74 protein-coding genes and 1 pseudogene (2 of these 75 running past the window's edge) are annotated in these 54,978 nt (G+C 36.3%); 11 read left to right on the forward strand and 64 right to left on the reverse strand.

All coding sequences use genetic code 11. From position 1 onward, the window contains the following. The 4 genes from JHT90_RS13975 to JHT90_RS13990 form a co-directional block, all read right to left on the reverse strand. Positions 1–2,335, reverse strand: the 5' portion of a protein-coding gene (locus JHT90_RS13975) for a toxin VasX (protein WP_201092093.1). Its footprint begins 1,430 nt before the window's first position; the window shows 2,335 of its 3,765 coding nt (coding positions 1–2,335); the start codon lies at positions 2,333–2,335; its stop codon lies beyond the left edge, outside the window. Further along, positions 2,328–3,200: a DUF4123 domain-containing protein gene (locus JHT90_RS13980; RefSeq protein ID WP_201092094.1), complete on the reverse strand. Its 873-nt coding sequence runs from the start codon at positions 3,198–3,200 to the stop codon at positions 2,328–2,330. Before JHT90_RS13980 ends, JHT90_RS13975 begins: the two co-directional genes overlap by 8 nt. After that, on the reverse strand, positions 3,200–5,353 hold the full coding sequence (locus JHT90_RS13985; RefSeq protein ID WP_201092096.1) for a type VI secretion system Vgr family protein: 2,154 nt from the start codon (positions 5,351–5,353) through the stop codon (positions 3,200–3,202). Before JHT90_RS13985 ends, JHT90_RS13980 begins: the two co-directional genes overlap by 1 nt. A 754-nt stretch (positions 5,354–6,107) precedes the next feature. Continuing rightward, on the reverse strand, positions 6,108–6,569 hold the full coding sequence (locus JHT90_RS13990; protein WP_201092097.1) for a terminase small subunit-like protein: 462 nt from the start codon (positions 6,567–6,569) through the stop codon (positions 6,108–6,110). Positions 6,570–6,934: 365 nt separating this feature from the next. Between JHT90_RS13990 and JHT90_RS13995 the strand changes: the two genes are divergently transcribed. Continuing rightward, a complete protein-coding gene (locus JHT90_RS13995) occupies positions 6,935–7,216 on the forward strand; it encodes a hypothetical protein (RefSeq protein WP_201092098.1) in 282 nt (93 codons plus the stop codon). 428 nt (positions 7,217–7,644) lie between these two features. Here JHT90_RS13995 and JHT90_RS14000 read toward each other — a convergent pair whose 3' ends face one another. The 21 genes from JHT90_RS14000 to JHT90_RS14100 all read right to left on the reverse strand — a co-directional run bounded on the left by JHT90_RS14000 (position 7,645) and on the right by JHT90_RS14100 (position 24,953). After that, positions 7,645–8,022 (reverse strand): hypothetical protein, encoded by a 378-nt coding sequence (locus JHT90_RS14000; protein ID WP_201092100.1) that lies wholly within the window; start codon positions 8,020–8,022, stop codon positions 7,645–7,647. Beyond that, a complete protein-coding gene (locus tag JHT90_RS14005; RefSeq protein ID WP_201092102.1) occupies positions 8,009–9,631 on the reverse strand; it encodes a DUF3631 domain-containing protein in 1,623 nt (540 codons plus the stop codon). Before JHT90_RS14005 ends, JHT90_RS14000 begins: the two co-directional genes overlap by 14 nt. Next, positions 9,621–10,058 carry a virulence-associated protein E gene (locus JHT90_RS14010; RefSeq protein WP_236253971.1) on the reverse strand — a complete coding sequence of 146 codons (438 nt, stop codon included), beginning with the start codon at positions 10,056–10,058 and terminating at the stop codon, positions 9,621–9,623. Before JHT90_RS14010 ends, JHT90_RS14005 begins: the two co-directional genes overlap by 11 nt. After that, positions 10,051–10,965, reverse strand: a complete 915-nt coding sequence (locus JHT90_RS14015) for a hypothetical protein (RefSeq protein ID WP_201092107.1) — start codon at positions 10,963–10,965, stop codon at positions 10,051–10,053. Before JHT90_RS14015 ends, JHT90_RS14010 begins: the two co-directional genes overlap by 8 nt. Before the next feature lie 48 nt (positions 10,966–11,013). Beyond that, positions 11,014–11,358, reverse strand: a complete 345-nt coding sequence (locus JHT90_RS14020) for a S24 family peptidase (protein ID WP_201092109.1) — start codon at positions 11,356–11,358, stop codon at positions 11,014–11,016. A 12-nt stretch (positions 11,359–11,370) separates the two neighbouring features. Beyond that, a complete protein-coding gene (locus tag JHT90_RS14025) occupies positions 11,371–11,586 on the reverse strand; it encodes a helix-turn-helix transcriptional regulator (RefSeq protein WP_201092111.1) in 216 nt (71 codons plus the stop codon). 121 nt (positions 11,587–11,707) lie between these two features. Next, positions 11,708–12,424, reverse strand: a complete 717-nt coding sequence (locus tag JHT90_RS14030) for a hypothetical protein (RefSeq protein WP_201092113.1) — start codon at positions 12,422–12,424, stop codon at positions 11,708–11,710. A gap of 906 nt (positions 12,425–13,330) precedes the next feature. Next, positions 13,331–13,807 carry a HEPN family nuclease gene (locus tag JHT90_RS14035; protein ID WP_201092115.1) on the reverse strand — a complete coding sequence of 159 codons (477 nt, stop codon included), beginning with the start codon at positions 13,805–13,807 and terminating at the stop codon, positions 13,331–13,333. Positions 13,808–13,826: 19 nt separating this feature from the next. Next, entirely contained in the window at positions 13,827–15,104 is a 1,278-nt protein-coding gene (locus tag JHT90_RS14040; RefSeq protein WP_201092117.1) for a tyrosine-type recombinase/integrase, read from the reverse strand. Positions 15,105–15,368: 264 nt separating this feature from the next. Then, on the reverse strand, positions 15,369–16,046 hold the full coding sequence (locus JHT90_RS14045; RefSeq protein ID WP_201092119.1) for a glycosyltransferase: 678 nt from the start codon (positions 16,044–16,046) through the stop codon (positions 15,369–15,371). Between the two features lie 9 nt (positions 16,047–16,055). Further along, the gene (locus JHT90_RS14050) at positions 16,056–16,634 is read right to left on the reverse strand and encodes a class I SAM-dependent methyltransferase (RefSeq protein ID WP_201092121.1); all 579 of its coding nucleotides are present in this window, start codon (positions 16,632–16,634) and stop codon (positions 16,056–16,058) included. Next, complete coding sequence (locus JHT90_RS14055) at positions 16,631–17,392, reverse strand: PIG-L deacetylase family protein (RefSeq protein WP_201092123.1); 762 nt, start codon at positions 17,390–17,392, stop codon at positions 16,631–16,633. The genes JHT90_RS14050 and JHT90_RS14055 overlap by 4 nt, the downstream gene beginning before the upstream one ends. Then, the gene (locus JHT90_RS14060) at positions 17,380–18,405 is read right to left on the reverse strand and encodes an acyl-CoA/acyl-ACP dehydrogenase (RefSeq protein ID WP_201092124.1); all 1,026 of its coding nucleotides are present in this window, start codon (positions 18,403–18,405) and stop codon (positions 17,380–17,382) included. The genes JHT90_RS14055 and JHT90_RS14060 overlap by 13 nt, the downstream gene beginning before the upstream one ends. Positions 18,406–18,430: 25 nt before the next feature. Next, a complete protein-coding gene (locus JHT90_RS14065) occupies positions 18,431–19,822 on the reverse strand; it encodes an alpha,alpha-trehalose-phosphate synthase (UDP-forming) (RefSeq protein ID WP_201092125.1) in 1,392 nt (463 codons plus the stop codon). A gap of 27 nt (positions 19,823–19,849) precedes the next feature. Then, positions 19,850–20,638: a trehalose-phosphatase gene (gene otsB / locus JHT90_RS14070; RefSeq protein WP_201092130.1), complete on the reverse strand. Its 789-nt coding sequence runs from the start codon at positions 20,636–20,638 to the stop codon at positions 19,850–19,852. A 184-nt stretch (positions 20,639–20,822) separates the two neighbouring features. Then, positions 20,823–21,221, reverse strand: coding sequence for a hypothetical protein (locus JHT90_RS14075; RefSeq protein WP_201092132.1), 399 nt, complete (start codon positions 21,219–21,221; stop codon positions 20,823–20,825). Positions 21,222–21,369: 148 nt separating this feature from the next. After that, entirely contained in the window at positions 21,370–21,804 is a 435-nt protein-coding gene (locus JHT90_RS14080; RefSeq protein WP_201092134.1) for an acyl-CoA thioesterase, read from the reverse strand. A gap of 2 nt (positions 21,805–21,806) precedes the next feature. Then, positions 21,807–22,931 (reverse strand): glycosyltransferase, encoded by a 1,125-nt coding sequence (locus JHT90_RS14085; protein WP_201092136.1) that lies wholly within the window; start codon positions 22,929–22,931, stop codon positions 21,807–21,809. Between the two features lie 85 nt (positions 22,932–23,016). Continuing rightward, positions 23,017–23,742: a DNA polymerase III subunit epsilon gene (gene dnaQ, locus JHT90_RS14090; RefSeq protein ID WP_201092138.1), complete on the reverse strand. Its 726-nt coding sequence runs from the start codon at positions 23,740–23,742 to the stop codon at positions 23,017–23,019. Positions 23,743–23,749: 7 nt separating this feature from the next. Then, the gene (rnhA, locus tag JHT90_RS14095; RefSeq protein ID WP_201092140.1) at positions 23,750–24,208 is read right to left on the reverse strand and encodes a ribonuclease HI; all 459 of its coding nucleotides are present in this window, start codon (positions 24,206–24,208) and stop codon (positions 23,750–23,752) included. After that, positions 24,201–24,953 carry a methyltransferase domain-containing protein gene (locus JHT90_RS14100; RefSeq protein ID WP_201092141.1) on the reverse strand — a complete coding sequence of 251 codons (753 nt, stop codon included), beginning with the start codon at positions 24,951–24,953 and terminating at the stop codon, positions 24,201–24,203. The genes rnhA and JHT90_RS14100 overlap by 8 nt, the downstream gene beginning before the upstream one ends. 170 nt (positions 24,954–25,123) lie before the next feature. Here JHT90_RS14100 and gloB point away from each other — a divergent pair, with 170 nt between their 5' ends. Then, complete coding sequence (gene gloB, locus JHT90_RS14105) at positions 25,124–25,912, forward strand: hydroxyacylglutathione hydrolase (RefSeq protein WP_201092143.1); 789 nt, start codon at positions 25,124–25,126, stop codon at positions 25,910–25,912. Positions 25,913–26,012: 100 nt separating this feature from the next. Beyond that, a complete protein-coding gene (locus JHT90_RS14110; protein WP_201092149.1) occupies positions 26,013–27,416 on the forward strand; it encodes a LysM peptidoglycan-binding domain-containing protein in 1,404 nt (467 codons plus the stop codon). A 230-nt stretch (positions 27,417–27,646) separates the two neighbouring features. Here JHT90_RS14110 and rplQ read toward each other — a convergent pair whose 3' ends face one another. The 31 genes from rplQ to JHT90_RS14265 all read right to left on the reverse strand — a co-directional run bounded on the left by rplQ (position 27,647) and on the right by JHT90_RS14265 (position 43,542). After that, entirely contained in the window at positions 27,647–28,045 is a 399-nt protein-coding gene (gene rplQ, locus JHT90_RS14115) for a 50S ribosomal protein L17 (protein WP_201092150.1), read from the reverse strand. A 43-nt stretch (positions 28,046–28,088) separates the two neighbouring features. After that, positions 28,089–29,087: a DNA-directed RNA polymerase subunit alpha gene (locus JHT90_RS14120; RefSeq protein ID WP_201092151.1), complete on the reverse strand. Its 999-nt coding sequence runs from the start codon at positions 29,085–29,087 to the stop codon at positions 28,089–28,091. A gap of 22 nt (positions 29,088–29,109) precedes the next feature. Further along, positions 29,110–29,730: a 30S ribosomal protein S4 gene (rpsD, locus tag JHT90_RS14125; RefSeq protein ID WP_201092165.1), complete on the reverse strand. Its 621-nt coding sequence runs from the start codon at positions 29,728–29,730 to the stop codon at positions 29,110–29,112. Positions 29,731–29,744: 14 nt separating this feature from the next. Beyond that, complete coding sequence (gene rpsK / locus JHT90_RS14130) at positions 29,745–30,134, reverse strand: 30S ribosomal protein S11 (RefSeq protein ID WP_109704024.1); 390 nt, start codon at positions 30,132–30,134, stop codon at positions 29,745–29,747. Positions 30,135–30,159: 25 nt separating this feature from the next. After that, complete coding sequence (rpsM, locus tag JHT90_RS14135) at positions 30,160–30,516, reverse strand: 30S ribosomal protein S13 (protein WP_201092175.1); 357 nt, start codon at positions 30,514–30,516, stop codon at positions 30,160–30,162. Between the two features lie 126 nt (positions 30,517–30,642). After that, positions 30,643–30,759 carry a 50S ribosomal protein L36 gene (gene rpmJ, locus JHT90_RS14140; protein ID WP_201092182.1) on the reverse strand — a complete coding sequence of 39 codons (117 nt, stop codon included), beginning with the start codon at positions 30,757–30,759 and terminating at the stop codon, positions 30,643–30,645. Positions 30,760–30,783: 24 nt separating this feature from the next. Continuing rightward, positions 30,784–32,115: a preprotein translocase subunit SecY gene (secY, locus tag JHT90_RS14145; RefSeq protein WP_201092183.1), complete on the reverse strand. Its 1,332-nt coding sequence runs from the start codon at positions 32,113–32,115 to the stop codon at positions 30,784–30,786. Then, entirely contained in the window at positions 32,116–32,556 is a 441-nt protein-coding gene (gene rplO / locus JHT90_RS14150; RefSeq protein WP_201092184.1) for a 50S ribosomal protein L15, read from the reverse strand. A gap of 2 nt (positions 32,557–32,558) precedes the next feature. Next, on the reverse strand, positions 32,559–32,744 hold the full coding sequence (rpmD, locus tag JHT90_RS14155; protein ID WP_201092185.1) for a 50S ribosomal protein L30: 186 nt from the start codon (positions 32,742–32,744) through the stop codon (positions 32,559–32,561). 2 nt (positions 32,745–32,746) lie between these two features. Beyond that, entirely contained in the window at positions 32,747–33,274 is a 528-nt protein-coding gene (gene rpsE, locus JHT90_RS14160; RefSeq protein WP_201092191.1) for a 30S ribosomal protein S5, read from the reverse strand. 3 nt (positions 33,275–33,277) lie between these two features. Then, the gene (gene rplR, locus JHT90_RS14165; protein ID WP_201092196.1) at positions 33,278–33,628 is read right to left on the reverse strand and encodes a 50S ribosomal protein L18; all 351 of its coding nucleotides are present in this window, start codon (positions 33,626–33,628) and stop codon (positions 33,278–33,280) included. A 10-nt stretch (positions 33,629–33,638) separates the two neighbouring features. After that, a complete protein-coding gene (rplF, locus tag JHT90_RS14170; protein WP_201092198.1) occupies positions 33,639–34,175 on the reverse strand; it encodes a 50S ribosomal protein L6 in 537 nt (178 codons plus the stop codon). A 12-nt stretch (positions 34,176–34,187) separates the two neighbouring features. Further along, positions 34,188–34,580, reverse strand: coding sequence for a 30S ribosomal protein S8 (gene rpsH, locus JHT90_RS14175; RefSeq protein ID WP_201092200.1), 393 nt, complete (start codon positions 34,578–34,580; stop codon positions 34,188–34,190). 186 nt (positions 34,581–34,766) lie between these two features. Beyond that, the gene (gene rpsN, locus JHT90_RS14180) at positions 34,767–35,072 is read right to left on the reverse strand and encodes a 30S ribosomal protein S14 (protein ID WP_201092207.1); all 306 of its coding nucleotides are present in this window, start codon (positions 35,070–35,072) and stop codon (positions 34,767–34,769) included. A gap of 10 nt (positions 35,073–35,082) precedes the next feature. Next, positions 35,083–35,622 (reverse strand): 50S ribosomal protein L5, encoded by a 540-nt coding sequence (rplE, locus tag JHT90_RS14185; protein WP_201092208.1) that lies wholly within the window; start codon positions 35,620–35,622, stop codon positions 35,083–35,085. 18 nt (positions 35,623–35,640) lie between these two features. Further along, complete coding sequence (rplX, locus tag JHT90_RS14190; RefSeq protein ID WP_201092211.1) at positions 35,641–35,955, reverse strand: 50S ribosomal protein L24; 315 nt, start codon at positions 35,953–35,955, stop codon at positions 35,641–35,643. A gap of 11 nt (positions 35,956–35,966) precedes the next feature. Next, positions 35,967–36,335: a 50S ribosomal protein L14 gene (gene rplN, locus JHT90_RS14195; protein WP_201092214.1), complete on the reverse strand. Its 369-nt coding sequence runs from the start codon at positions 36,333–36,335 to the stop codon at positions 35,967–35,969. Positions 36,336–36,353: 18 nt separating this feature from the next. Beyond that, positions 36,354–36,620 (reverse strand): 30S ribosomal protein S17, encoded by a 267-nt coding sequence (gene rpsQ, locus JHT90_RS14200; protein ID WP_201092220.1) that lies wholly within the window; start codon positions 36,618–36,620, stop codon positions 36,354–36,356. Between the two features lie 2 nt (positions 36,621–36,622). Then, the gene (gene rpmC / locus JHT90_RS14205; protein ID WP_201092222.1) at positions 36,623–36,835 is read right to left on the reverse strand and encodes a 50S ribosomal protein L29; all 213 of its coding nucleotides are present in this window, start codon (positions 36,833–36,835) and stop codon (positions 36,623–36,625) included. Continuing rightward, entirely contained in the window at positions 36,835–37,248 is a 414-nt protein-coding gene (gene rplP / locus JHT90_RS14210) for a 50S ribosomal protein L16 (protein WP_201092225.1), read from the reverse strand. Before rplP ends, rpmC begins: the two co-directional genes overlap by 1 nt. A gap of 12 nt (positions 37,249–37,260) precedes the next feature. Next, positions 37,261–37,944, reverse strand: coding sequence for a 30S ribosomal protein S3 (gene rpsC / locus JHT90_RS14215; RefSeq protein WP_201092226.1), 684 nt, complete (start codon positions 37,942–37,944; stop codon positions 37,261–37,263). Positions 37,945–37,957: 13 nt separating this feature from the next. Continuing rightward, complete coding sequence (gene rplV / locus JHT90_RS14220; RefSeq protein ID WP_201095922.1) at positions 37,958–38,308, reverse strand: 50S ribosomal protein L22; 351 nt, start codon at positions 38,306–38,308, stop codon at positions 37,958–37,960. 12 nt (positions 38,309–38,320) lie between these two features. Beyond that, complete coding sequence (rpsS, locus tag JHT90_RS14225; protein ID WP_201092227.1) at positions 38,321–38,596, reverse strand: 30S ribosomal protein S19; 276 nt, start codon at positions 38,594–38,596, stop codon at positions 38,321–38,323. 14 nt (positions 38,597–38,610) lie between these two features. Continuing rightward, on the reverse strand, positions 38,611–39,435 hold the full coding sequence (rplB, locus tag JHT90_RS14230) for a 50S ribosomal protein L2 (protein WP_201092228.1): 825 nt from the start codon (positions 39,433–39,435) through the stop codon (positions 38,611–38,613). Positions 39,436–39,449: 14 nt separating this feature from the next. Beyond that, positions 39,450–39,791 carry a 50S ribosomal protein L23 gene (gene rplW, locus JHT90_RS14235; protein ID WP_201092230.1) on the reverse strand — a complete coding sequence of 114 codons (342 nt, stop codon included), beginning with the start codon at positions 39,789–39,791 and terminating at the stop codon, positions 39,450–39,452. Beyond that, the gene (rplD, locus tag JHT90_RS14240) at positions 39,788–40,390 is read right to left on the reverse strand and encodes a 50S ribosomal protein L4 (RefSeq protein WP_201092231.1); all 603 of its coding nucleotides are present in this window, start codon (positions 40,388–40,390) and stop codon (positions 39,788–39,790) included. The genes rplW and rplD overlap by 4 nt, the downstream gene beginning before the upstream one ends. A gap of 13 nt (positions 40,391–40,403) precedes the next feature. Then, on the reverse strand, positions 40,404–41,039 hold the full coding sequence (rplC, locus tag JHT90_RS14245; protein WP_201092232.1) for a 50S ribosomal protein L3: 636 nt from the start codon (positions 41,037–41,039) through the stop codon (positions 40,404–40,406). An 81-nt stretch (positions 41,040–41,120) separates the two neighbouring features. Continuing rightward, complete coding sequence (gene rpsJ / locus JHT90_RS14250; RefSeq protein WP_044501102.1) at positions 41,121–41,432, reverse strand: 30S ribosomal protein S10; 312 nt, start codon at positions 41,430–41,432, stop codon at positions 41,121–41,123. A 237-nt stretch (positions 41,433–41,669) separates the two neighbouring features. Further along, the gene (locus tag JHT90_RS14255; protein WP_201092233.1) at positions 41,670–41,873 is read right to left on the reverse strand and encodes a hypothetical protein; all 204 of its coding nucleotides are present in this window, start codon (positions 41,871–41,873) and stop codon (positions 41,670–41,672) included. Between the two features lie 246 nt (positions 41,874–42,119). After that, positions 42,120–43,100, reverse strand: a complete 981-nt coding sequence (locus JHT90_RS14260; RefSeq protein WP_201092234.1) for a polyprenyl synthetase family protein — start codon at positions 43,098–43,100, stop codon at positions 42,120–42,122. Positions 43,101–43,206: 106 nt separating this feature from the next. Further along, entirely contained in the window at positions 43,207–43,542 is a 336-nt protein-coding gene (locus JHT90_RS14265) for a hypothetical protein (RefSeq protein ID WP_201092235.1), read from the reverse strand. 304 nt (positions 43,543–43,846) lie between these two features. Here JHT90_RS14265 and rplU point away from each other — a divergent pair, with 304 nt between their 5' ends. The 3 genes from rplU to cgtA all read left to right on the forward strand — a co-directional run bounded on the left by rplU (position 43,847) and on the right by cgtA (position 45,802). Then, positions 43,847–44,158: a 50S ribosomal protein L21 gene (gene rplU / locus JHT90_RS14270; RefSeq protein WP_201092236.1), complete on the forward strand. Its 312-nt coding sequence runs from the start codon at positions 43,847–43,849 to the stop codon at positions 44,156–44,158. Positions 44,159–44,183: 25 nt separating this feature from the next. Then, on the forward strand, positions 44,184–44,441 hold the full coding sequence (gene rpmA / locus JHT90_RS14275; RefSeq protein ID WP_201092238.1) for a 50S ribosomal protein L27: 258 nt from the start codon (positions 44,184–44,186) through the stop codon (positions 44,439–44,441). 146 nt (positions 44,442–44,587) lie between these two features. Next, entirely contained in the window at positions 44,588–45,802 is a 1,215-nt protein-coding gene (gene cgtA, locus JHT90_RS14280; RefSeq protein WP_201092240.1) for an Obg family GTPase CgtA, read from the forward strand. A gap of 60 nt (positions 45,803–45,862) precedes the next feature. Here the strand turns inward: cgtA and JHT90_RS14285 are convergent, their stop codons facing one another. After that, positions 45,863–46,357 (reverse strand): hypothetical protein, encoded by a 495-nt coding sequence (locus tag JHT90_RS14285; RefSeq protein ID WP_201092242.1) that lies wholly within the window; start codon positions 46,355–46,357, stop codon positions 45,863–45,865. A 216-nt stretch (positions 46,358–46,573) separates the two neighbouring features. Continuing rightward, positions 46,574–47,965 carry an FAD-binding oxidoreductase gene (locus tag JHT90_RS14290; RefSeq protein WP_201092244.1) on the reverse strand — a complete coding sequence of 464 codons (1,392 nt, stop codon included), beginning with the start codon at positions 47,963–47,965 and terminating at the stop codon, positions 46,574–46,576. 177 nt (positions 47,966–48,142) lie between these two features. On the opposite strand from JHT90_RS14290, the gene serA reads away from it, so the two are divergent. Together serA and JHT90_RS14300 are read left to right on the forward strand one after the other, a co-directional pair. Beyond that, complete coding sequence (serA, locus tag JHT90_RS14295) at positions 48,143–49,372, forward strand: phosphoglycerate dehydrogenase (protein ID WP_201092247.1); 1,230 nt, start codon at positions 48,143–48,145, stop codon at positions 49,370–49,372. Between the two features lie 93 nt (positions 49,373–49,465). Next, positions 49,466–49,741 (forward strand): DUF2218 domain-containing protein, encoded by a 276-nt coding sequence (locus tag JHT90_RS14300; protein WP_236253973.1) that lies wholly within the window; start codon positions 49,466–49,468, stop codon positions 49,739–49,741. A gap of 48 nt (positions 49,742–49,789) precedes the next feature. Here JHT90_RS14300 and JHT90_RS14305 read toward each other — a convergent pair whose 3' ends face one another. Continuing rightward, positions 49,790–50,275 (reverse strand): pilin, encoded by a 486-nt coding sequence (locus JHT90_RS14305; protein ID WP_330893013.1) that lies wholly within the window; start codon positions 50,273–50,275, stop codon positions 49,790–49,792. 75 nt (positions 50,276–50,350) lie between these two features. Next, entirely contained in the window at positions 50,351–50,836 is a 486-nt protein-coding gene (locus JHT90_RS14310) for a pilin (RefSeq protein WP_201092249.1), read from the reverse strand. Positions 50,837–51,218: 382 nt separating this feature from the next. Between JHT90_RS14310 and JHT90_RS15285 the strand changes: the two are divergent. From JHT90_RS15285 to JHT90_RS15295, 3 genes and pseudogenes are all read left to right on the forward strand, one after another. Beyond that, positions 51,219–51,371, forward strand: a pseudogene (locus JHT90_RS15285) (site-specific integrase); the annotation flags it as partial. Positions 51,372–51,545: 174 nt separating this feature from the next. Continuing rightward, positions 51,546–51,710, forward strand: a complete 165-nt coding sequence (locus JHT90_RS15290; protein ID WP_236253975.1) for a hypothetical protein — start codon at positions 51,546–51,548, stop codon at positions 51,708–51,710. Positions 51,711–51,748: 38 nt separating this feature from the next. Continuing rightward, positions 51,749–52,501 (forward strand): tyrosine-type recombinase/integrase, encoded by a 753-nt coding sequence (locus JHT90_RS15295; protein ID WP_236253977.1) that lies wholly within the window; start codon positions 51,749–51,751, stop codon positions 52,499–52,501. 337 nt (positions 52,502–52,838) lie between these two features. Here JHT90_RS15295 and JHT90_RS14320 read toward each other — a convergent pair whose 3' ends face one another. The 4 genes in view from JHT90_RS14320 to JHT90_RS14335 are tightly spaced (at most 35 nt apart) and all read right to left on the reverse strand, a layout consistent with a single transcriptional unit that may run on beyond the window. Continuing rightward, positions 52,839–53,267 carry a hypothetical protein gene (locus tag JHT90_RS14320; RefSeq protein WP_201092251.1) on the reverse strand — a complete coding sequence of 143 codons (429 nt, stop codon included), beginning with the start codon at positions 53,265–53,267 and terminating at the stop codon, positions 52,839–52,841. A gap of 20 nt (positions 53,268–53,287) precedes the next feature. After that, positions 53,288–53,611 (reverse strand): hypothetical protein, encoded by a 324-nt coding sequence (locus tag JHT90_RS14325; RefSeq protein WP_201092253.1) that lies wholly within the window; start codon positions 53,609–53,611, stop codon positions 53,288–53,290. Positions 53,612–53,646: 35 nt separating this feature from the next. Next, positions 53,647–53,943 (reverse strand): DUF3349 domain-containing protein, encoded by a 297-nt coding sequence (locus JHT90_RS14330; protein WP_201092255.1) that lies wholly within the window; start codon positions 53,941–53,943, stop codon positions 53,647–53,649. A gap of 1 nt (position 53,944) precedes the next feature. Continuing rightward, a protein-coding gene (locus tag JHT90_RS14335) for a DUF1308 domain-containing protein (protein ID WP_201092257.1) crosses the window boundary here: on the reverse strand, positions 53,945–54,978 show its end. Its footprint extends 3,823 nt past the window's final position; the window shows 1,034 of its 4,857 coding nt (coding positions 3,824–4,857); the start codon falls outside the window, past its right edge; its stop codon occupies positions 53,945–53,947.

Genomic DNA, 54,978 nt, shown 5'->3' on the forward strand with positions numbered 1-54,978 from the left:
GTTGGCTTCTTTCAATACCTTTAATTCGTGACTCTATTTTTAATAATCCTTGTTGCATGGCTTCTTGTTGTCCGCTTTGTAAAAATAGATAATCTTCACGCCCCATAGTAATAGGGAGACTATTTTCATCGGCTATAATGGCTATAGGTTGTCTGTGGTTGGTCATATAAATTTTGCGTTTTAGTTCTTTTCTGCGTTGGCTATTGGCTTTTATTATGGCTCTGTCGTGTTTATAGTCTACTTTTGGATAAGCAAGCCTTTGTTTTTTACGTTCCCCTGCTTTTTGGCTTAGGTCTCTATTTTGTTTAGCTAGTTTTTTATCTTCAGTAATCAGGCTGTTTAATTGGTCTTTCCAGTTAATAAAATCCTTATTAAATCTAAAGTTAGAGACTATTCTATAGTTATCTGAGCTAGTTAAGGTGGTGAAACTGGCATAAGCGGTGATTGCTTCAGGCGGTAAAGCCGCTAAACTAGCAAGGCTTTTTAATTGCATGGTTTTGTATAGGTCGCCTAATGGGGTTTTAATAAGTTCACAATAGGCTTGATAAGCGCGTTTTGCGGGCTTGGATAAGCTGTTATAGTATTTAGACGCTTTAAGCTGTGGATTAGTTAAAGCCCCTAGATAATCAGTTAAACGACTTGCCCCAAGATTAGCATAATCAAGGGCGGTTTTGTCTTGGTTGTCGCCCTGTGCTTTAATATTGCTTTGCTGTATTAAAATGGTAGCTATTTTACTAAAGAATTGTTGTAACTCTTGGTTGAAATGGAAAAAGCTATAACCAAATAGCGTGCTAGGTTTTGCAAGTTGTGCTTTTAGCCAGTCTTGCCCCGTTTTATCATAGTGGATAAAGGTTAGTATTTTATCGGCATAGTGATATAAAGCTAATGATTGGCTTTCGTTTACCATATCGTGTTGTAAGGCTGTACCTAATAAGCTAATAGGCAGTTTATTAAGCCATACTAATAAATCAGTTATTGTTATAGCGATATATTGTTGATAGAGGGCTATGGTTTGTTCTCGTGCTGTTAGGTGGTCAAAGACGCTATTAAAATCTAGTTTGCGCCTTAGCTGGCGGGTGTTGTTCCATTCTTCAATATGTTGTTGCCATGTGGTTATAACGGTCTCGCCCTCTATGTTGGTGGTGGTTACTTGTTGCTTGGGTAGTTGTTGCCATTTTGCTAAAAATTCTTTTTTACAGGTTTCAACTAAGGTTTGTTGTGCGTTTGCTAGGTTTTCCTGTGCTGTGGAATATGTACCACTTTGATAGATAGCTAATAGGCTAGCGGGTTCGAGTAGGTCGTTGCACACGTCTTTTAGGTATTGGTATTTTTTACCCGCCCCTTGTTGCAAAATGCTATCAGGTATAAATTCTTCAATCCCTGCGCCACAAGTGGGTATAAGTATTTGTGCAATATTATTTTTGCGTTGTTGGCTATGTTCGTAGGCTTCCATTGCGCTAATGGGATAAGCCGCATTTAACAGTAGGTCATCAATAATCGCTAGCGGGTCATCTAGGGCGATAAATAAAGCGTTCATAGGGTCGTTAAGATGGGCGATTAGTTCAGCTTTGGGAATGCTAATTGCTTGCTCACGTTTAAAGCCCTGTTGATGTTCAGTAGTTGTATTTGTAATGGTCGATGATAGGAAAGTAGTATTTGCTTGTTCGCTAAATATATCCGCTACACGTTTATCAATCTGGTTAATATATTCGGCATGGGGGGCGGTCATGGTGGCTATAAATTCAGGTAATTTAATTAACCGCATTGTTTGCTTGTGGTCTGTTTCTTTGATTGCTTTAAATTGACGGTGTGTCCATTGTACGGGGGAATAGGTTATATATACATGTTGGTTAGCGTTAAAGTAGAGGGCATATTCTGCCGCGCCTGTGGCTTGTCTTTGGTCTTGGGGTTGGTTTATATCGGTTTTTTTAAAGGTGGTTAATTGCCCTATTTTGTTAGGTGGGGTTATTTCGTACTCTGTCCAATCGTTTTCAAGTGTCCATATATAAAGCCATCCTTTACGCAATGGTCGCAAGGTATATTCACGGGTTTGTAAGGTGGGTAGATCGTTGTTAAATAGGGTATCTTGTTTAGTGAGTGAGTGATTGGTTTTTTTATGGGTTAGTTTATGCCAATCATCAGGGGTTAATTCTGCTTGTTGTGCTAATGACTCTAAAAATGGATTTTCATTAATCGCATAGCGTACAGGATAGATAGCGATTGTAGGGGATTGTAAAGGACAATTAGCTTGATAGCTGGCGGCTGTGGCTTTAAAGTTGTTTTTAATTAATGTTTCAACGGTTGGGATATAGTTTTGTTCGTTGTGATTAGTCATGGTTGTAACTCCATGTAGTAGTATTAGCAATGTTTAATGGGCGTTGTGCAAAAAAGGCGGCTAAGTTTTTTTCTAGCGGTAAGGGCTTATAGTGCGGGTTATCCGCTAGCCATTTTTGATAGTCGCCTTGTTGCTCGGTGGCGAATTGGTCGCCATATTCACAGCGCAAAATTGCAAACATTGCAATGCTTTGTTCACTAATAATTTGTTGTTGTTTGGCTTGCTGTAAGCAGTTATTAAGCCATTGGTTTATTTGTATATCATTAGCTTGTTGAAAATAGGTAGGGTAGGCTTGAATAATTAGTTTGTGTAGTTTTTCCTTTAGTCTAAATTGATAAGCTTTGTCTAGTGCTTCTAATTGTGGGTTAGCCAGTTTATTTATGGGTAAGTCTTTTTTTTCGGTTTGAGGGTTTATAAATTTATCCCATATTAAGGGTTGTGGTGTGTAATAGTTTGCTATGGGTTTTATGACTTGCCATTGTTGAATAGGGTTAAGTATGTCGGTTAGTTGGTCGTGGCTATAGCTGTTTAACCAATACCATGTTATTAAAGGATCAGCGAAACGAAATAATGATGTAATCCCTATTTCATCTTGAATAGTAATTAATTGGCTAAGGTGTTGTGCTATGACTGCTAAAGGTTCTTTACTATAAATAATAGTTGTACTGTTATACCATGTTGCTTGTATTTTATTAATCAGTGTTGAGTTAGCTAAGGTAGCTACTAGAATAGCCCCTAAATCATAGTTAGCTTGGAAAGGTGTATTTATATATAGGGGTAATATCTGTAACGGTTCATTAAGGCTATAAAGGTCATTGATCGCACTTTGGCGCATTACCCCATCTATTAAAATATAGCGGTTCATCAGTTACCCCCTGTTAGTTCACAAATAGCACAAATAGGATTAGCTGTTAATAGTGCTTCCCTTTGGGCTAATACAATAGGGGGCGAGTTAGTAGGCGTAACCGCTTGGCTATGATGTAAAGGCGGCAAGGGTGCGCTTGGTGTTCCCTCCATTGGTAAACCGCCCGTCCATACAGGCATAGTCATATAAATACCGCTAGGATTTAAAATTATATGCTGTCCGCCCGCTTTTAGGGTTAAAGATAGACCGCCATCTATTACGGTTTGCATTCCACTTTTAAGGTGTATTTCCATCCCTGCGCTTATGGTTTTAACTGTGCCTATACTTTCATGTTGAGAAAGTGCAATTTGTGTATAGTCATTCCCTAATATTTGGGTTTTTCTATCTAGGTTGGTTAGGTGGTGTTCTTCTGCTTTGTTTTTAGTGTATCTATTGCCCTTTATGGTTTCGCTGTGTTCATTTTGTACTTGTAGATGACTGTTATTATTAATTTGTACGGTATGGTTATTTTTTGTTAGTTGGTCGTAGTCTTTTTGTGATTGGATAAATATTTGTTCTTGGTTTGTTTTATCTTCTATTCTTAACTCATTGCTACCTATGCCACCTTTACTACTACTTGTTTTAAAAACTGATCTTGTTTTATTGGCGGGAAGCTCATAGGGTACTTGATTAACTCCGTTATGTAAGCAACCACTAACAATAGGTTGATCTATATCGCCCTCTATAAAATCAATAACTACTTCCATCCCTACACGGGGGATAATAACCGCCCCGTAACCATCCCCCGCCCAATTACTAGCCACGCGCACCCAATGCGAGCTATTTTCGTTAGCAGGGTTTATTCTATCCCAATGAAATAATATTTTTACTCGGCCATACTCATCGGTATATATTTCCTCGCCCTCTGCACCTGTTACTATTGCAGTTTGTGTGCCTAATACTTTGGGCTTTGGGTGTAGTCTTTGGGGTCTAATCTGTACAGTATGGGGAATGCTTACAAGGAAATTTCTATAACCTTGTTTAAAGCTATCTAAAGGTAGTTGTAAGGCTTCATTAATAGGATAAGTATAGTATTTAAATAATAAAGCGGGTTCTTGCATAAGCGCGCTTGCTTCGTTTCCTAAAGCCTCTAATACTTGCGGTTGTCTAGCTTGGTGGTATATTTGAGTAATTAGCCATTTATCGCCCGTATCTAAACTATCTAAGGCGGGATAATTATCTACTGTAAAACAATAGCCACTATGTAAGGTGGTTATATCGGTGTAGGCTTCGGCTAGAATATGGTTAGTGCGTAAGCGTTCTATTTCAATCTTGGCGTAGTGGTCGCCCCGTGCTTGGTTAAGGTGTTTTTGTGGGTAGTTGTAAAACTCAAGATTAGGTTCTATAGCATTATTGGCTTTTTTATGCTGCGTACCCTGTGCGCTAGCTTCAGGAATTTTCATATTTTCAAAGTTAAAGTTTCGATAACTCGCTGTTGTGGTTGCACTTGATAGGTTTATATCAAAACGTTTGAACACGGGATAATCTGCTACTAGCCCCGTGTCATTACAGTATTGAAAAGAATTAGCATAGTTAGCAAAAAAATGATTATTATCACTAAATACCATTAGATGATTATTTAATGAATGTTGGTAATGAATATTAATGCCTTCCTCTTGGCATAGACGATAGATAAAATGGGCTGTTGTTTCGTTATATTGACAACAAAAATCACGCTTTGGATATTCTTCTTTAAGTTTAAATTCAAAGTCTATGCCATGTTGGTAGCCTTTTTCAGTTAATAAAATACTAATGATCTCTATAACGGATTTATCTATAAATGCCCGTTGTTGTGTTTCGTGGTTTAAATGATAAAAGCGTGAGGCGATGATTATTTTAAATAAACTATAGTCTTTACCTACTGCGCCACGCTTAACAAATAATATATTACCGTGTATGCCTTGAGCTTTATCAGGGGTAAAGGATAGAAAAGCATTTTTACTGAGTAGTTGAGTAATATCATACCTAAGATGATTACTAACTAATGTGATTTCAAAAATATAACTACTGTTAATGGCTTCGATACCATCGAATGATAGGACTTGTAATTTACTGTTGGTTGTAATGTCTTGTAAATCGAGGGTGTAATGTGTTTTATTGGCTTCGCTGTGCATGGTCTCAATCCCTTTTATGAATAAGCCCCTAAAAACAGCGTATATAATGGGGGCGGGCTATAAGCGGGTTTGACCTTACCGAAAAGTAAAAAATCGGCGTACTCCGAAGAATACCCCGCTTACAGCCCGCCATAAAGCAGATACAACAAAGCACTAATAAGCGCAAAGTTATATCTATGGCGGTCATTTACTTTATTATGGGAGGTCAACCCCACACTCTACCGATTTAGATAGAGCGCGTTAATTAAACATCACAAGAAAATAAAAAACAAGTCTTTAGTAAGCTATTATTGTTTATTGCTGTTTGTTGGCGCGGTGTTTGCTTCGCGCACGCGTGCGCGTTTTGTAAAAGATTAGTTGTTAATACTATTAGATTAGCATTATTAAAAGAGTAAATACGCTTTTATCCCCCCCCTGTTTAAATTCGCGCCAGTAAAAAAATGACTGGTTAAGTGGTCTCTATTGAAATAGTTTTAAGGTTTTACTATACCCCTATAGTTTTAAGGGGGGGATAAGCTAAAAATTAAAAAAACGTAGAAAATGTAAACCGCTCCCCCTCGCACGTATAAAAAAAATCCTGTTTTTAAAAGTTGTTTACCTTAACATCTATTTAACTATAAGCCCTGTTAATCAACCACTATAATAAAATAAGGACTTAACAAATGTTTACATCAAGGTTTACTTTGTTGTTAAGGTGGGTTACTTCTGGGTTACTCTTTTTTATGGACTCCAATAATTCAACATATTTCAAAGGTTATTTATTTTCATTGGCTAGAGCTAATTGATAACATTGTTCTAGTTCTTGATCGGTTAGCTTGGCTAGGTCGCGTTTATGTTGTTCGCCAATAATAATATTAAGCGCGGGCGGTTGTTGTGTTGGCTGTGGCTCTGGCTTATTACCATAGACGCGGGGTTTAAGTTTTGAAGCTATCCACATTCTTGTTTGTATCTGTAATTTAGCCTTAGTTAGTGCGCCCCCTGTACAATAGGCTTTATCTGCAATATCTAATAAATCATCGGTTAGCATATCGGCTTGTATTTCTCGTGCTAGCTTGTACAGGTCGCAAAACTCCGCATTACTCGCTAACCATCGAAAAATAGTAGCCTTATCTGGCATATCTTCACTATGACAAATAGCCCTTAATGACTCGCCATTAATTAAACGGTCAATAATGGTTGTTGCTAGTTGTTCACTATATTTAGTTGGTCGTGCCATTAAATACCCTTGTATTATCCCGTGTATGCTTATTTTAAGCCATTTAAACATAAAATTAATAGTAAACAACAAGAAGTTTAAAAAGGGGCTTATAGGACGTTATTGAATAAATCACTATAAAAGGCTTGTATTGACTCATCTTGTTATTAGGATTATTCTAATTATTAGGTATTGACACTACCATCACAAGCGGTTACCGCTCCCGAAAGTTATAAGCGGTATTTTTACGTCCATTTTATATGGTTGGGTAGCGTGTAGTTATAGCCTAGAAATAGGTAAGCCTACAGACTGCGCTTGTGGCAGGTGTCAGTACCCAACCGCCCTATTGACACTAGGGCATTATAATTCCACAAGAGGGTGTAAAAATGTCTAATCCAATTAATAATCCACGCTTTAAAGCCTTAGATCAAGCCTCGCAAGGCTGTAATGAAAATGTTTTATATTTTGATAGCCAAGCCACAAGGGAAGCAAAACTTGAATGTTTAACCGCCCGTTTAAGTGCTTTAATGAGTGTATTAGAGTCATTACATGAATTTGAAAAACCGCCCGCTTATGCTTTGCAAAATATAGGCGTACTCTCCACTATTATGTTAAGTGACGTTACAAGTATTATTAAAAATATTCAACATGAAGAATTAACCAAGTAATAGTATTGTTTAAGGTGTATAAAAAAGACTGGTTTTAAAACTGGTCTTTTTTTTGGACTGAAAAAATTATACTGTTATGTTGTCGCGCGTGGGGGTGGTGCTTTTTGGTGCTTTCTCGCGCGTGGGGGTGTTCTCTAAGTGTTCACTTTTTCGGCTGTAAGAATTAAGTAACAAGGCTTTAAGGTGTGCAAAATGTGTTCACTTTTAAAAAGCACCATTTGCACCGCGTTGGGGGTGGTTCTCGTGGTTCTTTTTTTGGTTCTCTTAATAAAAAAAACTTTAGCCCATATTATCTATAAGCTAAAGTTTAATAGTTGTATTTGCAATTAGAGGCTAAATGATTTAGCCAATAAAATGATAGTATTTTTTATTAACTGGGTTAATTAGCCAATAAGCTAATATCTTAGATTTTTTAGTTAGTCTATCTATCAATTTAACTTTAACCAGTAATAGCCCGCTTTTATGGTATTAGCCACTATAACGGGTGGCTTGTCTATTAGTTCTACTAAGTCGAATTGATCTATTAATTTATGTTGTAGTAGATAATCAGGGGTAACTTGTAGAATATTGGCTATTTGATTAAGCCAATTATATTGGATTGGGCTTAGTTCGGTTAGTTGGAGTAATTTTCCGACATTTTGAGAATGCGCCAACAATTGATTTTTTATTGTGTCTTTATGCTGTTTTATATAGTTGGCTATTTCTTTTGTCACTCGATTACTCGGTTTAACATTTAATTTATTATCAGTAATGCTGATAGTTAAACCTTGTTTAGTTAGATATTGAATTGGATTAATCGAGGTCAAAATTTACCCCCTCATCATCGTCCATAAGTTCATTAATTGAATGGCTATTAGTATTGTTTTGTTGTGGTTGTAGCTCTTTTTTACTCTCTCCGCCCATAGTAACGGGGTTTTTAAACGTCACAACGTCACAGCCCTTGTACTGCTTATCTTTTAGCTCATTTTCAAAAGGTAACATTTCGCTTTTGTTACGTTTTGAAATTTGGCTACTTTCATTGTTTGCCTTTGCTTGTGACGGTGTGACGTTTTGAATAGGGGTATCTATGGGGGATAGGGTAAGGTAACGGTTAAAAGCGTCTTTAAATTGATCTTTTATATAGCCCTTTGCAGTATTTGAGCCTATTCTTATTGTTTTAGACACTATATCAAATTCTTTGAGTTGTTTTGATAGACTATTAGGGGTCATGCCTCGCCCTTTATTCCACATAAACCAGTTACTTTCGTTATCTTCATTAAGATAGGTGGCTAACTCGTGACTAAATATTCTATCAATACTTTTCATAGCTAATATAGTTTGTATATCTCTTAATAGTTCTGTTCTAATGCTGTCGTTTTCTTCTTGTTCGCCATTTATGCGTATCGCTGAGTTAATAGCAGTTTGCGGCCAATGTCCGCCCGCTAATTCGGCTATTTGTCGCAAGGACTCCCAACAATCGTTGGCGCGGTCATTAAGTTGGGTTAATGGTTCTAACTGGATATTAATTATTTTAAGTTGGTTATCTTGGGCGAATCTAGCCAGTTTTGCGCGCAATACTCGCCATTGTTCGGGGTCTGATTTATCTATGTTTTTAACGGTTTCGCCCTGTGTTTTGCGTCTTAGTTTTAAAGTAATACTTCTGTCCTGTAAGGTATCGGCTATTTTACCGATGCCACAAAGGGCTTTAGCTCCCCATACATTAAACGGGGTTGGTATTAAATCTTCGCCAACACAACGAATAATAAACGCACTTTCACGGGTAAAGCCTGAATTTATAATACCTCGCATATCATCATGTAATGATAGAAATGTATCAACTTCATCAATAAATAAAGTAGGCTTGTAAAGTTCTAAGAGTCTAAATAAAGAAGCACTAGAGATATTGGAGGTTATAAAGCCTTTATAAGATAGTCTTTTTAGGGTGCTAAGTAGTTTAGTTTTACCACATCTTTTTTCGGGTGCTGTGATATTGGCAATAGGGGCATAATTAACATAATCAATAAACCATGTATAACTAGCCCACAAAGTACAAGCGATAATTGTTTCATGATCGGCTATAACATATTGTTGTAAGGTGTCTTTAATTTCATTTAGTAGTTGCTCGCCATTAATAGGACTATCCCATATTTCGATTGGTGGAAATATGTCGTTTGTGTTTTGCTCTTGTTGTTGGTCTGGTTTTTGGGTGGTTAGTTTGTCAAATAAGGACATCGTAACCTTTTTACTTTCTTTTACTTGTTGTCGATAACGGTTATAGCAAGCGGGGTTATCTAGGTATAGTATTTTAAAGGCTTCGATAACTTCATTTTCTAAGACTGCGCCCGCGTCATCTGCTAACTTGGTTATTGCCTGTTGTATTATCTTTTCAGGGTCTAGGGCTTCCCATTGGTTACTATAGAGATCATTATTTGACATGCTGTAACCTCTTTAGACGTTGCAAGGCTAATTGATAGCGTTGTTTATCCGCTTTATTTAATAGTTGCCCTTTGTTTTGTTGTGCTTCTGCTATTTGAATAATTAGTCGCTCATGGGCTATTGCTTGTTTACTGGGAAGCTTTTTAAATGATGGGCTACTATTACCTTGTTTATGAGTAGGCTCATATTTAAATAAATCTTTTAATTGTAGCCCTATAGCGTTTACTATTTCGTTAGCAGTGCAACCACTCCAACACTTAAGTAATACGGTATTGTCTGTACATTCTGTAATCGTTAATGATGGGCTTTTATCGGCATGACTAGGACAAAGGGCTTGCCATTGGTTTAAACCGTCCTTAGTGGGCTTTTTAGCTTTTACTTTATCCAACTTATCTAATACTTTATCTATGGGTAATCGCTCAATCATGACTAGCCCCATTAAGTAAGTTATTTAATAGGGTTAATGATGATTGTACACACTCATTAAAAGCTCGTTGCATATCGCCAGTTAAACAAGCCTTTGCGGTTATTACTTGATAGTTATATTTATTGTTTTCTGTAGTGGTTAGTAGTTTAGCTAGTTGTTCGGCTTGTTCTCGTCGCTCAAAGATATGTAATGATGTGCTGATATGGTTATTATCTGTTTTTAGGGTGTAATAGGTTACTTCTGTATAGCTGATCTTTTCAATTGTGCCAGCTCCTTGTATTAGTTTTGTTAGCTGTTGTTCTGAATAAGCTATTTGTTTTATTAATTTAATAAACTGTTTTTTAGTACCTTTGTAATATTCTTCATTATGGCTATACAAAGGGGCTTGCTGTTTATTGAGATAAAAGGCGGTAGGCTGTCCTAGTTGGGCTAATAGCTGTTTGGCTTGGGTGGCTTGTTGTTGTGTTCTTAAGTTCAACAAAGGGAATTGCTTATAATTAGCGAGGTCATAACAAAGCGAATAATATTCATACCATCCGCCCATATAGTTAAAACTCTTTAGTAACTTGTATTTAGTGCGGTATTTATCGAGTAATTTAATGCTGTTATCAGCTTGTTTTTTAAATGTTGCGATAGCTTCAGCAGATAAACAAAGTAAATCTTTGGTTACTTGGTAATTTAAGCAGTAAATAAACTGTAAATAGTTGGCGCATTCTTCGGCCTCTAACGGTGTCCGAAAATTATAATTTAGATGATGTTCTGTTTTATCTTTAGTAAAGGATAAGTTATAAAATTCGATATAACCGCCCGCCAGTATATTGTAATCAGGTAAAGCAGATTGTAATTTTTGCTGTATATTGTCTTTTTCAGGGCATAACAAGCCCGTACTAATAAAATTAGTAGTCATAAGTAATTAACCTGTTAAAAGAGTTTAGAAACGTTTACAAAGGGGTATTTAATGCCTTTGTGCTTTCCATGATTGGATTACACGTCCAATAACTTCAAAATTTAATAAACTAGCTTGGTTTAGTGTTATTAGCTGATAGTGCTTATTATCAGGAATAAGTAATAATTGATTGCTTGGCATTCGTTGAATGCGTCTAATTAGGTGTTGCCCTTGTAACTTGATCTCATAAATTGAGTCACAATCTAATGTATTAATACGGGTGTCTATTAGTAATAAATCCCCGTTGTAAAAGGTATTACTCATAAAGTCATCAATACCATGTAATAAAACTAATTTAAGGCTAGGGTCTATAGGTATTAAACCGTTGTTAGCTTGGTCTATCTGTAAGTACATAATACGCCCCCCTTATTGCTTGGGGGTGCGTTGGGCTAGTTTTTCATCTAGCCAGTTCTGCACTTCGTTATATTCCCAAAAGGTAGCGCGCCCAACTTTGGTATATTGTGGGAATTGTGCAACGTTTACATAGTTGTAAATAGTGGCGCGTGACAGGCCAGTCATTTTTATAACTTCGGTTAGTTTAATAAAACGTTTTTCTTGTGGTGCTATAGTGGCATTGGTCATGCTGTTTTTTCCTCTGTAGTTGTAGGTAGTAATAACAGCATATATAAAAAAATTGGCTAGTTTGCCTATTTAGGCAAGGCAAAAGGCTATTAGGCTTTTTGTTGGTGACAGCATAAAAAAATTATGATTGTAGATTTATAACTGCTTTTAAGTGTTTGGCTATAGCTTCTCTACTTGGAGGATTGCAACCAGTTTCGGGGGCTATTTTTTCGCGTATTAGATCGGCTGTTTTATAACTCTGATTAAGGGGTAATTTTGCATAAGTACCCAAAATTTTAATTAATTGATACAAAGTTAAACGTTCTTTATTATGTAGCTCTGTTTGTGGTTGTTCGGCCTGTGTTGCTTGCTCTACAAAGTTTAATAAATAATCTGTCCTTATAATTAGATAAATATCATTAGGTAAGCAAGAGGCTATAGTTGCTTGTAATAGCTGGCGGTTATTTACGGTATAGTTTATTAATCGTCCATAAGTTAAGTTATCAGGCAAATAAAAAATAATACCTTTGTTATTGTTGTCAGGTCTTAGGGGAATGTCTGAATTATTATAGTAGTGTTGTTTTAAGATTAGATTACTATTATCAATCGTTACTAGATCACAATAAGAATTATCATTAATCAGTTGATAGTTGTTATTAAAGACAAAGGCGTTATTACTCTCTTTTGTGGCTAGTTCAATATAGGTATTATTCACAAAATACAAAGACAGCACTAATTTATTTTCTATAGCTAACCTATATAAATCCGTAGGCTTTACTAATTCATTAAAAACCATTGTTAAATAGTTACTTGCTTCCCCTATGGTTAGCCAATCCTTAAATTGCAATAGCTTGCTCATAACTTACCCTTAACTATTATTATTTGTAGTTAATTGGTTAGGTCGCCAATACTAGCCAATAAAAAAGCGGTTATTGTAAGAATGATTTTTTAATAAATTAATGCGCTATATGTGCAATATAAAAGGGTAATAAATAAGTCGTTTAATAGAAGATTTTTTATGATTTTTATTAATACATTTTGTATTTGTAACTATTACAGTTTGTATTTGCATTTATTTAAGTATGCTTAAATTTTTTGTTATTTTTATACAACTAAAGTTATATTTTAGGTTGTATTTCTGCGTCACGCGCAATATTTAAAGTGTAGTTTGTCTCTGTTGTGAGACAAGGGTTAAATAGGTACTTTTAGTACATAATTAAGAGCAATTATTAGTATTTGCAAGTAATACAGAAATGAATTATACATTTACGTATATGTAACTTTAAAGATAAACTTTAATAGCAATGCTACTTTTATTAGCCATCGGCTAATTTTTTTTAGCGGAAAATATTAGCAATTAGCTAATTTATTTAGCAAAAGCTAATTTTTATTACAAGAATTTCTTTAAATAATCAGTAATAGTTTAAAGAAAATCTTTAATTTTAAACTCAAGTTTTCTTAAGTAGCAATACTAGTTTTTACTAGTAGTAAGAGAGCTATTTTTTTATTTTAATTCAGGTTTTATCAGGTTTTTAGAAAGTTCTATCCGTTACACATCACAACCAAAGAGTAACAAGGCTTTTAGTGTAACGCTAAACTAAAAATAGAGTATTTTGTAACGTTTACGAGTTTAACTCTATTCCTTATATAGCTTATATTGTAACGTAGTAACGGATAAATACCTCCTAATTAAGGGGGATAGAAGAAAAGAAAGAGAAATTTAAAGGACTTTTGTAGTTGGCGCATTAAGAGAATAACCGCCAGTTTATTTATTAGTATTTAATATTTCATCTGCTAGTTTTATAGCAAATTTTTTTAATTGCGTTACTGATAATTCTATTTCAAAGTCAAAAGAAGGATTGTTATTATACCTATCTTTTATATTTAATTTTTCTATTATATTTGAATCTACACAAATAGCCTCAATATGAAAATGACAAATACCGTTTCGTATTCGTCTAATAAGGTCTTTTAATTTGTATTCTTTATTATCTGGTAATTTTTTTATAAAGCATTTCTTAAGCCCCCAATGAGGGTAATCATTGAATATATCTTCTAAATTTTTATTAAAAATATCTTGATAAAGAGATTCTCCACTGTGTATTTGACTCGGTAAAGCTAATAAACCCAAACAACAGTTAAGTAGTAATGTTACATCATTCTCCGTTCGTTCCTGTAGGTTATTTAATATATCCTTTGTTCTACTAATAAAATCTATTTTTATATTAGTGTATTCCGTCATCTATTTTCTCCTAAATATATTATTTTGTTATATTAAAATTATATGGTGCTATATAGCCATGATCTCTATTATAAATAATATAGTTACTCCACCATTGCATAATATTTATTCTTTCCTCTAAATGTTTAGCTTTATGAATATAGGCGGCTCTTACATTATTGCGCTCTAGGTGACTCATTTGGCGTTCAATAGCGTCTTCACTAAATAGACCGCTTTCTATTAATGCGCTACATGCAAGTGATCTAAAACCATGCCCGCATATTTCGGTTTTGGTGTCATAACCTACTTTTCTAAGTGCTTCGTTTATGGCATTTTCGGAAATGGGTTTTATACCATTGTAAGTAAATATTAGATCATAGTTGCCTGTTATTTCTTTTAGTTCAGTAAGTAAGGTTACCACTTGCTCTGATAAAGGTACTATATGGGCGGTCATCATCTTCGCCCCTCTATCTGCGAATCTTACTCCCTCGATTGCTTCTCTAGTTTCGGGAATAATCCATACTTTGTTAGTAAAGTCTATTTCATCCCATCGGGCGAACCTTAATTCGCTAGACCTTACAAAAGTATGTAAGGTTATTAGTAAGGCGTATTTAGTAACGGGATAATGGGGATAGCTATATAAGCGTTCGGCTAGTTCTTGTAAGCGGTCAATATTTAAAGCGGGGCGGTGGTCTGCTTTTCTTTCTATATCTAAACCTACTAAGTCAAGGGCAGGGTTAATAGTTATTATTCCTCTAATAACTGCTAATCTCATGATTTTAACTAGGGTTTGCCTTACTGTTTTAGCTACATCAAAATATTGTTGTTTCATTGCTTTTTGAATGGGTTGCATTAAGTCAGTAAAGGTTATAGTTGTAATATCTCTTTTCCCTAAGCTATCTAGTATGTAATTTTCTATTATTCTAGTCATTTTAGCAGTATGTACAGGTTTCCATTTTTTACTATCGGCTGTTTGTTTTAACCATTCCCTTGCTAATGGTTCAAATGTATTTTTATTATCAGTAACTAACTTAACTTTTTGCTTCTCTTGAAAGGGGTCTATCCCTTTAGCTAATAAGCCTTTTATTTCTTCCCTTTTGGCTCTAGCGTCTTTTAATGAGGTACTAGGATAATCGCCTACAGTAATTAATGATTCTCTACCATCAGGCTTATTATATTTAATTTTCCATACCTTACTTCCACTAGGGGCAATGGATAAGAAAAGGCCGCCACCATCAAATAACTTAAGATACTTTTTATTATCCACTTTAGTGTTGTTAATTTTTGTATCTGTTAAGGGGGTTATTAGTCTAGCCATTATTTAAAATCCTTTAAGGGTTAGATTATTTAACCCCTATATTAACCCCTATTATTATAGGCTGTCTATAGCGCTATACACATCCGCCATGATACATTATCCTTATATATCAATTGATATACCTAGCTTTATATATAATCATGGATTAACATAAATAATTGTTCGAGGCTCGTCCGTTGCGCCATTATAAAAAGCCAGTAATGTTAATTACTGGCTTTTTTATTTGTTCTAAATATTTTCTAAAAGTACCAAATATAACCATCTTTAATTCTTTTGATAAATCATTTCATTTAATTTAGATAATATACAATCACCAAAACCACCTTGAGCCTTAAAGTCTTGCCTACAGCTTGTGTACACCCTTGGCTTGTTTGTCCATGCTATTTCAACACCTGTTGCTATGAGTGCATCAATCAGTGCTTGATCTTCACTGCATTTTAAAGGTTGAAAGCCGCCAACACTTAAGTAAGCTTCTGTCGTTAGCCCAAGATTAGCACCATGCACATGACGATGATTTTCTTTATCATTATAATTGTCAAAAAAATCCTGTTTTATAATGGGAGCATATTCACCATATTGTTCCCAATCAGATACTTCTACTGTTCCACAAACTACTGAACTATTTAATGCTAATTGATCTACTAACCATGAGTCAGACACAATTGTATCTGCATCAGTAAACGCTAACCAATTAACTTGTTTCTGAATAAGATAACTTACGCCTACTCTACGAGCCAGTCCAACATTACGAACATTACATATTATATGATCTAATTTGAATTCTTTAACAATATCTAAACTTCCATCAGTGCAACTATCTAATACAATCACTATATGAGTATGTCTATTTAAATCAGGATGATTAATCGCTCGAATAAGGGAGATTAAACAGTTATATAAACGTGCCTCTTCATTATGAACGGGAATTGTAATACCTATCATATATACCTCTTAGTCGCACTTGCACCAACTATCAATTAAAAATAATTTATCTTTATGTGTTAGTTGATGACGAAGATTATGAGTTTGACTTACTAGCTGATGTATGTGTTGTGTATCTTGGAGACGATCATGACAATCAGGTAGCCAATTGCAAAATATTAGCTCACCATCTACCGCTAAAGAATTTACACAGCAACTAATAATTAATTTAAGATCATCATCCGTCAGATAGTAGGCAAACTCACTAACTACAATAAGATCAAACTTTGCTTTAGTATCAGCAGGCCACTGTGCAGGTAAATCTAAGCATCTAAATTCAACATGGCTTTGCTCAGCCAATTTCTCTTTTGCTATTTCCAGTGCAATTGAGGAGAAATCAAAGCCAAGTAAAAAATTACAACGTTTGCTTAGTAACTCTGTGTTAAACCCTGTACCACAACCTAACTCCAATATTTGGTTATAATGTTGTTTAATTAGACAGGCATTAATTAAATGACGTTTACGTTTTTCATACCAGTCATCCTCATTTTGCCAAGGTTTATCGCTAGATTGATATAGCTGATCAAAATACTGTGCATCTAACATCATATAAATACAACCTCATAGGGTCTGGTAAAACGGTCTATAACGTAATAGGGTAAAATAGGGGTAGTGGGTACGTTTTTATCAACAGTTGTTTGACTTTGAAAAGCGAATAAAGCCTCTTTTTTACGCATTTGTAGCGTTTTATCTAACTCTATTACTCTCGCTCTTTGCCAAGGAATACGATTCTCTTTTGGATTAGCCCAATGCCACATCCATATGGGGGTTTGAATTAATGGAATATTGAGCTTATTAGTTACTGTAACGGCTACTTCTGTTACCGCTTCATGGTCTGGATGGCCGTCTAATATCCAAGGGCTAAGCACAATATCATCAATAGTTAATAGGGAAATTAGTTTCTGGCTTAATATTTTCTTATATTTTTGTACTTCACCATCAGGGATTTCTAAGCGCTCAATATCACATTGAATATTCAACAACTGTAATGCTGTATCAGATTCTTTTGGCCTTACCTCTTTTAATTTGGTGGTTGTCCAATACACAGAATTTTGATGGCTTGCTTCTCCATCTGTTACAGCGATAATCAATATAGGAATCTCTATTTGGCTTAATAACGCTAAAATTCCTCCACAAGCTAATACCTCATCATCTGGATGGGGAGCAAGGAGTACTACACGTTGTTTCTGCCCTACTAAATACTGTGCGCTGATAGAGGCTAGTTTTAAACTATCTAACCATTGTTTCCATTCATTTTCAGAAGTGCCTTTTCCAAAAATTAGCCTATCTTCATCTAGAGTTGCCACTGCTCATTACCCCTTGCTAAAACTAGCTCTGCCAAATTAGCTTGATCAAATTCGGCATGACTTTGTCGGATAAAGACAGGGATATCAGCCATTAATTGTGCAAAATCATTATCTAAGCAAAAAGGAACAGCTCCTAATGCCCGCGAAGCACGACATAAAATTTCTTCAGCCGCACTTTCAACCGATAAACGCATTCTAGAAATTTGTTGTAAATGATTACCTTCTGGTTGCATATCAATTGCAATGGCAGTGTCCCGAATTAGACTTAAATTAGCCGCTAATAAACTATCAATTGCTCCTAAATGGGCTAATTTATAGGGATTGGCTTTTTTGTTTGTGTTATTTTTTACATAGTGTGCAACTTTGCATAAAGCCCCATACCAACAGCTCGCAACCCCTGCGGCACCATATATAAATCCTACACGATTTAGGTATTCGTTAGCATTTCCAACAATAGTAGCTTTAGTATCATTAAAGGTAACATTATAACTATTGGTGTTTTTCATACCTACAGCTTGCCAATTACTGGTATCAATACTAATACTGGGATCATCTAACGCTACGGCAACTAAGTATTTTTGCTCTTCAAATAACACACTAACTAGCGCATGAGTGAGACCAACAGCCCCCGAACACCAAGCTTTAGTTCCTGTTATAGATACTTGTTTATTAGCCGCACATTCTGTGGTTTGACTGATTTCAACTTTATAATGCGGAGGCTCTGCGCACCAAACTCCCCATAAACTATCAGTGTTAAAGTTCATAGCATTTAATTCATTTAAGATAGCTTTTGCATCACAATGAGATTCATAAAATTTTGCTAAACTTAAATCTGTAGTTGCCATATGCGCTAGCACTTGCCATCGTTCTAATGTATTCCCTGATGCAGGTAATGGAATATCATCAAGTTTATTAATAACAATATATTTTAGAATTTCTAACGGTGCAGAATTTTTATGTTTTTCAATAATTGTATTCAAACCTTTAATAGTTTCTTCACTAGAAAATTTCATAATGTCTCCCTTTTATAACCAAATATTAAAAACAAATTGCTTGTTTGTTTGATACACTACTTGTTAAGTCTGTTAAATACGTGTCAAACCAATGTTGTGCATCTTTAGCAAGCACTTTTTCATAGAGCAATTTATGACGTTCTTTACGTTCTTGTTTCGGCATTTTTAAAGCTAACACTAATTTTTTGGTGATATTGTCTATATCATAAGAATCAATAAGCAATGCACCCTCTGCAAACTCATTAGCTACCCCTGCATATTTTGATAACACCAATACCCCAGGATTATTAGCATCTTGTGCAGCCACAAATTCTTTGGCTATTAAATTCATACCATCTTTAAAGGAGGTAACTAATCCCACATCCGCTCGATGTAATAAAGCTAATAGTTTCTCTCTTGATACAGCCTTATTAGTGTAGTTAATGGCTGGTTGTGAATTTTTTTGCCATTTTTTATTAATTCTGTTTATTTCGCTTTCAAGCTCATGTCGACAATTTTGATAATCTGGAATATATTCTCGAGTTAGTGCATTAATATGATGTAAAATAACTTTTTCACTTATAGAATTATTGGTTTGTAATAACTTTTCATAAGCCAAAACACAATTAGCTAACCCTTTAATATAATCTAGTCGATCCGCATTAATAATTATTTGATGGTTTGAAGAGTTTAGAGGTAATTTTGGTTGACTGGTGTGGCTTCTTTTAATTGTTTTTTTAATTTTATCTACACATATTCCTACAGGGTAAACTCCAACTTTAATCACAGTTCCTTTGTATAAAATTTCATCTTTATATATAAATACTTCTGAACAACACTGATTTATACAGGATTTAAAAGCATCCAAATCATCCTTTGTTTGGAAACCTAGTAAATCATAACTTAGCATAGCCTCTAATAATTCTTTATATTTGGGTATTGTTCTAAGACCATCTAAATTAGGAAAAGGGATATGTAAGAAAAAACCTAATGAGTTTCTTACGCCTAAATTCCTACATTTTTTAGCTAAGGATAATAAATGATAATCATGAACCCAAACTATATCGTCTACATCTGTAGATAACTGTACAAGCTTAGCAAAACGACAATTAATTTCTTTATAGCTATTATAAGATGAGGGATGGTAATGACATAAATCTGTACGCGAATGAAAAATAGGCCATATGACTTGATTAGCGAACTGACAATAGTATTTGTTGTATTCTACTGCTGATAGTGACATGGTGATAAAATGAGTATTATTTTTTTTATGTACTTTAAAATCTTTGGTGTTGTCACTAATTTCGCCATTCCAACCTATCCAAGTACAAGGTTTGTTTTGAATGGCATCTAACAACCCGTTAACTAAACCACCTGTATTAGGTTGGTCACTCAAAATATTAGGGATACGATTTGAAACAATCACTAAACGACTCATTAAAATAGACCTTTATAGAGAAAAGTACTAAAAAACTAAAAGTTGTGCTAACCAGTCATGTAATTGCTTAGGATTAGCTAACCGTTGCTTTGCACATGTTTCACCTTCCCCTATTTTTATCGAATAGCCCCCTAATTCATTAACTTTTTTAAATGCATACTCATCAGTTACATCATCCCCTATGGCTATAGGAAAACGATTAACAAATGGCTCATCTTCCATAAACTTACTTAAAGCCTTCCCTTTATTAATATTAGAATTCTTAATCTCAAAAACCATCTTCCCTAATAAAATATCTAGATTTTGATAATCGCTTATTATTTCCTGCAAAGCACTAAAAAGCTTTTGTTCAATTGAAGGCATTGCACGGTAGTGAATAGCAATTGAATAACTTTTATCCTCTAACCAAACCTCAGGAAAACGCTTTAGTAAATCCTTTATTTTCGCTGTTACTTGCGCTATATCTTTTTCAAAACAAGCAGCAAAAAAAGTTTTACTCTGTGTTCTCCATTCTGCGCCATGTATGCCTGCTACATATAAACTTTTTAGGGATAGTAAACTATCAATATCTTTAATAGTACGTCCTGTAATAATTGCTAAAGCTCCTTCACAATATAGAGCTAGTTGCTTCAGTAAAAATCTTGTATCAGTTGAAATTAAAACATTACAAGGGTGGTCAACAATAGGTGTTAACGTTCCATCAAAATCCAAAAAAAGAGCTATTTTTTTTGGCTGTGCGTATTGTGTACGTTCTAAAAAATTATTTTGCTGAGTGAGTTTCCAGTGTAAATATGATTCTTTATATCCTATTGACATAGACACTATCACTTAATAAATTAATTGTATTTATACTATGTTATTGATTATTAAGTGTATATAAGACAATGGTAAGAAAACAAAAAGAAAACAGAGTTTTGATTAAGAATTTAATGTTATAAAAAACACGTTAATCAATGAAATGTATGCTGAAAATTTATTAATATCAGATCACTAATTATTTTTATTTTCTAAAGATAAACTGAATATTTGCGCCATCGATATCCCCCCTTTCCTTTAGATTAACGCTTTTGATTACATCTCCTCTTATGCCAAATCGCTCTTGTCCTGCAGCCCCATTAAATAAGTCAGGTAACACACCACCTACGCTATTCTCTGCTTTTGGAAACTCTTTATTAGATGCACCAATATTTCGTTGTTTATTGTTTTGAAGTGGGCTTTTAGTAATAGGAAGCTCTAATGGGCTTAATAGTTGTTGGGTAAGATCCGTTGTTTGAGTTTGTTCTTTATTTTGTTTTGCAGAATGAGGTGTTGATGTTTTGTTAGATAGACTATACGTTACATCCGCATAGACAATAGGTATAAAAAGGCTAAACAATAAAGTAACAAGTTTCTTCGTCATAATAAATACTGCGTTTAATTTAGATAACTCTTTAGTAGTATATTGTGCTGTTTTATTGTTTTTTCAAGCTAAATAATATTACTAATAATTTCATATAGCTAATGGCCACCAGAAGTTCTAAACTTACTTTTAGTAAATGATAGATTACTTAACCAACTGATAATGCTGCCTTACCATAGCATTTAATAAATTCTGCTGGCATGCGCTTAGGCTTACCTGTTGAAAGCTGTATACAGCAAAATTGAGTGTAGGCTTTTAAGATTGTTTGTTGTGTTTGTGAATTTACTAATTGAAATTGGCGACTTATTCTTAGTTTATTATCCATTTCCACGATCCATGTCGCTAATTCTAGTCGATCATTATAATAAGCACTGGCTAGATAATCTATTTCATGGCGAATAACGGCCATTCCCCTGTCTAATTGTCTATAAATATCCATATTTAAACCAAGCGAATTAGAATGTTGCCATGCACAGTCCTCTAACCATTTAACATAGACAGCATTATTAACGTGCTTAAAAGCATCTATGTCTTCTGCTTTGGGTTGAATATCAATAACAAAGGACGGTTCTCTATCCCACATTACTAATTCCGAAAAGCTTGAACCATCGGCAATTTCCAGAACACTTGCTCCACTGCTTCATCAGAAAAATGGCTATAAAGCTTAACTTGCATAGCATCATGGCAACTTTGTAACTGTTCTATGGTTAATTGAGACATTCTTACTAATGCTTCTGCTAATAATTGCTCATCACCAAAAGGGAAAAGTATACCCACATCCTTTACTACTTCTCTACCACCACCACAATCTGAACAAATAATGGGTATATCAGCTGCCATTGCTTCTAGTAACACCATTCCAAAGGGTTCTTTGTCTGAGGTCAGCGCAAATAAATCAAATGCTTTAAAATAATTACGGGCTTGCTCTACTTGCCCTAAGAATAATACATCTTCAGCAATAGCTAATTCTTTTGCTAAGCCTTTGAGCTGATCCGCTAAACGTCCTGTTCCCATAATAGCTACTTGACTATTTTTAGGCAGTTTTGGTCTTGCTATAGCAAAAGCTCTAAGCAAAGTAGCCTGATCTTTATCAGGGTGCAGACGGCCTACATTGCCTACAATCCAAGCATGTTTATCTAAATGTAAAGCATGCCTTGCTTCTATTCGTGATAATAATTTACTACGTACTTGGTCAATATTTATATGATTATAGAGTGTTTCAATTTGATCACTAGGCCAAGATGGTAAGCATTTTTTCAGATCATCTGTAACTGCATTTGATACACCTAATAGAGATAATCTTTTCTTTTGCCAATTAGCAAATAAACGACGTCCCCATCGCTCATAATCACCAAATGCGTGATGAACGCCAATAACAGGTAATGAGGTAGCTAAACAAGCAATCCAAATAGGTTTAAAGCGATGAGCAATGCAAAATTTAAAATCACGAGAAGCTGCAATAGCGCGTAGATCAGTTATGGCTTTAAGTTTTAAGCCACGCACTTGTGCAGAGGTAAAATCCATAAACAGTACTTCATCAGAAGCACATTGCTTTGCCACTTCAGCATTTGGTTTGCCTGTTAAAAATACAGTAGTGACCTTATAGGGTGTACCTTTAAAGAGACTAGCATATTGCCTAGCACAGTCTAAAAAAGGGCCATCATAACCATGACAAAACTGTAATACTCTGGACTCTACCGATCGAGCCATAGAACAGACTCTCCATTCTCAAAAATAAAATTAGTTAAAGTTTAACAGCCTAGCACCGTCTTTTGTAGCTATTCGACACAATTAGTTAACTATCTGTTAATACTTTCCAGAATGCAGGACTGCCTGATGCTTTTTCAATTTCGGCCAATCTCGCATCATGGGCTAGCAACTCCTCATCTTTAGCTTTAATCACCCTTGTTTTTGGGCGATCCATAGGTAATCTTTGTATAGCGGCCGCTTGTCCGCCTGATAGATTAGATTGCGCATTAGCTTCTAAACCTAAATTAGTCTGCCCGCCTGTCATCGTTAGATAAACATCAGCCAATAATTCAGCATCCAATAAAGCGCCATGCAACTCACGTCCTGAGTTATCAACATGATAACGCTTACAAAGTGCATCTAAGCTATTACGTTGCCCTGGATGGCGCTCTCTCGCTAATTGTAAAGAATCCAATACTGAACAGTAGGCTTCCACATTAGCCCTATCAGTTTGTCCTAAAAGTTCAAACTCGTTATTAATAAAGCCAATATCGAACACCGCATTATGAATCACTAATTGAGCATCTTTAATAAACTCATAAAAGTCATTGGCAATATCTTTGAACCTTGGCTTATCAATTAAAAATTCATTAGTAATACCATGAACTTTAATGGCCTCTTCATCAATTTCACGATCAGGCTGTAAATAAACATGAAAATGTCTATTTGTTAAACGTCTATTAATTATTTCTACACAACCAATCTCAATAATTCGATGGCCTTCTGTTACAGGCATACCTGTAGTTTCAGTATCTAATACTACACTTCTCATAGCTACCCTACTTTAACCCACCTAAACTTTCTATTATTTCAGCAACACCACGATTAGCCAATTGATCTGCACGCTCATTACCTATATCACCTGCATGACCTTTTACCCATTGCCAAGTAATATGGTGTTTAACCACTTGTTCATCCAACATCTTCCATAAGTCTGCATTTTTAACAGGTTTTTTATTAGATGTCTGCCAATCTTTTCCTTTCCAACCTGCTAACCACTCTGTAATCCCTTTTTTGACATACTGGGAATCCGTCAGCATACAAACTCTACAAGGTCTTTTTAAAGCGGATAATCCTTTAATTGCTGCTAATAACTCCATACGGTTATTAGTTGTATCCAGTTCCCCACCCCATAATTCTTTTTCGATCCCTTTGTAGAGAAGTAATACTCCCCAACCGCCAGGACCAGGATTACCCTTACAAGCTCCATCTGTATATATTTTAACTATGTCACTCATCTACTCTCACATCATTTCTATTAACCACTGGTATAGGCGCTAAAGCACCTAAAATACTCTTCTTTTTACTTTTTAAAGGTGTAGGCTGAATCATCATTTTGCGGGCGCTAACTATATAAAAACCATTCCCCCACCATTTACGGTGCTGACCTATTGCCTCTAAGCCTACTACCCTATCTTGTACCACAACACTATTTGGCAGACCATAAGCACCTTTCCATGTACGCTCAACATTAAAACCTAATAATCTTAACCAATCTACTAAGCGGCTATAAGTAATACTGTGAGATTTGCTTAATACTCCAAAATAGCAACGCCGATAAATTCCCCAATAACTATAAGGATTAAAACCGACTATTAATATATGTCCTCCTGGCCTTATACAACGTGCAGCTTCTCGTAAGGTGTTATGAGGAGAATAAGCAAAATCTAAAGTATGCTGCAATACAACAGCTTCAACCCCTTCTGTTAGAATTGGCCAAGCATGTTCCTCACAAATAATATCGGCATTAAAACCCTCATAACCTACAGAAACGATTTCATCAACATCTTTTATAGGTTGTACTAGATTATATAATGGTCCTGCTTGTAATAAAAAACGTCCAAAATAATAACTTAGCGCTTGATCAATTAATGGCTTTTCAAGTGATATTAGTCGTTGACCTTTACCGCTGGCAAACCATGACCTAACTGATTGCACATGCTGTTTCATTTGTTGCTGATTGGCTGGAAGTAATTCTGTCATTTATTTAGTCTTAGCTCCTATTACCCACAATATAACAGATTACGCCCTTAAATTATTCATTAATATGCCTTTTTTATAACAAACTTGTAGCTAAAATATTAAAAAATACTTCAAAAAACCACCATAAAAAGTTATCTTCTCTACTATTATTAATTATATGAGTATTAGCCATGTTCGAAGTACAAGCTTTATCTGCCTTTAATGATAACTATATTTGGTTAATTAAGAATAAAGCAACTAAACAGTGTGCAGTAGTAGACCCAGGTGATGCAACACCTGTTCTACAATGGCTAGCTCAAAACCCACAATGGCAACTTACTACCATTCTTATTACACACCATCATCAAGATCACACAGGGGGCATTAACTTATTAAAACAACAAACTACAGCGATTGTTTTAACGCCTAACAATCCCTCTATTCCTCATAGCGATATTATTCTAACTAACAATCAATTAGTTAATATATTAGGTAAAACAGCGCAAATAATTACTGTTCCAGGGCATACCCTTGATCATATCGTTTATTATTTTCCAAAACAGTTAGATGATACTGTCCCTTGGCTTTTTAGTGGTGACACCTTGTTTGCAGGTGGATGTGGACGTGTCTTTGAAGGTACGATGGAACAAATGTACTATTCACTTGAACAGCTAAGGCAACTACCAGACGAAACGCTTATTTATGCTGCTCATGAATATACAGTCAGTAACTTAAAATTTGCTACAGCAGTTGAACCTGAAAATAGCATAATTAAGCAACGTCTTGAACATTGTTTAGCACTCAGAGAAAAACTGCTAAATACACTACCATCTACAATCTCTTTAGAAAAGCAGACCAACCCTTTTTTGCGTTGTGGTTTAGAAAATCTTAGAAAAACCGCTAGCTTCCATATAAAACAAGAGCTTGAATCACCTGTTGAAATATTTACGACCCTAAGAGAATGGAAAAACAATTTTTAAAGGATGAGTTTTATCAAGAAATATTCTGTAAAAACTTGACCTCCTAAATTATGTTTTTTAAAATCGTTGTTTTAGAAGTTTTAAATTTAGGGATATGTTGATGTTGGTTGGCCTAGTAAAATTCTTTAAGCTAAATATAGCATGTAAAACCGCGCTTTTATTTAGTACTTTAGTTGCATTAACATTTATGGCTGGCTGTAGTTCCTCAAAAAACCAACTATCGGATAATAACGCCATAACCCTTTCTCAAGATAAGCATATCATTCTAAAAAGAGGCACTGTTATTCAACAAGGCTTTTATGGTGATGATTTATGGCAAAGAATACGCAACGGTTTTCAACTACAAAATGAATATCATGGCGTTAACAATTCCCGTATAGAGCAGCAACAACGTTTATTAACCTCCAATAAAAAATCCACTGAACAACTATTAGCTAAAGGCAGTCCTTATTTACACTATATTGTTGAACAACTAGAAGCTCGCAATATGCCTTTAGAGCTTGCTTTATTACCAGCTGTAGAAAGTGCTTACAATCCAACGGCCTACTCACACATGAAAGCCGCTGGTCTATGGCAATTTATGCCAAGAACTGGAACACACTTTAACCTTCAACAAACACGTTGGTATGATGGTCGCTTAGATATTATTGCTTCTACGAATGCGGCCTTAGATTATCTACAATATTTACATAATATGTTTAATGATTGGCCTTTAGCACTTGCAGCTTATAACTCTGGCGAAGGTACAGTAAGAAGAGCTATTCAACAAAACCAAAAACTAAATCGACCTACTGACTACTGGAATTTATCATTACCTAACGAAACCATACACTACGTACCTAAATTATTGGCTCTATCTAGAATTGCTTTTTCACCTGATAACTATCAAGTAAATTTGACACCTATTCCTAACCAACCCTACTTTAATAAAATTGAAATTAATCATCAAATTAAGTTAGATACAGTAGCTTCTTTAATAGGCATTGACACTCAAGAACTACAAAACTTAAATGCAGGTTTAAAAGCGCAAGCTGTTATTAACAACGAATGCCCTAAACAATTACTAGTTCCTTCCCATAAAGCTGCTATTTTTAATGATTTACTTGCAGCAGGCAGTATTCCTAATGAAAATATTTCTCTATGGAATAACTACAATATACGTTCAGGTGACACGTTGCTCAGTATTGCAGCTAGACACAACACTAGTGTTAATGAGCTAAGAAGCATTAATAAACTCGCTAGTAATCAGGTTCTAAAAGCAGGACAATCGCTTAAAGTACCAATGGTAGCCAGTTCCTCTACTAACAACAATACATCAGAACAACCTTTAAGAACCATAGTATTGAAAGACAACAGAAAATACACCATTCAAGCAGGTGATAACCTTTGGAGTATTTCACAAAAGAATAATATTAAGTTAGAAAAACTACTAGAACTTAATCAATTAAGTGCTAATGCTTCCATTAAACCAGGTCAACAACTCTATATTACTGATCGGAATTAATGAGATTTGGTCTTGTTAAAGATAGGTTTATCTTTGAATGAGCTATTAACTTTCTTTTATTATTGTTTAAATACTAACGATTAGCATATTAAGATATATTGTTTTGCTATTTTTCCATGTAAGCTATCTAAACTACAATCTTAATCTCACAAACTGTAAATATTACTAAAACATCCATAACAAAAAAGCCAAGCTTAGAGCTTGGCTTTTTATAACTAGGTAACTAATGCTTATTCAGCTTTAGCTTCCACTTCAACCGCTTCTTTCTTCAAAGGACGATCAACTAACTCTACATAAGCCATAGGAGCATTATCACCTTGACGGAAACCGCATTTTAAAATACGGATATAGCCGCCTGGACGAGTAGCATAACGCTTGCCTAATTCATTAAAAAGAATACCTACAGCTTCTTTAGAACGAGTACGGCTAAATGCTAAACGACGGTTAGCAACACTATCTACTTTAGCTAAAGTAATTAACGGTTCAGCAACGCGACGTAATTCTTTTGCTTTAGGTAATGTAGTTTTAATTAATTCATGCTCAAATAACGACACTGCCATGTTTTGGAACATAGCTTTACGATGAGAGCTTGTACGGTTTAAATGGCGACCACTTTTACGATGACGCATGGTTGTAATTCCTTACCAAATATACACTCGGTGGTGATTATGATCAGCCAAAAGACCGATCATCTTTCTTAATACTTGCCGGCGGCCAATTATCTAGGCGCATACCTAGCGATAGACCACGAGAAGCTAAAACATCTTTAATTTCTGTTAAAGATTTTTTACCTAAATTCGGCGTTTTCAATAATTCTACTTCGGTGCGTTGAATCAAATCACCAATATAGTAAATATTCTCTGCTTTCAAGCAATTAGCTGAACGTACTGTCAACTCTAAATCATCAACTGGACGAAGTAGAATTGGATCAATTTCATCTTCAGGCTCATCAACTATCGTTTCGATTTCACTTTGTAAATCAACAAACGCAGCTAATTGATGTTGAAGAATAGTCGCAGCACGACGAATTGCTTCTTCAGGATCTAAAGTACCATTGGTTTCTAAATCAAGCACTAACTTATCCAAGTTTGTACGTTGTTCCACACGAGCATTTTCTACTACGTAAGAAACACGACGCACTGGACTAAAAGTAGCATCTAATTGTAGGCGACCTATCGCTCTTGTTTCATCATCTGAAGCACGAGCATCAGCAGGTACATAACCACGACCACGAGCAATCTTTAATCTCATATTCAATGCACCTTTATTAGATAAATGGGCAATGATATGATCTGGATTAACGATCTCTACATCATGTTCTAATTGAATGTCTGCTGCAGTCACTACACCTTCACCCTTTTTAGAAAGAGTTAAAGTTACTTCGTCACGGCCATGCAACTTAACCGCTAAACCTTTTAGGTTTAACAATATTTCAATTACATCCTCTTGCACACCTTCAATAGTGCTGTACTCATGGAGCACACCATCAATTTCGGCTTCAATTACAGCGCAACCTGGCATAGAAGAAAGCAGGATACGGCGTAATGCATTACCTAATGTGTGACCAAACCCACGCTCAAGAGGCTCTAAAGTGATCTTAGCGCGAGTTGTACTGATATCCTCAACATCAATATGTCGAGGAGTCAGAAAATCATTTAGCATACTATGCATGGTAGCACCTTTAATTTAGCAATTACTTGGAGTAAAGCTCAACGATCAGGTTTTCATTGATGTCAGCTGGTAAATCGCTACGCTCAGGAACGCTCTTGAAGACGCCTTCTTTTTTGTTAGCATCTACTTCAACCCATGCTACAAAACCACGAGAAGAGTTCAATTCTAATGCTTGAGCAATACGTAGTTGATTCTTACATTTTTCACGAACGGCTACTACATCACCTGCTTTCACTTGGTATGATGGAATATTAACTACTTGACCGTTCACAGTAATAGATTTGTGTGATACTAACTGACGTGCTTCAGCACGAGTAGCACCAAATCCCATACGGAATACTACGTTATCTAAACGACACTCAAGAATTTGCAATAAGTTTTCACCTGTTGCACCTTTACGGCGAGCTGCTTCTTTATAGTAACCGCTGAACTGACGCTCTAATACACCATAAATACGGCGTACTTTTTGTTTTTCACGAAGCTGTAAACCATAGTCAGATAAACGTCCACGACGTTGACCATGTTGACCAGGTGCAGTTTCCATATTACATTTTGATTCTAACGCACGTGAACCGCTCTTTAAGAAAAGATCTGTACCTTCACGACGAGACAGTTTACATTTGGGACCAATATAACGAGCCATTTTTCACTGCCTCCTTAAACGCGACGTTTCTTAGGTGGACGACATCCATTATGCGGAATAGGCGTCACATCAGTAATGCTAGCGATCTTATAACCACAAGCGTTAAGTGCACGAACGGCAGACTCACGACCAGGGCCAGGACCTTTAACATTTACTTCAAGATTCTTTAAACCATACTCTAATGCTGCTTGACCAGCACGTTCTGCCGCTACTTGAGCAGCAAATGGAGTACTTTTACGAGAACCACGGAAACCAGAACCACCAGCAGTAGCCCAAGAAAGAGCATTACCTTGACGGTCAGTAATAGTTACAATGGTATTATTAAAAGAAGCATGGATATGGGCGATCCCATCAACCACCGTCTTTTTGACTTTTTTACGAGTACGAGCAGCAGGTTTTGCCATAATAATTAAATCCTATAGTAGACAATTACTTGCGAATTGGCTTGCGTGGTCCCTTACGGGTACGAGCATTCGTTTTAGTACGTTGACCATGAACAGGTAAACCACGACGGTGACGCAGGCCACGGTAGCAACCTAAATCCATCAAACGCTTAATGTTCATATTAACTTCACGACGTAAGTCACCTTCAGTCGTAAATTTAGCCACTTCACCACGAAGCTGTTCAAGCTGCTCTTCTGAAAGATCTTTGATCTTCGTAGCTGGATTAATACCAGCCGCCGCACAAATTTGATGTGCAGTTACGCGACCTACACCATAAATGTAAGTCAACGAGATAACAGTATGTTTGTTATCTGGAATGTTTACGCCTGCAATACGGGCCATTCATTAAACTCCATTTGACAGCTATTTTCACCTTGGAAGTCAGGTATAAGGTATAAAATATTATTGCTGTAGTTAAAAAATAACTCAGTAGCACACTAGCTACTGAGAATCACTATAAATGCACAATCAACCCTGACGTTGTTTGTGACGAGGTTCTGCACTACAAATTACTCGCACAATACCATTGCGACGAATAATCTTACAATTGCGGCATAATTTCTTTACCGATGCACGGACTTTCATCAGTAGCTCCCCAAACCTTATGACCTACGATCTACCATAGGTTTTCAGATTAGATTTTTTCATTAGAGAGTCATATTGATGAGATACTAGGTGCGATTGTACTTGAGCCATAAAGTCCATCACAACTACTACTACGATCAATAAAGACGTCCCACCTAAATAAAATGGCAAACCAATTTTTGAAATCAAAAACTGAGGTAATAAACATACCGCCGCCATATAAATTGCTCCAAACAAAGTCAAACGTGTTAACACGCCATCAATGTAACGAGCAGTGTGCTCACCAGGACGAATACCAGGAATAAAAGCACCAGACTTTTTCAGATTTTCTGCTACATCTTTTGGATTAAATACCAATGCAGTATAGAAGAAACAGAAAAATATAATACCAGCAATAAACAACAATATATAAAGTGGCTGATTAGGTGCTAACAACTGTGCTACAGAACCTAGCCACCCTAAACCTTCAGCTTTACCAAACCACTGTGCTATAGATGCAGGGAATAATAAAATACTACTCGCAAAAATAGCAGGAATAACCCCAGCCATATTTACTTTTAAAGGTAAATGACTGGTTTGTTTAGCAAAGTTTTTATAACCTTGTTGTTGGCGTCTAGCATAGCTAATTTCAATACGACGTTGCCCACGTTCAACAAATACCACGAAAGCCACAATTGCAATAATCAATACACCAACCACAAGTAAGGTTGCAAATGATCTAAAGTAGTCACCTGTTTCATTAGAAGCAGCTAAAGAATGAACAATTGCACTAGGAATACCAGCCACAATACCAGCGAAAATTAGCATGGAAATACCATTACCAACACCACGCTCAGTAATTTGTTCACCCAACCACATTAAAAACATTGAACCAGCAACAAAAGTCGTTACTGCAATAAAAAAGAAGGAAAAGGCTGTGCTAAAAGTAACACCTTGGCTAGCCAAACCTAATGACATACCAATGGCCTGAACAATCGCTAAAAACAACGCACCATAACGCGTATACTGAGTTATTTTACGACGGCCAGCTTCACCTTCTTTACGTAGTTGTTCTAACGAAGGAACTACGGCAGTCATGAGCTGCATGATAATTGATGCCGAAATATAGGGCATAATACCCAAGGCAAAAATACTCATACGCTCAAGAGAACCACCCGAGAACATATTGAATAAGTCAAAGATCGTCCCTCCTTGTTGCTGGAATAGAATCTTTAATTGATCAGGATTAATTCCAGGAACAGGTATATGAGCACCTATTCGATAAACAATAATTGCTAGAAATAGAAACTTTAACCGAGTATATAACTCAGTTAAGCCACCACCTGCAAATGAAGAGAGCGCGTTTTGCTTAGCCATTTAGTCCTCGAACTTACCACCAGCAGCTTCCACAGCTTCCCGCGCACCTTTGGTAGCAGGAATACCTTTTAATGTAAATGCACTTGCCACTTTACCAGATAACACTAATTTAACGCGCTTAACACTATAGTTAATCACATTAGCTTCTTTTAAAGTTTGTAGTGTTACTACATCAGCTTTTACTTTAGCTAATTCAGAAGTACGCACCTCTGCACGATCTAAAGCTTTTTGTGAAACGAAGCCGAATTTTGGTAAACGACGGTGTAAAGGCATTTGTCCGCCTTCAAAACCTGGAGCAACGCCACCACCAGTACGAGAAGTCACACCTTTATGACCACGACCAGCTGTTTTACCTAAACCACTACCAATACCACGACCAACACGTAATTTAGCTTTACGTGCGCCTGGAGCACTAGCGATTTCATTTAAAAATAGGGCCATTATTAATCCTCCACTCTTAGAAGGTAATAAGCCTTATTGATCATGCCACGGTTTTCTGGAGTATCTAATACTTCAACAGTGTGACCAATACGACGTAGACCTAACCCTTTAACACAAGCTTTATGGTTCGCTAAACGACCATTAGTACTTTTGATAAGAGTTACTTTTACTTTGTTAGCAGTAGCCATGATTATAGAATCTCCTCTACTGTTTTACCGCGCTTAGTAGCTACAGCATCAGGAGACTGCATATCTCTTAAACCTTTAAAAGTTGCATACACAACGTTTACAGGATTAGTAGAACCATAGCACTTAGCTAATACGTTTTGTACACCTGCTACTTCTAATACAGCACGCATAGCACCACCAGCGATGATACCAGTACCTTCAGAGGCTGGCTGCATGTAAACTTTAGAAGCACCGTGTACTGATTTAATTGGATACTGTAAAGTAGTGCCATTTAAATCAACTTGAATCATATTGCGACGTGCGGCTTCCATTGCTTTTTGGATAGCGGCTGGTACTTCACGTGATTTACCACGACCAAAACCAACACGACCTTTACCATCACCTACTACAGTTAATGCAGTAAAAGTAAAGATACGACCACCTTTAACAGTTTTAGCCACACGATTTACTTGAACTAACTTCTCAATGTAACCTTCGTCGCGGCTTTCTTTCTCTTCGCGATTATCGCGATCTCGTCTTTGCTCTGCCATAATTTAGAACTCCAACCCGCCTTCACGAGCAGCATCAGCTAACGCCTTCACGCGACCATGATATTTAAAACCTGAACGGTCAAAGGCTAGTTTGGTTACACCAGCAGCTTTAGCACGAGTCGCAATTAATTGACCTACTTTTTTAGCTGCCTCAATATTACCTGTTGCACCATCACGCAATTCTTTATCCAGCGTAGAAGCACAAGCTAATACTTTGCCACCATCAGCTGCAATAACCTGCGCATAAATATGCTGGGAAGAGCGGTACACGCAGAGACGTACAACTTCCAGCTCGCGCATTCTTAAACGTGCTTGACGTGCACGGCGCAAACGAGTTTCTTTTTTGTCGCTCATTTTCTATGTCCTACTTCTTCTTAGCTTCTTTACGATGGACAGTTTCATCTGCATAACGCACACCTTTACCTTTATATGGCTCTGGTGGACGGAAACCGCGAACTTCAGCTGCTACTTGTCCAACTAATTGTTTATCGATACCTTTAATCAAAATTTCAGTTTGAGTAGGCGTTTCTGCAGTGACACCTGCAGGTAATTGGTAATCGATTGGATGCGAAAAACCTAAAGTTAAGTTTAATACTTGACCTTTAGCTTGAGCTCTGTAACCAACACCATTTAATAATAGCTTACGCTCAAAGCCTTGGCTAACACCTAACACCATGTTATTAACTAAGGCGCGAGTAGTACCAGACATTGCTTTCACTTTAAGTTCAGCATTTTCACGTAAGGCAAATTTTAATTCAGAACCATCCTGTGTAATTTCTACGGCAGGATGAATTTTCATTTCTAAAGTACCTTTTGGGCCTTTAACTGAAAATTGATCTCCAGCGATTTTAACTTCAACCCCTGCTGGAATAGTAACGGGATTCTTAGCAACGCGTGACATGGCTAACTCCCCTTAGAATACTGTACAAAGTACTTCGCCACCAACACCGGCAGCGCGAGCAGCACGATCAGTCATCACACCTTTATTGGTAGAGATGATAGATACACCTAGACCACCACGTACTTTTGGCAGCTCAGAAGCTGACTTGTAGTTACGTAAGCCTGGACGACTAGCTCTTTTAAGTTCTTCAATAACGGGACGACCTTCGAAATATTTTAATTCGATAGTCAACTCGGGTTTTACGCTTTCACTAACTGAGTACCCTTGAATGTAACCTTCGTCTTGAAGAACTTTGGCTACAGCCACCTTTAATTTAGAGGATGGCATGCTTACAACTGACTTTTCAGCCATTTGGGCATTACGGATACGGGTTAGCATATCAGCTAACGGGTCCTGCATACTCATGGGCTATTTTTACTCCTAAAAATATAAAAGAACCTATTTTTATTATTTAAATCAATATAAATAGGCTACGAAACGCCAAAATGCTCCTCACAGAGATTCGGCGAGCCGAGTATTTTAACGACACAAAAAAAATAAGTCAAGCTATAAAGCTTGACTTATCTTATTTACAACTTAATTACTGAGTAATTACCAGCTAGCTTTCACTAAACCTGGCACATCACCACGCATTGCTGCTTCACGTAACTTGTTACGACCTAAACCGAACTTACGGTATACACCATGTGGACGGCCAGTGATGCGGCAACGGTTACGAATACGTGATTTACTAGCATCACGAGGTTGTTTTTGTAAAGCAACTTGTGCTTCCCAACGCTCTTCATCAGTAGATTTTGGGTTAACAATAATTGCTTTTAAAGCAGCACGCTTTGCAGCGTATTTAGCAACCGTTTGTTGACGTTTCAATTCACGGTTTTTCATGCTCATTTTAGCCATTGTCTAACTCCTAGTTACGGAATGGGAAGTTAAATGCACGTAATAATGCACGTCCTTCTTCATCCGTACGCGCTGTAGTGGTTACAGTAATATCTAAACCACGTAAAGCATCAATTTTATCGTAATCAATTTCTGGGAAAATGATTTGTTCTTTTACGCCCATGCTGTAATTTCCACGTCCGTCAAAAGACTTGGCATTTAAGCCACGGAAATCACGTACACGTGGTAAAGAGATCGAAATCAAACGATCCAAAAACTCATACATACGATCACGACGTAAAGTAACCTTGATACCAATTGGCCAACCTTCACGAACCTTGAAACCCGCAATTGATTTACGCGCTTTAGTAACCACTGCTTTTTGACCTGTGATTTTCTCAAGATCAGCTAAAGCATTTTCAATTACTTTTTTATCGCCAATTGCTTCACCAAGACCCATGTTAAGGGTGATTTTGGTAATGCGAGGAACTTCCATCACATTAGCTAATTTTAATTCGTCCTTTAACTTAGGAAGAATTTGTTCTTTGTAAACTTTTTCTAGACGTGCCATGGTTATTTACCTTCCTTCTCAAGCGTCAATCGGTTGTTGATTGGACTTGAAGATACGAACCTTAACACCATCTTCAAATTTAAAACCTACGCGATCTGCTTTGCTAGTTTCTGAATTGAAAATAGCAACATTCGAGATATGCAAAGGTGCTTCTTTCTCAACAATACCGCCTTGAGTACCAGCTTGTGGATTAGGCTTAGTATGGCGTTTAACCATATTAATACCACTTACAATCACACGATCATCAGCAAGCACTTTAACGATACGGCCGCGCTTACCTTTATCTTTACCGGCGATGACGATAATTTCGTCATCTCGACGAATCTTCTTCATAGCGCCTCTCCTTACAACACTTCTGGAGCAAGTGAGACGATTTTCATAAACTTCTCAGTACGAAGTTCACGAGTTACTGGTCCAAAGATACGGGTACCAATCGGCTCTTGCTTATTGTTTAATAACACAGCTGCGTTATCATCAAAACGGATTAAAGAACCATCCTGACGACGAACACCATGACGAGTACGTACAACTACCGCAGTCATCACTTGCCCTTTTTTAACTTTACCACGTGGGATGGCTTCTTTCACAGCTACCTTAATGATGTCACCCACAGCAGCATAACGACGGTGAGAACCACCTAATACTTTAATGCACATCACACGACGTGCACCACTGTTATCTGCCACATCTAGCATTGATTGAGTCTGAATCATATATTTTCTCCGACCCTCTTACACTGCGTCCGCACGTTCAACAACTTCCACCAATGTCCAAGCTTTAGTCTTGGATAGTGGACGCGTTTCACGAATGGTAACTGTGTCGCCAATGCGACATTGATTAGTCTCATCGTGCGCATGTAATTTAGTAGAACGTTTAACATACTTACCATAGATTGGGTGTTTTACACGACGCTCAATCAATACAGTAATTGTTTTGTCCATTTTATCGCTAGTCACACGACCCATAAGCGTGCGAACGGTTTTTTGAGCTTCAGCCATAATCACTTACCTGCCTGCTTCTGCTTCGCGGTCAACTCGGTTTTAAGGCGAGCGATATCACGTTTAACCTGTTTGAGCAAGTGAACTTGACCTAACTGACCAGTCGCTTTTTGCATACGCAAATTAAACTGATCACGCAATAAGCCCATGATTTGCTCGTTAATTTGTTCTACGGAAAGATTCCGTACTTCTTCACGTCTTTGTTTTAATTTCATTACATCACCGTCCGCTTAACAAAAGAGGTGGGAATAGGAAGTTTAGCTGCAGCAAGTGCAAAAGCTTCACGGGCTAATACTTCTGAAACGCCTTCAATTTCGTAAAGAACTTTACCAGGTTGAATTTGTGCTACCCAGTATTCTACGCCACCTTTACCTTTACCCATACGAACCTCTAAAGGTTTCTTGGTAATTGGCTTATCAGGAAACACACGAATCCAGATTTTACCACCACGCTTAACGTGACGTGTGAGAGCACGACGTGCTGCTTCGATTTGACGAGCAGTTAAACGACCGCGTCCAGTAGCTTTCAGCGCGTACTCGCCAAAACTCACTTTGCTACCGCGATGAGCAAGACCACGGTTATGACCCGTCATCTGCTTTCTAAATTTTGTACGCTTTGGTTGTAACATTTGGCGTACCCCTTACTTAGCAGCTTTTTTACGAGATGTAGGTGCTGGTTTAGTTTCTTCTAATTGGCCACCGATAACTTCGCCTTTGAAGATCCAAACTTTAACACCGATTACACCATAAGTAGTGTGTGCTTCATAGGTTGCATAATCGATATCTGCACGAAGTGTATGTAAAGGAACACGGCCTTCACGATACCATTCGCTACGAGCGATTTCTGCACCACCTAAGCGACCGCTTACCTGAATCTTGATACCTTTAGCACCAAGACGCATTGCGCTCTGTACCGCACGTTTCATTGCACGACGGAACATAACACGACGCTCTAACTGCTGGGCAACACCTTGTGCTACTAACATTGCGTCTAATTCTGGTTTACGAATTTCTTCAATATTAATATGAACGGGAACACCCATTTGTTTGGTCAGGTCCTGACGTAACTTTTCCACATCTTCACCTTTTTTCCCAATAACAATACCAGGACGTGCAGTGTGAATAGTAATACGTGCACTTTGAGCTGGACGAGCAATGTCGATTCGGCTCACGGACGCGTTTTTTAATTTATCTTGGAGATAACCACGAACTTTCAAGTCAGTATTTAGATAATCCGCATAGTTTTTGCGGTCTGCATACCAAACAGAAGTGTGCTCCTTTACGATTCCTAGGCGTATGCCAGTAGGATGTACTTTCTGACCCATCTGATCGACTCCGTTACTTTTCGATAACTTTAACAGTGATATGACAAGACCGTTTAACAATACGATCAGCACGACCTTTTGCACGAGGAAGCATACGTTTTAAAGAACGCCCTTCGTCCACATAAACAGCATGAATTTTCAGGTCATCAATGTCAAAGCCCTTATTTTGTTCAGCATTTGCAATCGCTGACTCAAGCACTTTCTTAAATAACGGAGCAGCTTTTTTACTGCTGAACGTTAGTAAATTAAGTGCAGTGCCAATCTCCTTCCCACGAATTTGATCAGCTACTAAGCGAGCTTTCTGAGCAGAAATACGAGCACCTGATAATTTCGCAGATACTATCTTATCTTTGTCTTCTTTCATTATGCTCACCTATTAACGCTTGGCTTTCTTATCTGCCGCGTGACCACGATATGTACGGGTAGCAGCAAACTCGCCTAATTTATGGCCAACCATATCTTCATTCACAAGTACTGGTACGTGTTGACGACCATTGTGAACAGCGATAGTTAAACCTACCATTTGTGGCAATATCATAGAACGACGTGACCAAGTTTTAATTGGTTTACGATCATTCTTTTCAACAGCCGTTTCGATCTTCTTCAATAGGTGAAGATCGATAAAAGGACCTTTCTTTAACGAACGTGGCATTATCGTATCCTCACTTATTTACGACGACGGACAATCATATTGTCAGTACGTTTATTAGTACGAGTTTTCTTACCTTTGGTTTTGATACCCCAAGGCGTAACTGGGTGACGACCACCAGAAGTACGACCTTCACCACCACCATGTGGATGGTCTACCGGGTTCATTGCCACACCACGTACTGTAGGACGAATACCACGCCAGCGGCTTGCACCAGCCTTACCTAATGAACGTAAGCTATGTTCACCATTTGATACTTCACCTAAGGTAGCACGACATTCTGATAAGATTTTACGCATTTCGCCAGAACGTAAACGTACAGTTACATAAGCACCTTCACGGGCAACTAACTGTACAGAAGCACCCGCAGAACGAGCAATTTGTGCACCTTTACCAGGTTTCATTTCGATACAGTGAATCGTACTACCTACTGGGATATTACGTAATGGTAATGTATTACCCGCTTTAATTGGTGCATGAGCACCAGCGATTATTTGATCGCCAGCTTTAACACCTTTAGGCGCAATAATATAACGACGTTCACCATCTGCATATTTCAATAAAGCGATATGTGCAGTACGGTTTGGATCGTATTCAATACGCTCTACAACCGCTGGAATACCATCTTTATCATTGCGACGGAAATCAACTAAACGGTAATGTTGCTTATGTCCACCACCAATATGGCGCGTAGTGATACGACCATTATTGTTACGACCACCAGACTTAGACTTTTTCTCAAGTAATGGTGCATATGGAGCACCTTTGTGTAACTCAGGAGTTACTACTTTAACTACGAAACGACGTCCTGCTGAGGTCGGTTTGCATTTAACTATAGCCATGGATGCACCCTACCTTATTTATCTTGAGCAGCTAATGATTCAATAACACTGCCTGGCTTAAGAACAACGTAGGCTTTTTTCCAATCGCTTTCTTTACCTTTTGCAAAACGAATACGTTTTGAAGTTTTACCAGACATTTCTCTTTTGACCTTACCTTTAACATTTAAGGTCATCACTTTAGCTACTTCAACTTTGAATAGTTTTTCAACTGCTTCTTTGATCTCAACTTTATTAGCAGTAGCAGCTACTTTAAAAGCAATGCGATCTTGACCGCCTTCTTCTAAAATAAGTTCTGACTTCTCAGTATGGAGAGGGGCAAGAAGAACCTTGTATAAACGAGCTTGTTCAAAACTCATGCCAATACCTCCTCAATTTTCTTAATAGCAGGTACAGTAATCAATACCTTTTCATAAGCAATTAAACTGACAGGATCAGAACCACTTGCTTCTACATAATCTACATGAGGTAGGTTACGAGCTGCTAACCATAGGTTAGTATCAAAAGCATCAGTTATGATTAATACATCTTTTAACTCTAATGCTTGCAGTTTATTCACTAATTCTTTAGTTTTTGGCGCATCAACAGCAAAATTTTCAACCACTACTAAACGATCAGTACGCGCAAGTTCAGATAAAATTGAACGAATCGCTGCACGATACATTTTGCGGTTAATTTTTTGTGAATGATCTTGTGGCTTAGCTGCAAAAGTAGTACCACCGCTACGCCAGATTGGGCTACGAGTAGATCCAGCACGTGCGCGACCAGTACCTTTTTGACGCCAAGGTTTTTTACCACCACCAGATACTTCGGCACGTGTTTTTTGCGCGCGAGTTCCTTGACGACCAGCAGCCATATAAGCTACCACGGCTTGGTGGATTAATGTTTCATTGTACTTTGCATCGAACACAGCTTGATTAACTTCGATAGCTTGCGCACCATTTACATTTAATTGCATTCTTTATTCCCCCTTAACCGCGAGCTTTAACAGCAGGACGTACGATCACATCACTACCAGTAGCACCAGGAACAGCTCCTTTCACTAATAGTAAGTTGCGCTCAACGTCAACACGAACGATTTGTAGGGACTGCACAGTAACGCGCTCAGCACCTAAGTGACCAGACATTTTCTTACCTTTGAAAACACGACCAGGAGTCTGACACTGACCGATAGAGCCTGGCACACGGTGAGACACTGAGTTACCATGCGTATTGTCTTGACCACGGAAATTCCAACGCTTAATAGTACCAGCAAATCCTTTACCTTTAGATTGACCAGTTACGTCAACCATTTGACCAGCTTCGAACATATCAACTTTAAGTTCGTCACCAGCTTGGTATTCGCCATCTTCTAAACGGAATTCTAAAACGCCACGACCAGCAGCTACTTTAGCTTTAGCAAAGTGACCAGCTTGTGGCTTGGAAACGCGAGAAGTACGACGCTCACCTACTGTAACTTGTACAGCACGGTAGCCATCAGTTTCTTCTGATTTGAATTGAGTAACTCGATTTGGTTCCACTTCAATAACAGTAACTGGAATCGAGATACCTTCTTCGGTAAAAATGCGAGTCATACCGCATTTACGACCGATAACACCAATTGTCATATTTATACCTCTATAAGTGTACGGGGCTTTCACCCGCTATGGCCGCCCATTTCAGAGCGTTACACGACTAAGGAAATAACCTTAGCCGAGGCTGATTTGCACTTCTACACCAGCTGCAAGATCAAGCTTCATTAACGCATCAACTGTTTTATCAGTTGGTTGCACGATATCTAATACTCTTTTATGAGTACGAATTTCATATTGATCACGCGCGTCTTTATTAACGTGCGGAGAAATCAATACAGTAAATCTCTCTTTACGAGTTGGTAATGGTATTGGACCACGAACTTGAGCCCCAGTACGTTTCGCAGTATCTACGATTTCCTGAGTTGATTGATCGATCAAGCGGTGATCAAATGCCTTTAACCGAATACGAATTTGTTGGTTTTGCATGTTGACCTCAGACTCTAATAACTTTCAACAGGCGGACTATGCCCACTGAAAAGAGGCGCAATTCTACGGTGTGTTAAGTACAGTGTCAATCATTAATCGCTTTTTATTTGAGCATCTTAATGTTCATTCATCTACTGTTAAATAATGAACCTAAGCCATATAGGTATCTATAGAAAGATTAACCACACTATCTTGTAGAAATAATTTGTTACATATTTATAAAATATAAATTATTTACTAACCACTTAACAACTGTTCAGTAATTTCTTGGATTAATGTTTGATTAATAGAACAAAGTACAGAACAATCTAACAATCCTTGCTCTCTATAATTATTCAATGTCTTACCCTCAAGCACTAAATACTCTTTACCTGAGTTACGCTCATATATACGTAATCTGGGATTAGCACAATCAAGCCACGCATCTATCATATAAATCATAGCTTATCCTCACTAGTAAACAAACTTTAAATGAGAATAATTATTATTAATATTTAAATCAGGTATTATTTTATAATAAGTGTAAAAAATGATCTAGCTTAATTTATTATAGAAAGGGTTTAATTAGATTTTTAATAATCTTAAAAAGCTAGTTTACTAATATAGTTATAACACCAAAAAATGAACTCGCTTGAACTCACTAAGAAATTATAGAAATTTAATTTTCCATAGCTTTTTAAATTACTATTAATATGTTCTAGCCACAGAAAACTCTGTTAAATCAATCAGAGCTGATTTATAAGTACTATCTGGTAAAATAGCTAAATAATTAATTGCTTTAGCAGCATAATCCCTTGCCAATTGCGCAGTATAATCTAGAGCACCTGTTTCTTGCACAATTTGATTAATCAACTCTAATTGGTCAGTGCCACCTTTTTGAATAGCTCTACGAACAATTGCTGATTGTTCTGCATTACCATGCTTCATTGCATAGATAAGCGGTAAGGTAGGTTTACCCTCTGCTAAGTCATCACCAACATTTTTACCAAGATCATCAGTACTGCCACGATAATCCAATAAATCATCTACTAATTGGAAAGCAATACCTAACGCATCACCAAAACAACGTAATGCTTCACATTGTTCGGGAGTTGCTTTAGCTAATACGCCTGCACTATGGGTGGAGGCCTCAAATAACATGGCTGTTTTTCCGCGGATCACTTGCATATAGATTTCTTCAGTGGTGCTAGCGTCACGCACACGGGATAACTGCAATACTTCACCTTCTGCAATAATTCGAGTAGCATGGGAAATTACTTGCATAATATGCATAGAATCTAACTTAACCATCATTTCAAAGGCGCGAGTATATAAAAAATCACCGACTAATACGCTGGGGGCATTTCCCCAAATAGCATTAGCCGTCGAACGACCACGACGTAAACCAGAAGCATCCACCACATCATCATGCAATAAAGTGGAAGTATGAATAAACTCGATAAGCCCTGCTAATAAACAAAGATCGTCACTCTTTTTACCTACTGCATTACCCGCTAATAATACTAATAGAGGACGCAAACGTTTCCCGCCAGCCGAAATAATATATTCTGCGATTTGTTCAACTAAAGGCACATCAGATACTAGTTGACGACGTATAATATCATCGACTCTAGCAAAATCCTCAGCAATAACCTGATAAAAACTTTGAGTTTTGGTTTGAACAGTCACTCTATATATTCCTTAAAAATATTGTGCGTAATGCTAGGTGGGCAACTAGCAAGTGTCAAGTATTTATGCTAGATAAATAGTATTGATAGACTGCTTATAATAAAGTCTAGTTATCACTATAAGCTCTTAATAGGTTGTATTCGTCTCTAGCATCTTCATCAACAACTACTGAACCTATAGACTCACAAGGATGTACATTTGAACCTCTCTTCTTTATACCTGAAATCCAATATTCCTCACCAGTTTCGAGATCATTATAATTTTCGTTTACTCCTTTACCCTTATTGCTAACAAATGCTTTACCTTTGTAATAAATAGTTTTGCCAGTCTTTGAAAAACTCACCCAACCAGTACATGCGTTAGCATCATTAATTAAGCCTTCCTTATTTTCTATATACATAACACGTTTGGTTTGCCCTAAGGTAAGTTGATTAGATTTCATAACAAGTTCCTTTAATAAACTAATCTTTTATAAATATATAGTTTGGGTATATTTTAACTATATACTAGACTCTATCTTAAAAAATCCCTATGTCTTTATGGTTGTTTATACGGCAAAACTATAATAATTTATAAATCCACTTGATTAGTTATAATAAGCAGAGTAAAATTCCAGCCCCTGAATTCCCTCAGGTAACTACCTGTCACGCAATAGCTTAGTGTTTTCCAGCACTTAGCAGCCATGCCAGACCAATTATACTGATGATAAAGCGTCGGGTGAGCAGGACTAACGGAGATTATTTTAAATGTATGCAGTAATTGTAACTGGCGGCAAACAATACAAAGTCGCTGAAGGTGAATACCTTAAAGTTGAAAAACTAGAAGTTCCTACTGGTGAAACTATCACTATTGATAAAGTACTTTTAGTTGCTAATGGTGAACAAGTTAATATTGGTGCCCCTGTAGTAGAAGGCGCTAAAGTTACCGCTGAAGTGATCAGCCAAGGTCGTCACGACAAAGTAAGAATTATTAAATTCCGTCGTCGTAAGCACCACATGAAACGTCAGGGTCACCGTCAATGGTACACTGAAATCAAGATTACTGGTATTTCTGCCTAAGACCTTTTTGAGGAGTATATAACTCATGGCACATAAGAAAGCTGGCGGTTCTACCCGCAACGGTCGTGATTCCGAATCCAAACGACTAGGTGTTAAATTATTTGGTGGACAAACTGTAAAAGCAGGTAACATCCTTGTTCGTCAACGTGGTACACAATTCCACCCAGGTTATGGTGTTGGTATTGGTAAAGACCATACTTTATTTGCTAAAGTAGATGGTGTTGTTAAGTTTGAAGTGAAAGGTCAATTTGGCCGTCGTTATGTGAGCATTGTAGCTGCATAAGTTCATTCTTTAAAAAAACCCTGTCTTTGGCAGGGTTTTTTTGTCTTTAGCTCAAGAAAATTTCTCTGCTAACTTGCAAACCCTCCATAACTAATTAAACTAATAAGCAAGCTAATTAAAAGTCCGTCGCGAGACGAAGGTAAATTATGAAATTTGTTGATGAAGTGTCTATTCATGTACAAGCTGGTGATGGCGGCAATGGTTGCATGAGCTTTAGACGAGAAAAATTTATTGAGAAAGGCGGCCCCAATGGTGGTGATGGTGGTGATGGCGGTTCTGTTTATCTAGAAGCCGCTGCTAACCTAAATACCTTAGTTGACTACCGTTACACTCGTCGCTTTCAGGCACAACGTGGGCAAAATGGCGGTAGCACTGATTGTACGGGCGCTAAGGGTGAGGATTTGATTCTACCAGTACCTATTGGTACTACAGTGATTGATGCCAACACCCAAGAAATTATTGGCGACCTAACCAAAGAAGGACAACGGTTAATGGTTGCCCAAGGTGGTTGGCATGGTTTAGGTAATACTCGCTTTAAGTCTAGTACTAACCGCGCACCAAGGCAAACCACACCTGGCAAACCTGGTGAAGCACGCGACCTCAAATTAGAACTGAAAGTAATTGCTGATGTAGGTTTATTAGGCTTACCTAATGCAGGCAAAAGTACTTTTATTCGCAGTGTTTCTGCGGCAAAAGCCAAGGTAGCAGACTATCCTTTTACTACTATTGTGCCTAATCTAGGCGTAGTTAGTGTTGGCAACTTTAAAAGCTTTGTAATTGCTGATATTCCTGGCCTTATTGAAGGTGCTTCTGATGGCAGTGGTTTAGGTACTCGTTTCTTAAAACATCTAACTCGTACTCGTTTACTATTGCATTTAGTGGATATGTTACCCTTAGATGGTAGTGATTCTGCTGATGCAGCTATCACTATTCTTAATGAACTAGAAAAATTTAGCCCATCGTTATTAGAACGTGACCGTTGGTTAGTTCTTAATAAAGCAGACCAATTATTAGAAGATGAACAACAAGAAGTACAACAAGCTATTGTTGAAAAACTACAATGGCAAGGCCCTGTTTATATTATTTCTGCTAGTGAGCGAGAAGGCACAGAATCACTCGCACAAGCAGTTATGCGCTATTTGGATGAGCGTACTTTACGCATTGAAGAAGACCCTGAATATGCAGAATACCTTAAAGATCTCGACCAACGTATTGAAGATGAAACACGTGCCCACCTACAAGGCTTAGATGATGCTAGAGCATTACGTCGCAGCGGCTTAAAAGCTAGTGAGGACACAGACGATATGGATGATTGGGATGAAGACGATGGAGATGGCCCAGAAATTATCTATGTAAGATAATAATAAAGTCTCTTACTATTCAATTAGTAAGAGACTTTTTAAAATTACTAAGTGTATGTGTTAAATATTTGACATAACTCTCATATTTATCGCAGAGTAATCAACTGAAGCTGCTGCCTCAGCAAACACTCTCAAGACTCCTATTAAAACAGAAGCTGTTACTGCAAAAAGTCCTGAATCATTTATATTAATATTTGCTTTATCTCTATTTTTCTCAAAAATATTGCCATAAATATTATTACACATACCTCCTTCAGTTTCTTTTAAAAGAATTTTATCATCTTGATCTGTAATAACAGTGATATGACAAAATTTATTTTGTATATAGGCAGTATTAGCTCCAGCAAAATATATAGGATTATTTAGCATACTATTCTCACCAACATTGCTATATCTTTTGTCCCACACATAACGATTATCTATTTGATAGGTTGGATTTCCAATTCTATTATTCACTTGATCTAATGTTTCGTAACTATTGAATAATGGCTCTTTATCTGTACTCATACAAGCAGTTAGCATTACCATTAAACAGATTATTATTATTCCTTTCATATTGTCTCTCCATCAAAGCAAGATAAATTTAGCAACAAACATACATTATCGTATGTTTATACGATAACTAATTATGGTAGATTTATCTAATATCTTTTTTAACTAAACAAATGTTTGAATTTTACAAAAGGTTATAAGCAATTATCAAAGGAGACAAGTAGTTATAAAAAAATAGAGAACTCTAGTTAGCAACTTAGCTAACTAGAGGTAAATTGATTATTTGAAAATTTTACCAGGATTCATAATATTATTAGGATCAAATACTGTTTTTACTGCACGCATATAATCAATTTCAGTTGCAGAGCGACTATACTCTAAATAATCACGCTTAACCAAACCCACCCCATGCTCAGCAGAAACTGAACCATTATATTTTTCTACCACCTCAAAAACTTTAGTATTTACCACAGCACACTTAGCAAAGAAATCTTCCTTATCTAAATTAGCAGGTTTTAAAATATTTAAATGCAAATTACCATCGCCAATATGACCATACCATAACACATCAAAATCTGGATAATCCGCTTTTACAATATTATCAATATCCGCTAAAAAAGCAGGCACTTTACTAACCGTTACTGATAAATCATTTTTGTAAGGTGTAAAGGGAGCAATGGTTTCTGAAATATCTTCACGTAGGCGCCATAAATTTTGCAATTGCTGCTCACTTTGGCTTATTACCCCATCTAATACCCAACCTTGCTCAACACAATGCTCAAAAACAGCCATTGCTTCATCCTTCATATTCTCTGTAATAGCTTCAAACTCTATTAAAGCATAGAAAGGATAACGATTATCAAAAGGTGCTGGAATATCACCACGATCTAAGATTTTTGCTAAACATTTATCAGAGAAAAACTCAAATGCAGTTAAATCTAACTTATTTTGGAAAGCATGTAAGACTGGCATGATAGAGTCAAAATCTGGTGTGCCCAACACTAACACGGTTAAATTACTAGGCTTACGTTCCAATTTAATGGTAGCTTCCACCACAAAACCTAAAGTACCCTCTGCACCAATAAATAAATTACGGAAATCATAGCCCGTAGCATTTTTAATTAGCCCTTTATTTAGGTCTAATAAATCGCCCTTACCTGTTACTACTTTTAAACCAGCCACCCAGTTTCTAGTCATCCCATAACGAATTACTTTAATACCACCTGCATTAGTGCCTATATTGCCACCAATTTGGCTAGAACCACTGGAAGCAAAGTCTACAGGGTAATATAACCCTTGCTCTTCTGCAAAAGTTTGTAATTGCTTAGTAACCAAACCAGGTTGGCAAACAACTTCACGATCAATCGCATTAAAATCTAGAATTTTATTCATATAATCAAAAGCAACCACCACTTCTTGATTATTAGCCACTGCTGCACCAGATAGTCCCGTACGACCACCTGAAGGAACTAAACCTATTTTATGCTGGTTTGCCCAGCGTACAATAGCTTGTACTTCCTCTATAGACTTTGGAAAAACAATAGCCAATGGATTAGGCGCATAAATTCGTGTCCAATCCTTGCCATAGTTTTCTAAAGAGTCTTTATCTGTTAATACTTTGCCAGGTTCTACTAATTGTTTTAATGATTCTAGAAGAGCATCATCGGTCATTTTTATTTAATCTCACAAAAAATTCATACAGAACTTGATAAAATATCCAGTTCCAACACACTAGAATGAATTAGAATATGCTAGCATAGATAGCTAATTTTAGCGTACTCTTAATTGTTAATTTTTTAAGAGATGATAGATATTATTTCTGATTTTTATTTAAAAGCGGACAGAGCAATGAGCAAAACTTCTTTAGACAAAAGCAAAATTAAATTTCTTCTCCTAGAAGGTATTCATCAATCTGCTATTGATACATTAAAAGCAGCTGGTTATGAAAATATCGAGGCTATTTCGGGCTCACTCCCAGAGGAAGAACTAAAAGAAAAAATTGCCGATGTACACTTTATTGGTATCCGCTCACGTACCCATTTAACCGCTGAAGTATTTGACTGTGCTAAAAAACTAATCGCAGTAGGCTGTTTTTGTATTGGTACTAACCAAGTTGATTTACAAGCTGCTTGTGAGCGCGGTATTGTGGTATTTAATGCTCCTTACTCAAATACTCGCTCTGTAGCAGAGTTAGTATTGGCGGAAGCTATATTACTACTACGTGGTATTCCAGAAAAAAATATGGTTTGTCATCGTGGCGGTTGGTTAAAATCTGCTAATAACTCCTTTGAAATCAGAGGTAAAACCCTTGGTATTATAGGTTATGGCTCTATTGGTACACAACTTTCAATTCTAGCTGAAGGGCTAGGTATGCATGTTATTTTTTATGATGTGGTTAATAAATTATCACTTGGCAATGCTAAACCTACAGATACCTTACAAGAACTATTAGCCACTGCTGATATCGTAACCCTACACGTTCCAGAGCTTCCTTCTACCAAGTGGATGATTGGTGAAAAAGAAATTCGCCAAATGAAACAAGGCAGTATTTTAATTAATGCATCTCGTGGTACTGTAGTAGAAATTGAAGCATTAGCCAATTCTATTAAAGACAAACACCTAAGTGGTGCTGCTATTGATGTATTCCCAGTTGAACCTCGTAGCAATAAAGATGAATTCCAAAGCCCATTACGTGGTTTAGATAATGTTATCTTAACCCCACATATTGGTGGCTCAACGATGGAAGCTCAGAAAAATATTGGCGTTGAGGTAGCTGAAAAATTAATTAAATACAGTGATAATGGTTCATCTATTACAGCTGTAAACTTCCCTGAAGTTGCCTTGCCTTCTCACCCAGATATTCACCGTATACTACATGTTCACCAAAATATTCCAGGTGTGATGAGTGAAATTAACAAAGTATTTTCTGATAATGGCATCAATGTTTGTGGGCAATATTTACAAACCAATGAAAAAGTGGGTTATGTAGTCATTGACTTAGATGCAAAATCATCCGAACTTGCTCAAGAAAAATTACAACAAGTTAAAGGTACTATTCGCTGTCGTGTATTATTCTAATTGAGAATAATATTTATTTTCAAAAAACCTCAACATCCGTTGAGGTTTTTTTATATACTAATCCTTATAAAAATCATTATATAGAGGATTAATATGATAGCAGAAGCATACGTGGAAACATCAACCCCATCAAAATACATAAATAGACTATGTAAACATTTCGCTCATAAAGTTACAGTTACTTATGATGATAATCAAGGTGAAATACAATTCAAAATAGGAAAAGGTTATATAGAAAAAGTTACAGATGGATTAAAACTAAAAGCAGAAGCAGATAACCAAAATGATCTACAAGAAGTGATTGATATTATGGATAGACATTTTGTAAGAGTAGCATGGCAAGAAGAACTAACATTAACTTGGCAATAGAAATTCTATTATTCTAAAACTAAACCAACTTATTATAAGAATATTAAATTATTGACAACTTTTAGGCAAATACTGCTTACTAATATTAGGACTTGAACAATGCCATACAAACGAACCTGATGTAGGAGCCATTGTCAACAAAAGAGACCTGCCTTGAATTTCTTTATAGACACCGCTAGACCGCATAACTGCTTCTATTTGACACATTCCTATCATTGTCTGATTACCATAAATAAATGAAGTAACTGTTGCATCTCCTGTTTTTACTTCGGAAACGTAGCGACCTGAAATATCTGAACTTTTAGCTAATCCTTCAATAGCTTGTGAAGTATTATTTGGACAAAAACCCTTACTACCATAAAATTCTGATAAAGGTGATTTTTGACCACTAGCTAAACTTAAAGCTTCAACCATTTGAGTACGAGCACTGTAGTCAAAATAAGCAGGAATTGCAATTGCTGCAATAATTCCTATGATTGCTATCACAATCATCAATTCAATTAAGGTAAATCCTTTTTGGTACAAGATAACCATAGGGTAACCCTTTTTAAGTTTAAACCCTTACCATTTTAAGGTAAGGGTTTAAATTAATAGAAGCTAATCTATATATTAAATTCCAGTACAAGATTTTGGTAAATATTTACTTTCAATCTTTGTACTAACACAATTCCATACAAATGAACCTGAAGTAGGAGCCATTTGTAATTTTAAATCTCCACCTTGGATATCTTTATTAACACCAGCACCTCTCATTGTTGCTTCAATAGCACAAACTGAAGTAAAGGTAGTTCCATCAACTGTAAATGTACCAGTATCGTCTACTATTGTAACTGAGTCTACATAACGACCAGTAATAGTAGATGCTTTTGCAATACCACCAACAATAGCAGTAGAGTTATCTGGGCAACTACCTTCAGTACCATAATACTCAGAGAGTGGACCTTTTTGACCAGATGCTAAGCTTAACGCTTCAGAAATTTGAGCACGACCTAAGTAATCTTGGTAAGCGGGAATTGCAATCGCTGCTAGAATACCAATAATTGCAATTACGATCATTAATTCGATTAAAGTAAAACCTTTTTGCATAGTTTTCATGTTGTTTCTCCAATATATTTTAGTTTAGACCAAGGGAGTTATACTAAATATTACATACCCTCTGACTAATAATAAATAAGCATATAGTATGCCAATTTTTAAAATAATATTACTTAATATGAAAATAATCTATTAATTCAACATGTTATAAAGCAAAAATTTTCTTTAACTTTAAATTATTCTTGTTATTAATTTTATAAGTTTAGAATAAAATGAAAACAAGTGACATTTTTTGTCATGCATGTACAATTTATTACATTTAATAATCAAAAAAATATCTCTTCTTTTTAAACTTCCACAAATACAAACTAGTTAACTAAAAACAAATACAGAAATTACAGATAGACAATTAAACACAAAACCTACTGATAAAGATATATGGATTAATGAATCTGCACCTAAAGGACATGGTCGCTTTATTGCTCGAATAACTCCAAGTGATGAACGTTTATTTTACTTTCGCTATACCGACTCAAAAGGAAAACGTGTTCGATTACCTATAGGTTCATACCATAAGGATGGTATTAAAGGTCTAACAGTTAAAGAAGCACGAAAAAAAGCAAGAGAACTATCAGACTTATATATCTCAGGCATTGTAGATTTAAGAGAATACCTTGAAACTAAACAAGCTACAATAACTGCCCAATATGAAAAAGAACTAGCTCAATTAGAAAAGGAAAAAGAAGAAGCCAAAGCTATTAAGCAAGCATTGGATTCAAGATTAACTGTTCGAGATTTATTTGAACACTGGATGAAAATAGATCTTACCAATCGAAAGGACAGTGGAGCTGAAGTTAGACGGATGTTTGAAAAAGATATATTTCCACAAATTGGTAATATGCATGCCGCTGATGTTAAAAAAGTGACATTATAAAAATAACAGATGATCTGTTAGCTAGAAAAGTATCACGCATGGCTAGAGTTGTCTTTTCTTTATTAAGACAAATGTTTCGCTTTGCTTTAGATAGAGACTTAGTTGATCAAGATCCTACTGCTACTATCCGTAAATCCAGAGCCTTTGGAAAAGATAATGAACGGGACAGAGTACTTACTGAAGATGAAATAAAAATTCTTGCCAAAGCAATCCCTAATGCAAGTTTACTTCTTACTACAGAAGCTGCCATTTGGATTACTTTAGGGACTTGTTGCCGAATTGGTGAACTGTTAATAGCACAATGGCAACATATAGACTTTACTAAAAGAACATGGACTATCCCCGCAGAGCATAGTAAAAATGGTAATGCTCATACTATTTTCTTATCAGATTTTGTTGTAGAACAATTTCAACAAATTCACTCTATTAATGGTAAATACAAGTGGTGTTATCCTAATAGCAAAAAAGATAACTATGTAAACTCAAAGACTATTACCAAACAACTCACTGACCGCCAGCGTAATTCTACAAATGAGATACTAACTGGCCGCACACAAAAATCTGACTCTCTATTATTACCTAATGGTAAATGGACACCGCACGACTTAAGGAGGACAGGTGCAACAATAATGACTTCATTAGGTGTTTTACCTGAAGTCGCTGAGCGTTGTTTAAATCATATTGAAGAAAACAAAATAAAGCGTACTTATCAACGCTATAGTTATAGTAAAGAAATGACAGATGCTTGGAATAAGCTTGGCAGCTATATTCATAAGCTTTTATTAAAATAATATAGACTCTAACTGGAATAATTAATATCTAATCGTACACATGTCTCGAAAAAGAGGAAATTACCCGTTTTGATAAAAATATCAAAGCCTTAATCAGAGCTGAAAAAACAACTCACATATTACATAGCTATTTAAAGCTTAATAGGGTCTAATGTAATATAACAACTTGTCTCAGGACTATAATATAGTATTTGGATAACTACCTTAGCAATAGCACCATTAATGCTGATTAGTCGTTGCAGTATATTCAAATATTCTATTTAGTAATAGACTTATATGTTCTTAAACTTATTTAATAATAAAATTTGATATTTGAACTTATCTTAGTGATGAAAAACTAATTCAAATTTTTTAGTTCCCATGGTTGGGATAGTATATTAAAGAGATAATAATCAATTCTATCTATATCTATAGATAATTTATTTTCTTTCCTTTGAAGCATTACTATTTCGCCATGATCAAGTAAAATAGTATCAACACTATAACTATTTAGAATATCATTAATTACTAACATTAAATCTCTTTCCCAAGTGGGCGAATCACGAATTATATCTATTGCAAGCTGGTAATTACACCTACTATTATATTGATCAATAATTTCTTCAAAAGAAGCAACTTCATTTCCATTTCTAATTGATATCGAAAAACTACTAGCACTAATAGTTTTTAGCATATTATCTTTTTCTATAAATTCAATATCATCTGACAGTAACGAAGCATATGTTTCTATTACATGCTCACTAAATTCTTTATATGATCGATTCATATAAAAATATAAAATATAAATTATTTCTTTGATACTAGATGCTCTATTATTTTAAAAGTCAAAATACTATAGGCATCATAATTTTCCGTATCAGAACTAACGTAATAAATTTCTGATACTTTAATATCCTCACTAAATTTATTATTAGCTTCAATTAATCCAAGAGTAACTGATTTCTGCAATTTGTATACATCAAACAAGCTATTAACTTTCCTTTCTTCAAGATCAATTAATCGAAGAGTTTCATCTAATTCAGTAAATTTTAGACCTAAAAAATTATGCTCAGGCCCAGTAATACGTGCTGTTTTATAAACCCCAGTATTTTCATCATAAATTACTTTCATATTGTTTTAAAATATTAACTGAAATATAGATTAAATTAAAAATCTTCAGTACAAATCAAGCTAAAACCATATTGCTCTAAATGATCTTGCATCAATCTAATGCTTGAAAAATCAGGTTTTTTTGTACTGACTGAAGCATATATATCATTCAAAACTAAATCTGGATCTTTGTTTGTTATATAACTAATTAACTCAGCTAAATTTCTATCTGAAAAGTAATCATATAATAAAGCTAAAATAACAAAATAATCTTTTTCTTGAATACCATTTGGATATGCTTCGTTCAGCATATTTGCTGCATCTTGTAATGACTCATGTAAAACTTTATTCATATTATTGCCCTTTTAACGGTACAGGATCATGTACAATAACATCAAAATCAACTCCTTGACTTGACGCGCCTCTAACAAATTTTGCATCAGATGTCATTGTTGTGGCACCAACTTTATCCCCAGTTCCAAAGATAATCTTATCATTATCACCAACACTTTTCGTTGTTATCAATCTTAGAGAACGTTCGGAAGGATCATCAGGTATAACAGTAACTCTATCCATGAAGTTTCTAGCTCTTTCTTGCTCCAAAGGTCCCCCTACCTTACTAACAATATTTTCAAACTCTCCTTTTGCTGTCTCTGTCATAACCATTTCTTTACCTTCTACCTGTGCTTTTAGTTGATGTCTTACAGGTGAATCTTGGGAAACAAAGGCATTTGCTGTACCAGTATCAATATTAACCAGCTCAGGTTCACCTGCATCAACTGCTGCTTTTGTTTCAGGTGTTACAGAGGAGTCCTTGCTATCAGGAGGGCATGCATTTAAGCCTAACGGATCAATCCAATTAATAGGATTAGGGCAGTACTGATAGCTATTTAATCCACCTGCTAACTTAATAGGGTCTAATGTAATATAACGACCTATGTCAGGGCTATAATACCTATTTCTATTGTAGTAAAGCCCTGTTTCAATATCGTGATATTGACCTTGAAATCTTAATGGTTGTGCTATTTCGTTCGCTTCAATTACTGCTAAATTACCATAGGCTCTGTATTTAGCTGACCATGCAATAGTACCATTACTATTTGTCAACTCTTGTGGTGTACCTAAATGATCTAGTTGATAGTAGTAAATTTCTGCATTTTTGCCTTTACCTTTTAATAAAGCTAAAGGTTTAAATGTGCCTAGTTCATATAGATAACTTTGGTAGTAGTTTTTACTGCTTTCTGCTAGCAGTTTTTCACCTTGCCAAATAAATTCTGTTTTAGTTTTAGTACCTGTTTTATCGATAACTGTTTTGCTAATACGTCTACCAAATACATCATATTGGTAAGTGGCTACTGTGCCATCAGGTAAAGTAGCTTTTTTAAGTT

It is taken from the genome of Entomomonas asaccharolytica, from assembly GCF_016653615.1.
Classification (GTDB): domain Bacteria; phylum Pseudomonadota; class Gammaproteobacteria; order Pseudomonadales; family Pseudomonadaceae; genus Entomomonas; species Entomomonas asaccharolytica.

Bases quoted from the DNA above. Each gene is read 5' to 3' on its own strand.
- JHT90_RS13980 (WP_201092094.1), bottom strand. From the start codon at position 3,200: ATGAACCGCTATATTTTAATAGATGGGGTAATGCGCCAAAGTGCGATC.
- JHT90_RS13985 (WP_201092096.1), bottom strand. From the start codon at position 5,353: ATGCACAGCGAAGCCAATAAAACACATTACACCCTCGATTTACAAGAC.
- JHT90_RS13990 (WP_201092097.1), bottom strand. From the start codon at position 6,569: ATGGCACGACCAACTAAATATAGTGAACAACTAGCAACAACCATTATT.
- JHT90_RS13995 (WP_201092098.1), top strand. From the start codon at position 6,935: ATGTCTAATCCAATTAATAATCCACGCTTTAAAGCCTTAGATCAAGCC.
- JHT90_RS14005 (WP_201092102.1), bottom strand. From the start codon at position 9,631: ATGTCAAATAATGATCTCTATAGTAACCAATGGGAAGCCCTAGACCCT.
- JHT90_RS14010 (WP_236253971.1), bottom strand. From the start codon at position 10,058: ATGATTGAGCGATTACCCATAGATAAAGTATTAGATAAGTTGGATAAA.
- JHT90_RS14015 (WP_201092107.1), bottom strand. From the start codon at position 10,965: ATGACTACTAATTTTATTAGTACGGGCTTGTTATGCCCTGAAAAAGAC.
- JHT90_RS14020 (WP_201092109.1), bottom strand. From the start codon at position 11,358: ATGTACTTACAGATAGACCAAGCTAACAACGGTTTAATACCTATAGAC.
- JHT90_RS14025 (WP_201092111.1), bottom strand. From the start codon at position 11,586: ATGACCAATGCCACTATAGCACCACAAGAAAAACGTTTTATTAAACTA.
- JHT90_RS14030 (WP_201092113.1), bottom strand. From the start codon at position 12,424: ATGAGCAAGCTATTGCAATTTAAGGATTGGCTAACCATAGGGGAAGCA.
- JHT90_RS14035 (WP_201092115.1), bottom strand. From the start codon at position 13,807: ATGACGGAATACACTAATATAAAAATAGATTTTATTAGTAGAACAAAG.
- JHT90_RS14040 (WP_201092117.1), bottom strand. From the start codon at position 15,104: ATGGCTAGACTAATAACCCCCTTAACAGATACAAAAATTAACAACACT.
- JHT90_RS14045 (WP_201092119.1), bottom strand. From the start codon at position 16,046: ATGATAGGTATTACAATTCCCGTTCATAATGAAGAGGCACGTTTATAT.
- JHT90_RS14050 (WP_201092121.1), bottom strand. From the start codon at position 16,634: ATGATGTTAGATGCACAGTATTTTGATCAGCTATATCAATCTAGCGAT.
- JHT90_RS14060 (WP_201092124.1), bottom strand. From the start codon at position 18,405: ATGAAATTTTCTAGTGAAGAAACTATTAAAGGTTTGAATACAATTATT.
- JHT90_RS14065 (WP_201092125.1), bottom strand. From the start codon at position 19,822: ATGAGTCGTTTAGTGATTGTTTCAAATCGTATCCCTAATATTTTGAGT.
- otsB (WP_201092130.1), bottom strand. From the start codon at position 20,638: ATGTCAATAGGATATAAAGAATCATATTTACACTGGAAACTCACTCAG.
- JHT90_RS14075 (WP_201092132.1), bottom strand. From the start codon at position 21,221: ATGACGAAGAAACTTGTTACTTTATTGTTTAGCCTTTTTATACCTATT.
- JHT90_RS14080 (WP_201092134.1), bottom strand. From the start codon at position 21,804: ATGTGGGATAGAGAACCGTCCTTTGTTATTGATATTCAACCCAAAGCA.
- JHT90_RS14085 (WP_201092136.1), bottom strand. From the start codon at position 22,931: ATGGCTCGATCGGTAGAGTCCAGAGTATTACAGTTTTGTCATGGTTAT.
- dnaQ (WP_201092138.1), bottom strand. From the start codon at position 23,742: ATGAGAAGTGTAGTATTAGATACTGAAACTACAGGTATGCCTGTAACA.
- rnhA (WP_201092140.1), bottom strand. From the start codon at position 24,208: ATGAGTGACATAGTTAAAATATATACAGATGGAGCTTGTAAGGGTAAT.
- JHT90_RS14100 (WP_201092141.1), bottom strand. From the start codon at position 24,953: ATGACAGAATTACTTCCAGCCAATCAGCAACAAATGAAACAGCATGTG.
- gloB (WP_201092143.1), top strand. From the start codon at position 25,124: ATGTTCGAAGTACAAGCTTTATCTGCCTTTAATGATAACTATATTTGG.
- JHT90_RS14110 (WP_201092149.1), top strand. From the start codon at position 26,013: ATGTTGGTTGGCCTAGTAAAATTCTTTAAGCTAAATATAGCATGTAAA.
- rplQ (WP_201092150.1), bottom strand. From the start codon at position 28,045: ATGCGTCATCGTAAAAGTGGTCGCCATTTAAACCGTACAAGCTCTCAT.
- JHT90_RS14120 (WP_201092151.1), bottom strand. From the start codon at position 29,087: ATGCATAGTATGCTAAATGATTTTCTGACTCCTCGACATATTGATGTT.
- rpsD (WP_201092165.1), bottom strand. From the start codon at position 29,730: ATGGCTCGTTATATTGGTCCCAAATGTAAACTGTCTCGTCGTGAAGGT.
- rpsK (WP_109704024.1), bottom strand. From the start codon at position 30,134: ATGGCAAAACCTGCTGCTCGTACTCGTAAAAAAGTCAAAAAGACGGTG.
- rpsM (WP_201092175.1), bottom strand. From the start codon at position 30,516: ATGGCCCGTATTGCAGGCGTAAACATTCCAGATAACAAACATACTGTT.
- rpmJ (WP_201092182.1), bottom strand. From the start codon at position 30,759: ATGAAAGTCCGTGCATCGGTAAAGAAATTATGCCGCAATTGTAAGATT.
- secY (WP_201092183.1), bottom strand. From the start codon at position 32,115: ATGGCTAAGCAAAACGCGCTCTCTTCATTTGCAGGTGGTGGCTTAACT.
- rplO (WP_201092184.1), bottom strand. From the start codon at position 32,556: ATGGCCCTATTTTTAAATGAAATCGCTAGTGCTCCAGGCGCACGTAAA.
- rpmD (WP_201092185.1), bottom strand. From the start codon at position 32,744: ATGGCTACTGCTAACAAAGTAAAAGTAACTCTTATCAAAAGTACTAAT.
- rpsE (WP_201092191.1), bottom strand. From the start codon at position 33,274: ATGGCAGAGCAAAGACGAGATCGCGATAATCGCGAAGAGAAAGAAAGC.
- rplR (WP_201092196.1), bottom strand. From the start codon at position 33,628: ATGAGCGACAAAAAAGAAACTCGTTTGCGCCGTGCACGTCAAGCACGT.
- rplF (WP_201092198.1), bottom strand. From the start codon at position 34,175: ATGTCACGCGTTGCTAAGAATCCCGTTACTATTCCAGCAGGGGTTGAA.
- rpsH (WP_201092200.1), bottom strand. From the start codon at position 34,580: ATGAGTATGCAGGACCCGTTAGCTGATATGCTAACCCGTATCCGTAAT.
- rpsN (WP_201092207.1), bottom strand. From the start codon at position 35,072: ATGGCTAAAATGAGCATGAAAAACCGTGAATTGAAACGTCAACAAACG.
- rplE (WP_201092208.1), bottom strand. From the start codon at position 35,622: ATGGCACGTCTAGAAAAAGTTTACAAAGAACAAATTCTTCCTAAGTTA.
- rplX (WP_201092211.1), bottom strand. From the start codon at position 35,955: ATGAAGAAGATTCGTCGAGATGACGAAATTATCGTCATCGCCGGTAAA.
- rplN (WP_201092214.1), bottom strand. From the start codon at position 36,335: ATGATTCAGACTCAATCAATGCTAGATGTGGCAGATAACAGTGGTGCA.
- rpsQ (WP_201092220.1), bottom strand. From the start codon at position 36,620: ATGGCTGAAGCTCAAAAAACCGTTCGCACGCTTATGGGTCGTGTGACT.
- rpmC (WP_201092222.1), bottom strand. From the start codon at position 36,835: ATGAAATTAAAACAAAGACGTGAAGAAGTACGGAATCTTTCCGTAGAA.
- rplP (WP_201092225.1), bottom strand. From the start codon at position 37,248: ATGTTACAACCAAAGCGTACAAAATTTAGAAAGCAGATGACGGGTCAT.
- rpsC (WP_201092226.1), bottom strand. From the start codon at position 37,944: ATGGGTCAGAAAGTACATCCTACTGGCATACGCCTAGGAATCGTAAAG.
- rplV (WP_201095922.1), bottom strand. From the start codon at position 38,308: ATGAAAGAAGACAAAGATAAGATAGTATCTGCGAAATTATCAGGTGCT.
- rpsS (WP_201092227.1), bottom strand. From the start codon at position 38,596: ATGCCACGTTCGTTAAAGAAAGGTCCTTTTATCGATCTTCACCTATTG.
- rplB (WP_201092228.1), bottom strand. From the start codon at position 39,435: ATGGCTATAGTTAAATGCAAACCGACCTCAGCAGGACGTCGTTTCGTA.
- rplW (WP_201092230.1), bottom strand. From the start codon at position 39,791: ATGAGTTTTGAACAAGCTCGTTTATACAAGGTTCTTCTTGCCCCTCTC.
- rplD (WP_201092231.1), bottom strand. From the start codon at position 40,390: ATGCAATTAAATGTAAATGGTGCGCAAGCTATCGAAGTTAATCAAGCT.
- rplC (WP_201092232.1), bottom strand. From the start codon at position 41,039: ATGACAATTGGTGTTATCGGTCGTAAATGCGGTATGACTCGCATTTTT.
- rpsJ (WP_044501102.1), bottom strand. From the start codon at position 41,432: ATGCAAAACCAACAAATTCGTATTCGGTTAAAGGCATTTGATCACCGC.
- JHT90_RS14255 (WP_201092233.1), bottom strand. From the start codon at position 41,873: ATGATTTATATGATAGATGCGTGGCTTGATTGTGCTAATCCCAGATTA.
- JHT90_RS14265 (WP_201092235.1), bottom strand. From the start codon at position 43,542: ATGAAATCTAATCAACTTACCTTAGGGCAAACCAAACGTGTTATGTAT.
- rplU (WP_201092236.1), top strand. From the start codon at position 43,847: ATGTATGCAGTAATTGTAACTGGCGGCAAACAATACAAAGTCGCTGAA.
- rpmA (WP_201092238.1), top strand. From the start codon at position 44,184: ATGGCACATAAGAAAGCTGGCGGTTCTACCCGCAACGGTCGTGATTCC.
- cgtA (WP_201092240.1), top strand. From the start codon at position 44,588: ATGAAATTTGTTGATGAAGTGTCTATTCATGTACAAGCTGGTGATGGC.
- JHT90_RS14285 (WP_201092242.1), bottom strand. From the start codon at position 46,357: ATGAAAGGAATAATAATAATCTGTTTAATGGTAATGCTAACTGCTTGT.
- JHT90_RS14290 (WP_201092244.1), bottom strand. From the start codon at position 47,965: ATGACCGATGATGCTCTTCTAGAATCATTAAAACAATTAGTAGAACCT.
- serA (WP_201092247.1), top strand. From the start codon at position 48,143: ATGAGCAAAACTTCTTTAGACAAAAGCAAAATTAAATTTCTTCTCCTA.
- JHT90_RS14300 (WP_236253973.1), top strand. From the start codon at position 49,466: ATGATAGCAGAAGCATACGTGGAAACATCAACCCCATCAAAATACATA.
- JHT90_RS14305 (WP_330893013.1), bottom strand. From the start codon at position 50,275: ATGGTTATCTTGTACCAAAAAGGATTTACCTTAATTGAATTGATGATT.
- JHT90_RS14310 (WP_201092249.1), bottom strand. From the start codon at position 50,836: ATGAAAACTATGCAAAAAGGTTTTACTTTAATCGAATTAATGATCGTA.
- JHT90_RS15295 (WP_236253977.1), top strand. From the start codon at position 51,749: ATGGCTAGAGTTGTCTTTTCTTTATTAAGACAAATGTTTCGCTTTGCT.
- JHT90_RS14320 (WP_201092251.1), bottom strand. From the start codon at position 53,267: ATGAATCGATCATATAAAGAATTTAGTGAGCATGTAATAGAAACATAT.
- JHT90_RS14325 (WP_201092253.1), bottom strand. From the start codon at position 53,611: ATGAAAGTAATTTATGATGAAAATACTGGGGTTTATAAAACAGCACGT.
- JHT90_RS14330 (WP_201092255.1), bottom strand. From the start codon at position 53,943: ATGAATAAAGTTTTACATGAGTCATTACAAGATGCAGCAAATATGCTG.